Genomic DNA, 57671 nt, shown 5'->3' on the forward strand with positions numbered 1-57671 from the left:
ATAAAACAGCAAGATGTTTCACATCAGAAATATCGATTTTTTGCCCGACAGGCACAGCTTCGATGGTTTTTTGAAACAAAGTCTCTAAATCTTTATTGAATCGAATGAATAATGCACCATCAGTCTTTAACAAATCTTGAGGATTTTGACCAGTTGAAGCTAATTGATTCGCCACAATGCTCCAAAAACGTTCAAAGTCGCTGAGTTTTTGCTCAGGAGTAAGGTCGACTCCCTTTTTAGGTTCAAAAATATCATCATTTGCTGACCAGGCACCCGATGCTTTCAATTTATCCTCAATGATCTTAGCAAACGCTTTGAGATCCTCTAAATTTTGACCTTCTGACGTTTCTCTAACACGAGCAACGATGTCTGCGGGGCTATTACTTATGGAACTTATCGCCATACTTTATTCCTTAATTAAATCATCATGCCACGCATCATAGCTGGCCTACGTTTTTTACTGCCTTTTTCTGCCAAACTTGGATTTTCGGCCACTGCAGCCCGCCGTTGACGGTGTACTTCATGCATTAACTCTTTTTCTGCTTGTTGGGTCAACGCTGGCATCATCGCACTGTTATCAAAAATAGTACTGGCTGCGAGACGGCTCACTCCCATTCCCGCAAGCATTTCACTCACTAATTCAGTTCTTTGTCCGGCATTTTCTATCGCTTTATCAGCCTCTGCGATAGTGGCCAATAATCTTGCCTGTTCAGGATCTGACATTGTGTTCTCCATAATAAAATGTGATCTTGTTTAAGGTTGTAACTCAGAGGCGTAAAATTATCATTAAATCGTTTATTGGTGCTTTCTATCTACTCTGATCCGCTCTTTTACAGGACAACTCAATGAATATTCCTTAAATTCGCAAGTAATAACGAATATTGTCCGCTTTCTATATTGAATTCAGCGCCTGTGTGTTCATAATAACGAGCTAACCTCTTATTACTTAGACGGCTCCCTCGATAAACATCCACCTTTCCCTCAAGGCGGTATTCTTTGCCTAAGACTTGAATTGCAGCCTCGGCTAATATGTACAGGGGTTTAAAGGGGCTGCTAAGACCCAATTTAGCCTGTTGACGGCTGAATTTAACAATCAATATTCGCTTAAGGTCGGGTTCAACACGATACACTAATGATGCATTATCTAGTGTTATCATCATGCCTAACTCGATCTCAGTATTTTGCCAATAACAGGATTGCACACTGTAACCCTGCCTAATAAAATATCGATTTAAATTATCCTCACTCACATTCCTACCCTGCCCAGTGGCTGAATATTAATTTGTTGCGTCAGCTCCTGAAACGACAACACAGGTAAATCATAGTAATCGGCTTCAATGAGTTTACGAACATAACGGCGTATATCCATCGATACCACCATCACGGGTTTATTATTCATCTGGCTAAGTTCACCAACAGTTTGTTTAACTTGTGAAAGAAATTCCTGAGTAACTGAAGGGTCTAGAGCTAAGTAACTGCCAGCAGATGTTTGACGCACACCATTACGAATCGTCTCTTCTAATTGTTGTTCTAATAAATAAGCAGGGAGCACATTTTGTCCATTAGAATACTTATAACAGATATAACGCTTTAAGCTGGTCCGAATATATTCGGTAAGTTGAACAACATCTTTCTCTTTTTGCCCCCACTCAACCATAGCCTCAAGGATGGTACGCAGGTTTCTTATGGAGATATCTTCAGACACTAAACGTTGCATGATCTCGGTCATTTTCTGCAATGGCACCATGCGTTGAGCTTCTTTAACCAACTCCCCATAACTTGCATCCATCTCTTCAAGTAAATAACGTGTCTCTTGAATTCCAACAAAATCTTCAGCGTACTCTTTGAGCACATGAGAAAGATGATAAGTTAAAATTCTGTCAGCTGTAAGAAAACCTATCCGAGATTTATCTAATGTTTCTCTTTTGCTATCACTCACCCAGATAGTGTCGATATTTGGCAAGAAGTTTTCACCTCTGTCATAGCTAATGTTCAACAATTCAATTTGCTCACTGCCCTCAGTGACTAATAATTTCTCTTTCATAATTCGCCCTCTTGCCACAGGAACTTCTTGCAAGTGGATCACATATTGCTGATTATCCAAACTGGCATTAAAACGTAAATGAATACCCGGAAAAGGAACACCTAAATCCAAATACAATGCGCGTCGAACTCGGACTAACTCATCATTAAAAGAGATGGCCTCTAAGTGTGACTGCAAGCTAGCATCAATATCGATCATTAAAGGAACCGTTAAAGCAAACTCTTCTTTACTGCCTAATTTATTACCATTGTTTTGTATTGAACTATTTTTAGGTTTGGCTGCAGGCGCTCCAGCACCATTGGCTAAGAAAGATGGCAGATCATCATTCTTGCTCATTATCAACTTTTTAGCATTGAAGCTTATTAAGACACCTCCCCCCCCAACCACCAAGGCCAAAATGAGAAAAGTGCCCGTAGGAAAACCTGGAATAAAGGCAAATAAAATTAACAAGGCTCCGCCAATCATTAAAGCCCTAGGTTGAGCAGTCACTTGATCGCCAATCTCAGAGCCCATATCCGATGCATTTTCGTTGTTATCAACTCGCGTAACAATCATACCCGCCGTGATGGCAATCAGTAGCGCAGGGATTTGAGAAACTAATCCATCACCAATCGTTAGTACTGAAAAAAGTTGCAGCGCATCAGCTGCTGACATCCCTTTTTGTGTCACACCGATGGTCACACCACCCAATATATTAACAAATATAATCACCAAACCCGCAATGGCATCACCTTTGACGAACTTCATCGCGCCGTCCATCGAACCATACATCTGGCTTTCTTTTTCAATCACTGAACGGCGCTCTCTCGCTTCATGCACATCAATCACACCCGCACGCATATCACCATCAATACTCATTTGCTTACCCGGCATAGCATCCAGAGAAAAACGCGCACTGACCTCAGCAACACGTTCTGACCCCTTCGTTATCACTAGAAATTGCACTATGGTGATAATTAAAAAGATAACCAAACCAACAATAAGATTCCCCCCAACAACAAAGTTACCAAAGGTATAAACTATCTGCCCCGCATCCGCTTGCAACAAAATAAGTCGAGTTGTAGTGATTGATAATGAGAGTCTGAAAATAGTCGTAATGAGCAGTACAACAGGAAATGCAGAAAATTCAAGAGGAGACTTGATATAAATGGCTAACATCATTAACACAACGGCAATCGTGATATTAATACCAATTAATACATCCACCAAGGCCGTAGGAAGAGGCAAGATCATCATAAAAATGACCCCGAGCAATAACACCGCAAGCATAATATCTTTGCGCTGACTGACTAGATTTAATACATTGATTAATTTATTCATGAAGGCTACCGCTTAACTTTTGAGATTGACTTGTTTCATACATATCGATATACAAGTCATAGGCTTTTCTCGCTTCATCTCCCTTATTTAATCGCCAATAAGCACGACTTAAACAAAGCAATAATGCGGTTTTATCATTGCCTCTACTTTCAACAAGTAGGGTTTGACACCATTGAACTGATGACTCATATTCCTCAGCCTCAAGACATGCAAGTGCTAAAGTACGTTGAGCGGCTTTACACTCTGGTGCACACAACACAATGGCTTTAAGTAACACCACAGCTTTTTTCGGGTGTTTATATTGCATCTGTAAGCAAGCATGTAAATGTAATAATTCAATTTCACTTTGATTCAGCATCTTATCTTTACACTTTCAATAATAAATGAGACGCAAGAGTAAGATAATCTTGATCTATTTTCGTTTGCTTCATCGAAGTAGCGGCATCATGTAAATCCGCAGATTCAAGCTGACAAGCTAATCGTGCTAGTTTTTCAGCGGTATCTGTAAATACGGCTTGGTATTGTTTTGGCCTAAGTAAACTCATATCACTCACCTTAGGCTGAAGCAAAGATTTGAGCGTATGCTCCCCAGGTGAAAGTTCATACAATTTATCAAGGTGAGATGGGATGGCCTCACCATTTGGCGGTAACGAAAAGCGTGTTGGGAACGGGTGTTCTAACTCATCACTGGCATAAAAGCTAAGGTGCTCTATGCCGATATTTGCAGCTGTCACTTTACTCATGTTGCTTCTATCTCATCATGTAACCGACTCAACAAACCAAACGCCTGTTCTATCATTGGTAAAGTCACATCGCTAAATGGAATGCTCGCCGACAACACTAACGATTCTTGACCTAGCAGCCCACTCCTAATTAAAAAAGGCCAACCTTGCCCAATATGTGATAATCGTAATGCTTTGATATAACTAGCAGATCGCCGATGCCATTCCACGTCTCGCGTCAAAAACAAAACTAGCTGATCTTGTACGACTTCAATATTTAACACGCCTCTTTGTTCAAACGAAAGTTGAACAATAGCCGTAGCTGAAAAGTCAGATTCTACCCCCGCTATATGACAGAACTCATCAACAGCACTTTTAATCCAATCCATCAAGCATATCCTCTTCCTCTTCAATAGCACGATCTTGGGCATGTTGAGACGCATTAATCATATTTTGCCGCTGCTCTTCATCCGCAAATATTTCCGGAGGTATTAAACGTATCAGTTTTTTCACTTCACGAAAAAATGCAATCTTCTGTTCAATATCAACTACATTAGCTTTATCAGCTAGCCCCCAAATCTGATCAGCACCCACCCAACGTAGTTCCACTAATTGAATTAAATCCAACAAGAAGTCGGTTGTTTTATAAGCCATAAAGAGATTACCTACGCTATTATTGGAATCTTAACCCTATCAAACAAGGTCACAACTTGTTCGTGCATTCCGTTGATAATTCTTAATTTATTCATATCCCCCATAAGTTGTTGCAACTTGCTTGACTCAATAGACGATCCTTGAACTTGTAAATCAGCACTTAATCCCTTAAGTAAAAAACTAATGGCATTGGGCATATTTTTTGTACCAAAACGTGTGAATATATCATTGAATGCATCCGCTAAACCGTGGTAATCAAGCACTGCATCTCGATAGAAATTTCGTAGGCCTTGAATATCACCAATGTCTTTGTTTGAACTAAATTCAACGGCAGTTTCATATATAATCAAACCTGCCCTAACTTCAGCTCCTTGTTTTTCCGCCATCTGGGTCAAACTGGCGTCAATTAATCTCAGTAACGCCTCAGCTTCAGGTTTACCCGTTAATTGCTTTTTTGCCTCACTAAGAGCAACAAATTGATCACTGACATCGGCAGAATAGCTGTTAAGATAGGTAAGAAATTGTTGAGAAACACTGATATTCTGTTTAGTCAAATGACTAATAAAATCATTTAGCTTTTGTTGTTTTTCAAGCTCTGGAACTTTTTTCAGATACTCTTCAACTAACGCCTGTATTTCTGAAACAGCACCATTGACATCTTGAACTTTACGCTTGCTGATATTTAACCCTTCGGTCTCAGAGGCTTTAAACGTCAGTTCTTCAGCCGCATCAAGTAAAGCCTTCGCATCTGGCTGCAATTTAACAACATCACCACGATAGTTGCCGTTAATGACACTTTTTTCAGCTAGATTTGTTACCGCAGTTTGAGCGAATAAACTTCTCGCATTAACAACCGACTGCGGGCCGATATTATTGTCAGCCATAAGTGAGAATTCATAGAGTTATAGATGTTATCAGTGTAAGAAATGTCACTAAAAAACGATGCCAAAATCCGTCGTTTTTTTTTAGCTGCCTGACTTCTTATCACTATTTCCCGTAAAAATTAACCTACTGCAACAACCATACGAGAGTGACATTGGTTCGCGAATAATCATCCGTTTTAATAACAGCATTCTTCAGCTCTTTCACCAAGATCCTATTTAGACGTTTTTCTACAAACTTACTACCCAAATTTGATATATGTTTTTGGCGCGTCTGCCTATTATCACCTCATATGAATACCGACACTACTTCAGTAAAAGTTGATCTGAATTATATCCCTGACACCATTATGCAGGCCACGACTAGAGGCCGGCTAATTCAGATCCGCGGCAGAGTCACCCAAGTAACAGGCACCATCATTAAAGCTGTGGTGCCAGGTGTTAGAGTGGGCGAACTTTGTGAGCTAAAAAACCCTGACCATTCTCTCTCTTTACTTGCTGAAGTCGTTGGTTTTCAACAGCATCACGCCCTCTTGACTCCTTTAGGTGAAATGCAAGGCATTTCATCTAATACCGAGGTAAGTCCAACAGGAAAGACACACCAGGTACCAGTAGGTGAGCATCTACTAGGGCAAGTCCTTGATGGACTCGGCCGGCCTCTCTCGGGTAATCCACTCCAAGAATCAACGCAATTTTACCCAGTATATCAAGAAGCTCCACCGCCGATGAGTCGTAAAATAATCACCAAACCTATATCACTTGGGATAAGAGCAATAGATGGGTTATTAACCTGCGGCGAAGGACAACGATTGGGCATTTTTGCCGGAGCAGGCGGTGGTAAAAGCACATTGCTCGCTAAAATTATACGCTCTGCCGATGTTGATATCATTGTACTGGCATTAATCGGTGAGCGTGGTCGAGAAGTGAGAGAGTTTATCGAATCAGATCTTGGTGAAGAAGGGCTTAAACGTTCCGTCATCGTAGTGGCGACATCAGACCGTCCTGCTATGGAACGTGTAAAAGCCGCTTTTGTCGCCACATCAATTGCTGAATATTTCCGCGATCAAGGTAAAAGAGTCTTATTACTCATGGACTCAGTAACGCGCTTTGCCAGAGCCCAGCGCGAAATAGGCCTCGCATCTGGTGAGCCACCGACTAGGAGGGGCTATCCACCTTCTGTTTTCGCTGAGTTGCCAAAATTAATGGAACGTTCTGGCCAATCAGATAAAGGCTCTATTACGGCGTTATATACCGTACTGGTTGAAGGCGACGACATGACCGAACCTATTGCCGATGAGACACGATCCATTTTAGATGGTCATATTATACTCTCTCGCAAGTTGGCTGCTGCGAATCACTACCCTGCAATCGATATACTTCGTTCAGCAAGCAGAGTGATGAACAACATCGTTGAAAGTCAACAGAAGCTATCTGCCGGTACCTTGAGAGAGCTCATGGCTAAATATGAAGAAGTGGAGCTACTGCTTAAAATTGGAGAATATCAAGTAGGCTCAGATAAATTAGCCGATAAAGCGATTGCACAACAAGATGCTATTAATGCATTTCTTCGCCAAAGAACTGAGGAGCAAAGCACTCTTACAGATACCATCGAACAAATGGTTCAGTTGGCCACATAATGATCACGCAAATCTTACAAATAAAACAGCTTAAAGCCGAACGTGCCGAATACGCACTGCAGAAGCAGCAACACACTCTCACACAGGCTAACGCCCGTGTGAATCAAGCATGCCAAGCAGTCATAGATTACAAAAATTGGCGGCAAACAGAAGAACATCAACTTTTTGCTCAAGCCAAAGAGTCTTGCTTAAAACTAAAAGAACTCGATGAGTTACAACAGCATATTGCAATTTTACACGACAAAGAAGCACAACTGAAATTAGAATTAGCCGAAATAGAGCTTAATAGAGATCATCAACAAACAATATTAAAGCAATGCCAAAAAGACGTATTACTTGCCAATAAAGCCGTAGAAAAAATTCATATATTAAAACAGCAAGATGACATCGAACAACGATACCAAGCTCAACATCAAGAAGAAATTGAACAAGAAGATCGACTCACTATGTCTACAGGAGAATGCCCTTGTTAACCCCAAAAGAGCCCTTGAAGACTGAAAATCAGCACACAATTAATACGATTAGAGACATAAATGTGGCCAAAAAGAGTTCCATACATCGTTTTGAACACGCTATGAATACACCATTAAATAAAGCCAATATTAAAAAATCTGGTCAAAATGAACATATTTCACTACCAGAAACAGACAATCAAGATATTCACACGCAAAAAGAAGACACAAGCCATACTGCAGGAAGTATCATTTTGGCAAATATTCACACTCGCGATCTCATCAACACACAAGGACGCACTTTTGTCAGTCAATTAGTGGGGCGCATCCAAAATTCAGCGAACGTGTTAGCAGAACGCATACAGAATACAGCCCACCAGCTAGCAAAAAATGTACACTCTTTTGCCCCTAACCTGGTTAGTCATAACAAAATTCAATTGGTATTAGCTCAAGGTAAACTTAAAGGAACTGAGAGCACTATCACACTGCAAAATAATCAGCCGATAGCCACCTTGGCTCACAGCGGTCAACATACTGCACAGCTAAAAAAAATGCATCCTGAATTATTCGAAAAATTACCAAGAAGCCTCAAAACGACACCCAGCAATACAACTCATGCTCAAGCTAACAAGCCAGCTCTAAGTCACTTGATGGACACTGGGGATAAACCAGCGGAGCTTATCGTTAACAATAAACGATACAATAATATAGCCCAAGAAAATACTCATACACCAAATCAAGCTATAAATCAGCTCAGTAATACACCCGGTAATATTATTTTGACAAATATCAAAACAAATGAGCCCATCAACACACAGCTGCACAACCTAGTCAGCCAGTTGGTCGAGCGTGTACAAATTGTAGTCCCCAATCTTGCAAATCAAAACAGCGTCCAATTGGTATTAGATCAAGGTAAACTTAAAGGGACTGAGATCACTATCACACTGCAAAATAATCAGCTACTAGTCACCTTGGCTCACAGCGGTCAACATACTGAACTACTACAAAAAATGCATCCTGAATTACTCGAAAGATTACAAAGGATAAACACAGATCAACAAGTACGTATCGTGACAATGAGCCATGAACAACACAATCAGCATTCAGGTCGAGAACAAGGACATCAGCAAGAGTCCAACCAAAAATCTCGTATCCTTGATTATTGGTTAGAGGAACAAGAGAATGCTTAGCCTACCATTCCCGAAAATAGACAGCCAAACTGTCGCTCTCAATAATCTACTCCGCAGTCGAGCACAAAGTTTTCATATTGACGACCAACTATCACTGGCTGCAGAACTTGGAAAACGCCCTAGTATTAAAGGCTATGAACTTGAGTGTATTATCGGGTCGAAAAACGTTATCTTGTTAATTCAAGCAGAGCAAACCCAAGGATATCTTAATACATTACTCCAAGGCACTCCGTTTAATCTCTTACCTGAATTACTACAGTTAGAATTTATAGCAGCAGCGATAGCCCCTTATCAAACATTGTTAGCTGATACCTTCGGACAGCAAGCAGTCATCGCTTCAATAAGAACCATAGAAATAGCCGCCAGCGATGTCATGTCTGGATGCATTAACATTATAAATCAACAAATCGGTATCACATGTTGGATTAAAAATGATCCTAAATTCATTTTTGCGGCACTCCCTCCAGCACCGTCAACGATTGGCAATCATATTCCATTGCTATATTCATTGGCAATTGGCTATACCAGCTTAAGCTTAGATGAAACAAAATCACTGCAACCTGGTGATATCATATTCTTTGATATCAACCATTTAACTGACAGTCGTGCCGTTTTAATTATCGAAAACAAACCCATTTGGCATTGTAGCTTAATTGATAATCAAATCACCATCACAGCAGCAGAAATAGAGAACCCTATGCCTTCAGATAATACAGATATTCAATCCCTCCCCATTAATATTTCATTTGAAATTGGTGAGCAGACAGTCACAGTAGCGGAATTAAGTCAGTTACAAGAACAATTTGTTTTCGAACTATCAGGTCCGCTCGACCAACCCGTAAAACTAAAGGCAAATGGCAAAGTATTAGCCACAGGTGAACTCGTCAAGATTAATGAGCATCTGGGTGTCAGGGTTATCAATTTAATGAATAAAGAAATTAGCTAGTTATGTTTGAATTACCCGATACATTTAACCTCATTATCACGTTAGCTTTAATGGCTTTAGTCCCCTTTATTGCTGTGATGGCGACTTCATTTATAAAAATAGCGGTTGTCTTCTCGCTATTACGAAATGCATTAGGCGTACAACAAATCCCACCGAATATGGCAATGTACGGTTTTGCCATCATTTTGTCTATTTACATCATGGCCCCCGTGGGCTTTGAGACTTTCGATTACATCAAAGAGCACAAAGTCAGCATTGAAAATACTGATAGTTTGCAAAACTTTGCCGATGAAGGACTTAACCCTTATCGACATTTTTTGCAAAAACACATACGTGAAACTGAGCAAGATTTCTTTGTTGATACAACCAAAACGCTATGGCCTAAAAAATACTCAGACAGACTAGAACCAGACAGTTTATTTATTTTATTGCCTGCCTTCACCGTCAGCGAGCTAACTCGAGCCTTCGAGATCGGTTTCTTAATATACCTTCCTTTTATTGCTATCGATTTGATCATATCTAATATTTTGCTAGCAATGGGGATGATGATGGTTTCACCCATGACGATTTCTCTGCCTTTCAAGTTACTTTTATTTGTATTGCTAAATGGCTGGACTCAACTCACACATGGCTTAGTCATGAGTTATAGCTAGGAGCTAAAATGGAAGTTGCAGAAGTGATTCACTTTACCTCTCAGACATTAATACTTGTAATGATGCTGTCTATGCCACCAATATTAGCGGCTGCAATCGTTGGCACCTTAGTCTCGCTACTTCAAGCATTAACACAAATTCAGGAACAGACTTTAGGCTTTGTTGCTAAATTAATCGCTGTGATTATATCCCTGTTTGTCACCGCTTCTTGGCTAGGTTCGGAACTCTATAGCTTTACAGAAATTATCTTCAATAAAATACCTTTGATACCATGACAACAGAAGAATTACAGCATTTTTTTCTTGTCTATAGCATGACATTACCCCGACTATTTGGCTGTTTTATTATGCTCCCTATTTTAAGTAAACAGATGTTAGGGAGTAACTTGCTGCGTAATGGCATTATTTGTTCAATGGCACTCTTTCTTTACCCTGTAATCGCCACTCAAGCACAACCAGTAAGTATTGATGGTATAACGCTAGTGATGGTACTCGCCAAAGAGATTTTACTGGGATTATTAATCAGTTTCGTGGTTGCTATCCCTTTTTGGGCCATTGAAGCAACAGGATTCTTTATCGACAACCAGCGTGGGGCGACTCTTGCTAGCTCTTTCAACCCAGCATTGGGACAGCAATCCACTCCCACTGGTATATTGTTAACTCAAACGTTAATTACGCTTTTCTTTGTTAGCGGTAGTTTTCTGGCTTTTTTTGCAGCCATTTTCGACAGTTATAAACATTGGCCTGTCATGACTTTCTTTCCTGAAATCACTGAGCAATGGGTCGACTTTTTTTATGGCCAATTTGAACAAATGCTGAAACTATGCGTACTCATGGCGGCTCCAATTATCATTTCAATGTTTCTGGCCGAATTCGGCCTCGCCTTAATCAGTCGATTCGCGCCCCAACTTAACGTTTTCTCGCTGTCTATGCCGATTAAAAGTGGGATTTCTAGTTTTTTACTGATCTTTTACTTGCTGACCTTAATGGAATTTTTTAGTGATAAGTTAGTGCAACTGTCATTATTTCCAGAGCAATTAATCCTCATCATTGGAGGTGGTCAGTGAGTGGGGAAAAAACAGAACAACCCACCGCCAAAAAGATACGCGAGGCAAGGCAAAAGGGACAAGTAGCTAAAAGCAAAGAAATTGTATCAACTGCGATTATTTTAATTTTATTCGCCTTTTTACTCAGTATGAGTGATTATTATTTAGAGCACATGGGCAACATCATAATGTTACCTGCAGTTTATGGATATCAATCATTCGATAATGCATTAGCTGATATCACTGACGCCTTAATCACTGAAATTCTCTATATGGTGATCCCTATTGCACTATTGAGCGCTTGCGTAGCCATAGTGACTCACTTGACTCAATTTGGTCTGTTATTTAGTGCAGAACCCATCAAACCCGAATTTAAAAAAATTAATCCAGTAGAGGGTACAAAGCGCATATTTTCAATGAAAAGCATGATTGAATTTTTAAAATCAATTGTAAAAGTCGCATTATTATCATTGCTAATCTGGGTAGTGATAGAAGGGAATATTCAAGATATTTTACGTATGCCAATTTGTGGTTTAGCTTGCATCCCTTTAATATTAGGTACATTACTCAAGCAATTGATGTTAACAGCAGGTGTCGGGTTTATTATTATTTCCATTGGCGACTATGCCTTTGAACGGTATCAACATACCAAGCAACTAAAAATGAGTAAAGATGAAGTAAAACGCGAATATAAAGAAATGGAAGGCAGCCCAGAAATAAAAAGTCGCCGTCGGCAGCTTCATCAAGAAATGCAAACATCAAATAGCAGAGATAATGTAAAACGCTCCAGTGTGCTAGTTACCAACCCAACCCATATTGCCATTGGTATCTATTACAACAAAGGGGAAACTCCCTTACCTGTACTAACCCTTAAAGAAAAAGGTGATCAAGCCTTACAACTTATTGAATATGCAAAAGAGCTCGGCATACCTGTTATTCAAAAAGTGCCTCTGGCACGAGCACTTTATGCTGATGGCAATGTCGACCAATACATCCCATCTGAATTAATTCAACCTGTTGCTGAAGTTTTAAGGTGGTTACAAACTTTAGAGCATGAGCAATAATGATGACCTTAAGATTTAATCCAACCACAAGCTAACCATTGGTAAGTAAACTTTCATACACCTAACAAAATAACAGAAATAGCGTTTTCAAACACAAAAATGTAGGTGCGACACCTAGCTCACAAAAGGGCCTTCTCAAGAAGGCCTGCGTTTTTTTAATGACAGTAAAAAGCAACTCACCTCATTCAGACCCGGAAGTGTTTTGGATCAAAGTTAGAGATCACTGTATTTAAAGCCATTTTATGCACACTTTCTATTGCTACATCAATAACCTGACTTAAACTATCTAATTGCTGATAGGCATTATTTGAATCGCATTGCATTAATTTTTGTCGGCTCCAAACAACGGCATTGTTCGAGTGTTCATCAAACCCTACCACAGGTTTACATACCAGCTGACTAAACATATTAAGCTTAAGAAGTGCTGTTAAATTAAAATTATCAAGTAAACCTATATCGCTAAACATCAATAACTGACCTTGCGGATATTCGGTAATATGAACAACCTGCTCCCCAACTTGTAAACTAATCACTTTTTCTATCGATGGGGGAGTTAAAGATAAATCATTATAAAGAGATACGATAACTTGCTTATATTGTTCATTCATGATGAAAGTTTATTACCTAAAAAAAGAACACAGTAGACCTTATCTTAATCCCTACGACTATCATTATTCGTCCGTTTTTTGTTGTTTGCTTACATAAAGCAAACAAATATAAATAATTTATTACAAAAGTAAAAATAAACGACACATGCTGACATTTTCTATTTTTAGTTCCACTTACAATATACATAGCTTCAACGCATTCATACCTCTATTAGGAATTATCAGCAGTGGAACAATTATCAGCAGTAAACCCTGTTATATTAACAAGCTATAAAAAACTAGAAGAGATTCCAGCAGCAACAGCTGCTGGCAATCTAAACGGCAAGAGTGTCAGCTCTGTCCCAGTCGATGCCAATGCAACCAGACTCACAACACACGATGAAACTCAGCAAAAAGAAACACTTAAAGACAAATTACTTGCTGGTTTCACCACTATAGGTAATAAATTTGAAAATTGGTTTAATAACCTATTTTCAAGTTCAAATTCAGATAATAGCGGAAAGCCTCAAAGCGTCACTCCTCAAGCAGCATTATCGGCAGAACAACTTATGGGTAAAATGGCACTTGAACTGATTGCTGAAAAGGGGTTTTCTAAACTCAACATATTGGAGAACCTCTCAGCCGCAGAGTTAAAGGACAAGCACAATGAACTTGCCTCTGGTAATGGGGCACTAAGATCCACAGCCACCGACCTCAGATGTATTCAACAATTCGGTTCGGACGACGATAAAGCTGCAGTGAGTGAAATACTCAAAAAAAATGTTGCAGGTATTCCTTTCCAGCAATGGGCTACAACCGGCTCGACAGCCAGCACCTTTGTGGAAAAAACGTCAGCAGAAGATTTACAAAGCGCAGCTGAAGCACTCAATGAAATAGCCAAATCAATCGCCGAATTAGCTGAAGATTTTCGCAACTACCTCAATCCAAATGTTGATAGTGCAGCGCTAGGCCCTCAAACTGAAATCACTACGCAATACCTAAATGCCAGCCAAAGCGTGGCCAATAGATATGAGAAAGATCATGATTTGGGAGTTGGAGGCGGGCGTTCAGCGCAAGATTCTGGCCGCAGTAGTGCCCTAGATGCGATAAGCCTTTTGTCAATGAGTGTTGCGCCCAGTAAACAAGTGCACATTAGTAGTGATACCATTAACAACCTACAGGATGCCATTTCCTCTGATAATATTAATTTTTACCAAATAAAAGATAACGCGGTAAGCTTCGGTGATCTTCAGCTCCTCAGAGAATTAGCATTATCAACCAACCCTCAAAACAATGAACTCAATGGCGCAGGCAACCTAGGAGCAAGCATCAACGAACTTTCAAGTACGCGTCCTAACATAAGTAACATTCTAACCAGCGTTCGAACCTTCATCGAAGAGTCTAACCAGGCTTGGGCGACGCACAACGTCGGCAAACCAGAACAACTCATGGATGCTGTCGCCCGATCGGCATTTAATCAAGGTTTAATAACAACACAATTAGATCTAATGCCAAATAGTTATCTACAGCAGGCATACGAGCAACTAGATGGTGCATTTGGTGACAGAATACGAGGCGTAATTGATGTTGCCGTCGAAAAAGTCACCTTCAACGTAGAGGACCCAGTGATGATTTCGACAGCAGTCAAATACAGTACTGTTATTGAAGGTATGATCGATTGTTTAAATTTAAAACTTAACCCCGGTGTAGATAAACCAATCCCACCATCAAGTTATATCTCAAATACATCACAGCTAACACCATTGGAAAAAGCCGCTTTATCAAGAGTTGGGATAACTAAACAGATACTCGAAGAATAAATTCACATAAAAATAGCACGATTAAATACTTGCATCGAACTTAAACTCATCTGTTAAGTTCGATGCCTGATTCAATAACTGATTCAACACCCTCGAATCGGGGTAAATAAAAGCGCTAGCTCGGGTCTCTCAAACTTCTAACATCTAATCCCGTTGGCCCTTGAAATACCCTAAGTCCGAACTCTGGTAAAATAGCAAAGATATGATCAAAAATATCGCTCTGTATACCTTCGTAAAAACTCCAGCGAATATCAGTTGTAAAGACATATAACTCAATAGGTACGCCTTCCGCCGTTGGATCTAACTGACGTACCAGCAACGTCATGTCGTTATGGATTAAAGGGTGTTGTTTCACGTACTCTAATAAATAGGCTCTAAAAGTCCCTATATTTGTTAAATTACGACTATTCACTAGCATATCAGCATCGTTCACATTACCATTAAAGCCTGATATTTCATCTTTTTTAGTCGCAAAATACTCTTTAAGATAGTTAATTTTGCTTAAACGAATGAGCTCATCTTCTGCAAGAAAATGTATGCTATGAATATCAATAGCAACGGCACGTTTAATCCGTCTTCCTCCTGACTCAGACATACCTCGCCAGTTTTTAAACGCATCAGATACCAGCGCATAAGCAGGGATCATGGTGATAGTTTTATCCCAATTACGTACTTTAACTGTGGTGAGTGATACCTCAACAACGTCACCATTGGCACCATACTTATCCATTTGAATCCAATCGCCCATGCTCACCATACGGTTAGCCGCTAACTGAATACCTGCCACAAAACCTAAGATGGTATCTCTAAACACCAACATAACCAAACCAGTCGCAACACCTAAACCACTCAGAAAGTAAACTGGCGATTGGTTAGCCAGAACAGAAATGGAAATGATAATAGCCACGAAGAAAAGAAAGAGTTTAAATAACTGCACAAAACTCTTAATCGGCAACCGTCGACTCACCAAATTGACATCGGCAATCTCATTGGCCGCATCCAGTGAGCTATAGACTGCGCGCACGAGCATCACAACAATAGTGACATTCAACAGCCGATCAATCAGCGAGCTTATCAATTCATGCTCTTGCAATGCTAATGGAAGTAACAGATTAAGCACAAGTGCCGGCACAACATAAGAGAACTTCTCCAATACCTTATGCCGCATAAAAATGTCATCCCAATTGACCTTAGAACGATGAATGACAATATTCATCGCTTTAACAACGCCACTTCTGACAAATAAATAGGCCACCATTGCTAACACAAAACAAGCCATCACCAATATAGACGTTGAAACATCATCTGATGGTGTACTGTTTATTCCCAAATCTGATAACCACTGAGATATTCGCAATCTTAATTCTTGATCCACAATACAACTTCCTCTTACAACATTAGTATCAAAAAGATAACACAAAAAAATCAATAACATACAACAAAAACACTTTACATTCACAAGGCTTTATTTTAAAAGGAATTTAACCATTTTCAATTGACTGATGAATCGAGATTATCAACAATTTACTTTTAATACCGTTAAAAATAAGAAGATGTCGATGATGAAATACTTATTCATACTCATTGGGTTAGTGACCAGTTCACATGCCACTGCTAATCCAATCGATGCTGATACGACATTAGGTTTCAAACCTAAAACAAGTATCAGTGTAGATTATATACCCGCTGAAAATAATATGTATGGTATCACTATTGCTTCCTATCATCACGATAGAAACTACGCCAGTTGGGGTTTTTATCTCGGTTATGCTACCAGTCAAGAACAAGATCTTGATCTCATCGCGCCAGCCGAGGGCTATACCCAAGATAATATGTGGCGCTTTGGCCTTAGCTACAGCTTAAGTCAGCAATTCAGCTTCTATGGTGGGGCCGTAAGCTATACCCATGAAACAAATTTCACCACTGGAATGTCTAACAAAATGGCTGACGCTGTCCCCATCTGGGAAGAAGAGTCTAATACTGATTGGGGAGCAGAAATGGGTATTCGCTATATGATGGATATGGGACTCATGCTAGGTGCAGGCTATAATTCAGCTACAGAATCCGCTGTGTTGAGCATAGGTTATGCAATGTAATTTAATTTTCGATGAAAGTCCTTAACTTTACGTTTATGCTAGGGTCAACTTATATCATTGGGTGCAAACCTATGTACAACATACGCAAAGCCTTAGTCGTAATCACACTTGCAGTCTTGACGATTCCCGCCATGGCAGCTGAAATCACCACGATGATCTTAGACAATGGTGCAAAAGTCAGACTCAACGATGACTTCACTTGGGAGTATGTCATTTTAGAGACTAATACATTAGTTGCTCAAGCCGCTATTACCACCAGTACATCGCCCACCACCATCGCGGCAACACCAACCTTAAACGCCCATGCCATGTCGCAAGCAGCACTGCTTAAAAGTACCGCCAAAGGTGACGTAAAAGTTAGTTTTATTAACAGTCAGTGGGATGAAGATGGTCGCTTAGGCCTGAGCTTCGATCTGGTCAGTTCCAGCTCTGAGCATTATGTATTAATCGAGCTAGACATCAATCTTTTTGATGACACGGGTAAGCAATTGAAAACAGAAACCATCAAGGTTTGGAAAGCCATTTTCAGGATGCCTGATACCTATCTACGTAAAGGCCAGCAACGTGAAAGTAGAATATTTTGGATTGAAGGGATAGAGCCTACCCTATGGACTAAAAAATTGATGAGCCTAAAAATAGGAGAAATGGATTCAAGGATGTAATACCAATTGCATTAAATATATGAACAATTCAGAGATTTAAATTTCCACTGAAAGAACAATGGCTTAATGCATTTGGTATAAAATGTTAATCTCTTTTATTGAACTGCATCGCTACTCGCTTTATCTTTGCACCATTACACATCTTTGTGGGCCTGACGTTTTGACAGAGCCCACAAAGATGACTCTATATGAAATTAACAGCCAGCATCTCACAGACCCTTCTTAAATAAAGAGCACACATTATCCTTTTAAACTACTGCCAAACACCCCGTCCAGACTTGTACCCTATTATATTTTTTGCTGGGATCGCAGTAAGAAAATAGACTTCCTGACCCTTGCTCGTGATAGCAATGATACTCGCCGTAGCCAAATTTCCGGTATCCGTTATGATTTGAGCACCAAAATGACTAATGACTTCTAAAGTAGCAGGATTAGCCGTTACGATCCCAGTATTTGCATCATGAGCATACAAATTATCAAACTGGATCTTAAATATATTTCCGCTAGTGTATCCACCACACTCTTCTGTAAGATCGGTAGACACTTGAACACTTGTACGATCCTTGATCACTTTTACATATCTGGTTAAATCAAGTAATTTAGCTTTTTTACTTGTATTGACCTGCGCTTTAATTCGGTGTGCCTGGCAAGGTAAATCGACATCTGCGGTATTCGCATTGTTAAAACGATTGACTAAACTTATCGCTTGAGTCAGAGTCAGAGGCACCCAAGCTTTAAACCCACCTGCACGTACTAATTCAGCTTTAGTTCTCGTATCTCCCCTATAAAAATTGTAAGGCATAAATATTTCCTCTTAATCAAATAATTTAGAATATAGAGCGTTTCATTTTTTAAAAAATAACAATTGTATACATTTAAAATACATAAGCTCGATTGTAACTCTCGAAATATGCAACGCTAATTATTGAATTGATAATGATGTTAACTATTATCGATATTTACTTTCCGTAAATGGCCAAAAGTAGATTTAGCTTATTGAATTTAAAGTATTTTTTATTTTAAATCAATAGTGAGTTATGTAATATATCATCTGTAATTGGAGGGGAGAATTCACACAGAAATCGAGATTGAACGATGTTGATAACCTAAGCAAAAGACTATGTACCTTCAAAAAAGCAAGCCTCTTGCCAAATAGTCGGTGCACATAATGTCGTTGATTCATAATAAGCACATATTATTCGAGATGATAAGCGCGGAGCAATCTCAGCGAACAAAAGATATGCCTGTCCCAACTTTACCTCTACATAAACCCGTTAGAGACAAGGGTTAACAACCCCACTGGCTGTTCAAATACTTTTAGGTGTGTTGGTATGGAATTCATCAGGGACACATCTCTCACCAGAACATGTTAAGTCCGCCTCCTGAATAAAAGATAGGTCAGCACTATCGCTTAAAGCGAAAAGAGTCAGTTAATAAACACGTGACGAGAGGCAATAGTTAGCAGAGAAACCAAGGTAACAAATACCTTGGCTAGATGAGTACTACCTTGACTAACCGGGAACGTCCATAGATGTCCCGACTTTCATCGTATATTTTTCTGTTATCTATAAAACAGCAGACAATATAACGCTTGTAAAACTAAACGTTTATTCATTTATTGCTTGGCTAATCGGAAGAGACAAATCAGCAAAAACGCGTTGAATAGAATCAGGTTTAAGTTTATTAGCGGCAGCATAAACAGAAATAGGATAATTTCCAAAAACTTCGCTAGCACCAGAAATCAACAAAAACTCATCCTCTAACGATACCGTCAGACCCTTAATATCCGTTCTAACTGAAAGTTCATGCTCTTGAGTAAGGTTTGTGAATAAATTACCAATAAACAAACGTTCGTTAACCACTTCCCCTTGAATCGTACTCATGTGAGATAAATCTTCATTGTAACTATCAAGAAAAAACTTACTAACAGCAGGTTTCATCATTATATTATCGTCATCAACATCCACGTCAAAATAAATAGGATATGACATTGCACCATGTTCATCAATAGCATAAAAGCGATAACTAAAATCACCTTCTTTATCTATACTTCCCGAAATAATGCCTTGTTCATTTATGCTCAAACCTGCAAGTTTGTCAGTTGCGAATAACAAGTTTTCTGGTGCCCCTTCAAGGGCATAAGTCAGGGGTTCGCCATCTTTATCTTCAAAATAATCCGCTACATAAATGGGTTGGATCACCTCTCCACCCACTATAAATTGAGACATTAGGTCATTATGTGCATTTACTAAGATCATACTTGGTCGATTATTTTTACTCACTTGAGGGATGCCCTCTGCTGAGAAATCGATTGCAGGGGAAAAGTGCTCAAGGTCGTCTAACTGATCCTGTATTAACAGCATTAAGCTCTGCATAAATTTAACTTTATCTTCTATGCTAACGTCCTGTCCCGCGGTGTCCAAATCGACTAAAGACTCACCAACTGCATTTAGCACTTTATTAATCTCTTCATTGGCAGCGAGATAGTCACCAAAAACATCTTTTTCAGATATGTTTAATCCTAGCCCAGCAAGCAAGTCTATCACTGCTTGCTCCGCTTCTTGTTGAGAAACATTACCGTCAGCAGATAAACTCTCCATCACCATATTCGTCATCGGATTAACAACATCATAACCAGCAGGAGCTTTAAGAATAAAATCTTTCGTTATATCCCCCCGAGTAGCATCAATGGTTTCACCTTTCTTAGCCATTACACAAACGGGTTTTTGCTTGTGTTCATTAGCAATACTGATTTTACCTTGCTGATCCGTTTTACCTATCAATGTCTTACATTGCTCACCAACATAAACGGTGGCATTTTCCAAATAACCATCAATTGCCGTCACTTGGTAAGCACTAGGAGTTATCGCACCACTACCTGTATTTTTTTTTGTTCCACTATCATCTCCATCACTTCCACCACAACCAGTAAGAATGAGAGCAATTGAAGCCGCAAGCAAAGATATCCTTTTCATTATTATTCCCTGTATAAAATGCACTTAAAAAAGAAACACTATAACACTACTTAAGCCCAACAAAAACAAACATCAATTAAAACAAATTCCACACAACTAAAGAACAAAAAACATAAAGTGTTATCCATTATTCCTATCACTTCTCAACATGCAAATCCTGCATGTTGAGAAGATTTGGATATATTCTGAGTTCAAATTACTTACAAACTTGAAAGAACCCCCTCTGGTAGATAAGCATTAAAACTCGCAGTAAGTAACAAATCATTCGATGCTTCGATATCAGGCCCAAAGAATCTGTCCTTATCGTAATAGGCCACCACTTCGCGTAACTCAGCTTTGGCCTTGGCAATGGCTATACTTGGTTGTAGCGGCGCTCTGAAATCTAACCCCTGAGCCGACGCTAATAGTTCAATTGCCAATACGCCACGGGTATTTTCTGACATATCCCGCAAACGACGCGCAGCAAACGTGGCCATAGACACATGATCTTCTTGGTTAGCCGAGGTTGGTAGGCTATCAACCGATGCGGGATGCGCGTAAGTCTTATTTTCTGATGCCAATGCCGCCGCAGTGACTTGCGCGATCATAAAACCTGAATTCACACCGCCATTGTCAACCAAAAAAGGTGGCAGCTTAGACAAGCTAGAGTCAATTAATAGCGCAATACGCCGCTCAGCAATAGATCCTAATTCTGCAATCGCTATCGCTAAGTTGTCGGCTGCCATAGCAACGGGCTCAGCATGAAAATTACCACCTGAAATAATGTCGCCAGTATCTTGAAACACCAGTGGGTTGTCGGTCACACCGTTAGCCTCTGTGCCCAACACTTCACCTGCATGACGTATTTGAGTTAAACATGCCCCCAATACCTGTGGCTGACACCGTAATGAGTAAGGATCTTGCACTTTTTCACAATTAACATGATCTAGGCTTATTTCGGATTCATCGCCCAATAGATGACGAAAAATCGCCGCTGAGTCAATCTGGCCTTGTTGACCACGAGCAGCATGAATTCGGGCATCAAATGGACTACGACTGCCCATGGCAGCTTCGACGCTCATGGCGCCAATAACCGAACTCGCTGCAAACAGATCTTCTGCATTAAATAAGCCTTCAAGGGCAAGTGCTGTTGAAGCTTGAGTACCATTAAGCAGGGCTAATCCCTCTTTAGCCGCAAGTTCAATAGGCTTTAACCCAGCAATTTCAAGACCTTCTGCAGCCGTTAAAATCTGTCCTTTATAGCTCATTTCCCCCTCTCCCAGCAGCGGCAAGCACATGTGCGCCAACGGTGCGAGGTCGCCCGATGCTCCTACAGACCCCTTTTCTGGTACACACGGGTACACTTCAGCATTCACTAACTCGATAAGAAAGTTAATCACCTCAAGGCGTATGCCCGAAAAACCACGACTCAATGAATTAATTTTCAATACCATCATTAAGCGCACTGTCGCATCTTGCATATATTGACCAATACCTGCGGCATGTGACAGCACAATTGAACGCTGGAGCAATTGCAAATCATCGGCGGCTATTTTCGTATTCGCTAACAAACCAAAACCGGTATTAATACCATAAACAGTACGGCCTTCATCCAATACTTGCTGTACTAAACCAGCACTGACATGAATGCCTGCAATGGCATCTTCGGCCAAAGTTAACTTAACTTTTCTGCGACTAATTTGACGAATTTGAGATAAGGTTAAAGTACCTGGATGTAATATTAAATGACCCATTGTTTACTGCTCCAACATAGGTAAGTCTAAATGTTGCTCTTTAGCACACATCTTAGCGAGTTCGTATCCAGCATCGGCATGACGCATCACCCCTGTTGCAGGGTCATTCCAAAGTACTCGACCAATTCGCGCCGCCGCATCATCACTGCCATCAGCCACAATAACCACCCCTGAATGCTGACTAAAGCCTATGCCTACTCCACCACCATGATGCAGCGATACCCAAGTCGCGCCACTTGCGGTGTTAAGTAGTGCATTCATCAATGGCCAATCAGATACCGCATCAGAGCCATCTAACATGGATTCGGTTTCACGATTAGGACTAGCAACAGAGCCAGAGTCTAAGTGATCTCGGCCGATCACAATAGGCGCAGACAGTTCACCATTTTTAACCATTTCATTAAAAGCCAATGCCAAACGAGCACGGTCTTTTAAGCCAACCCAACAAATACGTGCTGGCAATCCCTGAAATGCGATACGTTCACGGGCCATATCTAGCCAGTTATGCAAATGGGGGTTATCTGGGATCAACTCTTTGACTTTAGCATCGGTTTTATAGATATCTTCTGGATCACCAGAAAGTGCCACCCAACGAAATGGGCCAATACCTTCACAAAAAAGAGGACGAACATAAGCAGGCACAAAGCCTGGAAAGTCAAAGGCATTGTCAACCCCTTCTTCGAATGCCATCTGACGGATATTGTTACCGTAGTCAGTGGTTGCAGCGCCCGCCGCTTGTAAAGCGAGCATTGCCTTAACTTGCACTGCCATCGACTGTTTAGCCGCCTTGACCACTGCTGCTTCATCGCTTTTTCGCATTGCGATGGCTTGCTCTAATGTCCAGCCTTGTGGCAAATAACCGTTTAGCGGATCATGAGCCGAAGTCTGATCAGTTACCACATCAGGAGTAATACCACGCTCGACCAGCTCAGCAAATACATCTGCAGCATTTCCAAGCAAGCCGACAGAAACAGGATCACCGCGCTCATTAGCATCATTGATCATGGCTAAGGCTTCATCAAGTGAGGTCGCTTTTTTATCAAGGTAACGGGTTCGTAGACGAAAATCGATACGGGTTTCATCGACTTCGCAGGTTAGTACAGAGTAACCCGCCATCGTCCCTGCTAACGGCTGCGCCCCGCCCATGCCGCCTAAGCCACCGGTTAAAATCCACTTACCCGCGGATGAGCCACCAAAATGTTGCTTAGCCATGGCAACAAACGTCTCATAAGTGCCTTGGACTATGCCTTGAGAGCCGATGTAAATCCACGAGCCTGCGGTCATCTGACCGTACATGGCCAAGCCTTTTTTATCTAGCTCGTTAAAGTGTTCCCAACTGGCCCAATGAGGCACTAAATTTGAATTGGCTATAATCACCCGAGGAGCATTATTGTGGGTTTTAAATACCCCCACAGGCTTACCAGATTGCACCATCAAGGTTTCATCTTCCTCAAGCCGTTGCAATACCTCAATAATTTTATCATAGCATTCCCAGTCACGAGCAGCACGACCAATACCACCATAAACAACCAGATCTTCCGGTCGCTCGGCAACATCAGGATGAAGGTTGTTCATTAACATACGCATCGGCGCTTCAGTGAACCAGCTCTTGCAACTCAGTTGTGTGCCATGCGGGGCAATGATACGGCGACTTGGATCGTGTCTTTTATCCATTTGATCTAACCTCATTTCAATTTATTTGTTGATATATCTTTGATATAGAACTCTATCGCTCTACTTATTTTTATGGTTTTTAACTTGTATATACATCTGTATTTAGGGTTAACCTTTTTTTACCCACGCCATCGATTTTAAAGCGATATTGCCATTGCTTTAAAAAGTCAGGTGGCCTCCTAAACGAAACCGACTACCTGGATGTATTAATCTTGCGAAACTCACCACCCCCTCCCGGGACCAAGTACGTCGTAGAATTTGTAAACAAGGTTCTGTAGCTTGGATATTTAAATGTTGTTGATTATGCTTATTGGCGACGACGGCTTCTAATGTATGGCGTGCTTCAGTCAACGGAGCAACATGTGATAAATACTCATGAGGGGTTAACCTAGTAAAATCTTGATCCAAATAATCAGGCACTAGCTTAGGGTTGACAAAACGCTCCTCAAGTTGCAAAGGCACACCTTCTTCGCAATGCACTAGCACTGAATAATACACTTGAGTACCGGCTTCTAACCCAAGTGCAATAGCAATAGGTGCAATGGCTTCTATTGGGGACAGTGTCAACTGCTTAACGGTATAGCCATGTCCTCTGTCTTTAATTTCATCAGCAATATTACGAATGGCCATCATGGATGACTGAGACTTTAGCTCAGCAACAAAAGTCCCTAAACCTTGAGAACGCTCAAGCACGCCACCATCCACCAGCTCAGTTAACGCACGCCTTGCTGTCATGCGGCTGCACCCAAACCGTTCAGCCAACTGATTTTCAGACGGGACACGCGTGTGTTCTTCCCATTCAGCTGACTCGATGCGAGCTAAAATGTACTGTTTGATTTCAACAAACTTTGGCGTAGCCATAAGCTTTCCTTAAATTTAACGATTACACTAAGCTTTACTGTCACTTTACTTAAGGTACTTTGATGGTAACCATTAACCCTTTTCAAATGATTAACATTACCGCTATAATCCTAACTTGTATATACAAGCAAGTACACGTTAGATCACGATTTTATTTACTATGCATGAACACCTCAAATAAGAGAGCACACTATGTCTTGGGATCAAGTATGGATTGACGTTAACATAGCCAGTATGGACCCTTCTTTATCAGTACCTTACGGCGAAATACTCAATGCTGCGATGGCGATAAAAGAGGGGAAGATAGCTTGGATCGGCCCACGGAGTGAATTGCCAGAATTTGATGTTATGTCAACACCTCTTTACAGAGGTAAAGGCGGTTGGATCACCCCAGGTTTGATTGATGCTCATACCCATTTAATTTTTGCAGGTAACCGCGCTAACGAATTTGAGCAACGCTTACAGGGCGCAAGTTACGAAGAAATAGCACGTAATGGCGGTGGCATAATTGCAACGGTTAACGCCTGCCGTGAAGCCAGTGAAGCCGAGCTTTTCGAACTCGGTCGAATCAGACTAAATGCCTTAGCTAAAGAAGGCGTCACTACAGTCGAGATTAAATCAGGCTATGGATTAGACACAGAAACAGAATTGAAAATACTCAGAGTTGCTCGCGAACTCGGTAAGCATCATCACGTCGATGTAAAAACCACCTTTTTAGGCGCTCATGCGATTCCCCCAGAGTACAAAGATAATATCGAAGCCTATGTCGATTTAGTGATTAATGAAATGTTACCCGCGGTGATCAAAGAGAACTTAGCCGATGCCGTCGATGTATTCTGTGAGAATATCGCCTTCAGTGTCGAGCAAAGCAAACAGATACTCACAGCAGCCCAAAATGCAGGACTCGATGTCAAGCTGCATGCCGAGCAGCTATCAAACTTAGGCGGCGCTGCAATGGCGGCCAAACTCGGCGCTAAGTCGGTGGATCATATTGAATACTTAGATGAAGCAGGTGTTAAAGCCCTAAGTAAAAGTAGTACTTGCGCCACCCTACTTCCTGGGGCATTTTACTTCCTTCGCGAAACTCAAATGCCGCCTATCGACCTGCTGCGCAAGCATAAAGTCCCAATGGTATTGGCCAGCGATTACAACCCAGGTTCATCTCCACTTTGCTCAAGCCTACTGATGCTCAATATGGGTTGTACCTTGTTTCGCCTAACCCCCGAGGAGGCCCTGGCAGGAATGACCCGTAATGCAGCTAAAGCGTTAGGAATTGAAGATAAAGTCGGCATGTTAGCTACCGGCATGCAGGCTGACTTTTGTTTATGGGATATCACAACTCCCGCTCAATTATCCTACTCCTATGGCGTTGGAGTATGCCTAGAGGTAGTTAAAAATGGGCAAGTAGTACATCAATAATTTTGCAGTATAAACGATGGGCTTGCCCATCGTTGTAGGCTTAATGTGACGTTATCATAACGGATTAATTGAATCCAGAATCAGATATCTTTCGTGTCTAAATTAACTTGTGGTTTCCTCGCTTTTTTAATATCGATGTATAAAGTAGCCATGATGATAACAGAGCCAATCGTGAGTTTTATTAAGTTAAACTCGCCATCCCACAGGGTAATATTGACCAAAATCCCGACAGGTATTAACAAATTATTAGCGATTGCCAATTGCGTTGTTGTGACAAGTTTCGAACCAACATTCCATAAATAATACCCTAAACCAGATGCTACTATTCCCAGATATACCAATGTGATAAGTTGTTCGTCAGTGATGATGAGATTATTAGCATCCCCCAATCCTGCGTAAGCAATAAGTGACACTAAAAATGCCCCAAAATAAAAATAGGCAAAATTATTTATCTGCTTATTTTTGATCACCACCTTGCCATACATCACCTGTCCCATAGCAAAGCATAAATTAGCACCTTGTATGAGCAAAAAACCAATAATAACATCAGATCCTATAATGGTGTCTCTGATGACATATGCGCCAACAACAGAACAGATAACCAGTATTAAATTTTTGGTTAAATTTCTTTTTTTGATTAGATTATCGATTAATATTAAGTATATAGGTGTGGTTATGTTGAAAAGCAGGATTTCATTGACGCTGATATATCTAAATGCATTAAAATAAAAACAGTACATTAACCCTAGCTGTATTGCTCCAACAAGCATCATGTTAACATTAATACTAGATATCCGCATAGGCTTGATAAAAGGAAGAAAAAACACCATTGCCAGGGCAGCTCTAATCATGATGGCAAGGTATGGATCGACACTACTTAATTGGCTTCCGATCAAGCTAAATGAAAATGACCATATTAATGTGCTTACCAATAAGTATACCAAGAAAACCACCTTATATTTCTGGCTAGCATTGCTGACATGTCTTCACTCAGCCACTAGATCACCTCAATAACAAGCAGGATAAGTCGTCGATTTGGGAAGAATAAAACAACCGCAGAATTTAAGTCATATTTAACATTGCCGCTATTATACATTTCTTGCAATAAAGGGACATAAAATATCTTTTTACTCCAATAAAAAACCACCTTACCTTTTTATTACAAAATCATAATTTTAAACCCGAAAGCACATTGAAAAGCTAAATACATCAAACCTTATTGCTTAATCACTCTGTAAAATTTATAGTAACAGCCGTTGTTTTTATAGATGAAAATCAAGATTCTATGTCCACCCAGCTATCCCCACATGTAATCTGGTGGTTAACCTTTAAGTGGTTAAAAATGATCACATAGTACATCAATAATGTAGCAGCCTAAGCAATGAAACTGATTCATCGTTTTTGCAGTTTCATTTAAGTTGGTTTTATTAGTTTTGATAATATTAACCATAGCTTCATGGTTATCTACCGCTTCCCAGCAGGGGAGCTGGTCTCTGCGGGACGGTGAATAAAATAGATACATTCGATTTCTGAGCTTATGAACACAATTCATGGACGATAAGCTGGATTTCAGATAAGAATATCCTTGTGAGCACGACATGAAAGCTCGCTGCCATGCCCACATCTGATTACCTATTTTCTTCGAGCAGGCTTATTTCGGTCAAAAAGCGCTTTATAATAAAAAGGCAAACATCATCTCAAACACCTGTAAAAAATCACCTGATTTTAGCACAAACCACTTCCGCATTGATTCCACAGTCACCACCATTGCGGTCATATTCCTTACAGGATGCATACAACTTGTTAGCCCCCTCATAGATACCATCAATTGGCATGCTGACAGCGTTACTAAACTTGCCAATCAGGCAAACCCCATGGGATGTACGATCGGAAGACTTACTTACCCACATTTTACCAAGCTTCGGCAATTTCAAGGTTTTGGCATCATTTGGAGGCCATTCTAGATTACAGTTACTACGGGCACCAACAATTTCATAACCTACAGGGCAACCAAGGTAAAAGCCACATCCAGCATTATTGCCAGTAATTCGACATTGATGTGACGATCTGGTGATTGCCGTAGATGCGGATATATTTGTGAATTTATTCACCATTAGGTTACCCCACATAGTATTTTTACCTAACGCACTCGCTCCCTCTGTCATATATCTTTCAGGATTTCTATTCAAGAATTGATTTAAAAAAATCACGTTACTTACTGCAAAATCTCGATTATTGGTTGAACTTGAGTTCGGTATCTTATATCTACCATCATCGTCACAATAACTACGATTCCCATCCCTACTTGACATTGAAATTGCTTTATTTGACCCTTTATATTTATTGTAATAAAACTTATTGTACCTAATTGTATTATGGCTTGGTGTTGTATAACGGATAGTACCTCCCTCACCGCAATTTCTATACAGGTAAATCCCACCATTATTTATCCCACTAAAGTAATTACCCTCTAGTACATTAAAATTAGAAGCATCTATTGCTACCTTTTCCCTTCCCCCGCCAGCATAGAAATAACTATTCTTAATCGTTGTTCTAGTTGTCTCTGCACCTAAATAGAGGCTCACAGAGTCCGAGTACCCCCTAAATTTGACACTGTCTACTAATGTATTACTCGCTCCCGTAGCAATATATAAATGGGTCCTTTTATCAGACGTAATTGTCGAATTAATAATTCGTGTATGGTACGGTGCAGTAGAACGCAGCCTATTCACATGTCCAGGTTTATGAGATGAAGCGTTCGTTTCCTTGCCCTCTCCATTCTTACTTATTCCCCAAACCCTCACCCCACCGACAATTTTACAGTTTTTAATGGTTACATGTTCAGGTCGGTGCCACTCACCCCTCCTTAATTGTGAACGCACCCAAACAGCATCATCATTTTGACTAAAAATACCTAGTTGTCGAGCTTTAGTCATGTCAATACGACCACCGTTACAGTCCAACGTAACATTACTAGATGCATTTCCGATAAATTGGACTCTCTGTGTAATAACATCATTTGGTGACAATGTTAAATTACAGTTAATCAATGAATCTTTATTACCGTGAGTAACTGGCGCTAATATTTCCGCCTTTTGTTCTATAGTGCAAACAGATGCCGAATAAGCATTACCAATAAATGAAAAAACACAACAAGATATAGCGACAATATTTTTTATTAACTTCATAAATATCCCTTTATTAAAATCCTAAAATATTCAAAGGCGACCAATAGTTGAGTGATATGAATTTTTATTACATTAATACTCTTACTAAGCTTTAATGATGAAGTTTAATCGCGGTTTTAATCTCTCAAACCTAACATACCAATCCCCCAGCAAATTAACACCGACAAGTTTTATTTAATCGCAACTTAATTCAATCCTGAGCGTAAAATTTAGCATGGTAAGTGACGACACCTTTAAGGATCACACTGCTGAAACTAAATGCTTGACAGTATTTAACTGGGACATCAGGTCAAACTAAATTCACTTTGGCTTTAAAGCCAATTTTTTGATAGAAATCAGGATCGCCGAGCGGCACACACCTATAGAAAATGATAATTCACTAGTAATAGTACACGTTTCAGCATAGGATTTAAGTTGTGTAAACAGGCACACTTAACAGTAACGCATTGCGGAGTAAGCAGACATCATGGGTATCAAAGCCATAGTTGTAGATACAGCAGGTACGACAACCGATCTAAGCTTTATTAGAGACACGCTTTTTCCTTATTCAGCTAAAGCCATAGCAGAATTTTTAGTAGAAAATAAGTCCAATGTTCTCATCGACAACTGCATTTGTGATGTCAAAGACATCGCCCTTGAACCAGATGCTTCTTTAGAGCGTGTAATAGACATTCTGCAACTCTGGATTACAGAAGATCGTAAAGCCACCCCCCTTAAAACACTTCAAGGCCTAATTTGGAAGCAAGGTTATGACCGTGGCGAATTTACTGGCCATATTTTTCCCGATTTCATCGCAGAGATTGAACATATAAAACAGCAAAAAATACGTATTTATAGCTTTTCATCAGGTTCTGTCGAAGCACAAAAATTACTATTCAGTCACAGTGATGGCGGCGATTTGACCCCTCACTTTGACGGTCATTTCGATACCCGTACTGGTCATAAACTGTTTAAACAGGCTTACAGTAATATCATTAACACCATCAGCTTAGCTCCTAAGCAGGTACTATTTATTTCTGATGTTGTTGAAGAGCTTAAGGCGGCTGAAGAGGCTGGTATGCGCACGCTACAGATGGTTAGAAGCCAAGATCAGCCAACTGGATCACACACACAAATTACCAGTTTTGCTGAATTAACCTTCTCATGATAACCAAACAGCTAAAACAAAATATCTAGGTACCTATTTTCTCGCTCTGCTTGTTGACGCTTAGTCATACTGTTATGCTAAGCCTCAAATTTAAACACTTGTTTGAATGTATTTTTGAGTAACGGGGCGAAAAAATGGAAAGTTTTATCAAACAACATCCTATCCATACTGAAATAACCGTTGCTTGGGGTGAAATGGACGCACTGCAACATGTTAATAATGTTATCTACTTTAAATACTTCGAATCAGCACGTATCGATTTTTTTACTCAGATAGGTCTTTTCAACGAATTACAGATAACCAATATCGGTCCTGTATTAGCCGATAACAATGCACGCTACAAACGTCCGATAACTTATCCTGACACCTTACTCGTCGGCGTGACTATCAGCGATGTGCAAACAGATCGCTTTATGATGAACTATACGGTATTTAGCCAAACGCAACAGGCTGTCACCACATTAGGTCGCTCATTAGTGGTGATGTTTGATTTTAACACGGGTAAAAAATCTAACTTAAGCGACAAAGTGCTAAACGCACTAAAAAATTATGAGCAACAAGCCTAAGAATATAAAATAGGGTAATGATGACCGATACTCCAGTATTACATCAGCACACTTCACATCAATTTATAATTAATATTAACCAAAAACAGGCAATATTAGTCTATGAAATTGATGATGACCAAATCAATTTTACCCGTACTTTCGTTCCTGATGAACTTAGGGGCCGTGGACTCGCAGAAAAGCTAGTCCACCATGGCCTTCATTGGGCTAAAGAGCAGGATTACAAAATTGAAGCCAGCTGTTGGTATGTGAAGAAGTTTTTATCACTACTTTAAGCTCTCACTCTCCAGTAAACCGAATAAGCTGTTGCTTTATTACATCGGTGATCGCTTGGCTCTTATCAAGAGCATAGTCATAGTAAACTAATGTGGTCTTGGCTTCTGCAGTTTGCTTGCCTTCTTGCCAGCTTTGCTGCGCAACTTCAAAACTCGCATTACCAACACGACTAATCCAAGTTTTCACCAATACAGGCATGCCATAATTCGTCGGTAAGGTATAGGCGATAGTGAAACCTGCAACGATCAAATTCCACTGACTCAAATCTAAACTCGGATTGAAAATTTCAAATATTGGCTCACGAGCCGCCTCAAACCAAACGGGTAGCACAGTGTTATTAATGTGCCCTAGCCCATCTGTCTCATTGAATCTAGGTTGGATCTCTACACTAAAGAAAGTCTCTGGCACGGCTAATATCCTTATGTTCTTGTGAATCAAGTAAATGGATGCACGCTATTATTTTACATACATCTTGTTTATTTCACAGGCATACTTGTTGTAAATAACTTTACGCCTTAACTTCATGGTTGGGGTGATAAGCCCCGCTTCCATCGAGAACGCTTCAGGCAACAGGGTAAATCGCTTAATTCTCTCGAAATGAGCAAGCTCACTCTGTAGTATCTTAAGTCTTTGTTCAAAATGCTCAATAACATGATGATGGCGCAGCAGCTCAATGGGAGAGTCATAATAAACCCCTTTCTCTTTGGCCCAGCACTCCAATGTTTCAAAGGCGGGTACAATTAATGCGGTCACATAGTTTTTAGCATCAGCAATAATCGCGACTTGCTCAATAAACGGACAACACCCAACTTTGCCTTCGACGCGTTGTGGCGCGATATATTTACCATTAGAGGTTTTCATCAACTCCTTGATGCGATCGGTAATAAATAAATTACCCTGCTCATCGATACGACCCGCATCACCTGTTTTCAACCAGCCATCTTCAAACGTTGCAGCCGTTTCTTCTGGACGATTGTAATACCCTCGCATAACTGTATCGCCACGCACCAAAACTTCATTATCTTTACCTAGCTTAATTTCAACCTCAGGCAAGACTTGGCCATTAGAACCCGGTACGCGATTGGCTAAGGTATTACAGGTCGCAGTAGCGGTTGTCTCTGTCATTCCATAGCCACAAAGTACAGGAACATCAATACTTTGAAAGAACGTTCCCACATTAGGGTCTAATGCTGCACCACCAACAGGCATAAATTTAAGGCGACCGCCTAAGACCTGTTTCAACTTACTAAAAACCAGTTTATCGGCAAGTTTCCACTGTAAACCTAAACCCATTGATGACTGGCGCCGTCTCTGCCCAACTTCAGACTGTTTATAACCCACTGACATAGCCCAAGCAAACATCTTCTGTCTTAGTTTTGGCGCCTTAATCACTTTATCCTGCACCGCACTGTACACTTTCTCCAGAAATCTTGGCACGACACATAATGTGTGTGGCCTAACTTGCAAAATGGCTTCTTTTACGGCCATCGGATTTGGCAAATAAACGTTGCGGCCACCACGGCAAAGTACATAAAAGCTCCAACCTCGCTCAAATACATGACTTAAAGGCAAAAACGCTAGCGACACATCACCTGGAGTAAAAGGTAATAATTGATCATGCTGGCGCACCATAGAAGCGATGTTGCGGTGATCTAACATCACCCCTTTTGGCTCACCTGTCGTACCAGAGGTATAAATTAACGTCAATAAATCATCGAGGTTCGCATCATCCAAACGCTGATTTAACGCTAGTAATACCTCTGATGGATAGCTTTTATCAATGAGATCATCGAAATAATAATGATTTAGGCTGTCTCGGAGCTCAATACTTTTATCAAACACCACGATATGAGTGAGACTTTTGCAACTATCAGCCAATTCACACGCCATCTGATAATGACTAGCATCACCGACAAAAATCAACTGAGCATTGGCATCATCTACAATATATTGCGCTTGTTCTAAGGTACTGGTCGGGTAAATAGGGACCACTATCACGCGCGCCTTGAGACTCGCAACATCTGCACAGCTCCATTGAGGACTGTTATGCGATAAAATCACTGCGCGGCCTTGTATTTGCAATCCGAAATGGATCATGGCCTGAGCAATTTTAGTGCTAATATGATCAAAATCGTACCAGCTCACTTTATGCCATGGTGCCACCATGTCAAAACCTTCAAGTGCGATAGCATCACCCATTTTAATGCTTTGCTGTTTAATTAAACGTGTTAACTGGTATTGCTCGAGCGACATAAATTTACAAACCTTTTAAGCGTACATATGTACCTCTTTTTTATCATTTTACTTTAGTACGCAGCAAAAAATAAGAGTATTTACTCAAATGATATTAAATCATCCAAAAATCGCTATTTACCAATAGATTAACACTGCTGGATTCAGGTTAATTTGTGCTAATATTAGCCTTTTTATACAAGATTAACATGCTGATACAATGATAGTTTAGTAAAACTCAAATAGGATTCAACATAGGATATCGACATGATGTATCACGGACAGCAAACAAGAGACAGCTCTCTGCTCTTTCGTATTAAAAACAAACACATTTCGATTTCAACACTCATCGGGACATGGGTGATTAGCGGATTAATGATCAGTCTTGCAACTTTTGCAGATGACACCACTTTACGCTCACTAAAACAAAGCGAGCAAAAACACTGCTACCTAGAAGGACTCTCAGAACAACTCACTTGTGGCTTCATCACCGTACCTGAGAATGCTAATCGACCACAGGCTAAACAGATACAAATTCATTATGCAGTGCTACCCTCCATTAAAAACAGCAATCATGATGACGCTTTCTTAGCCATTGCTGGTGGGCCGGGTCAATCAGCAATAGATAACGCCGCCTTCTTTAATAGTACCTTCAGTAAAATCAGACAAAATAGAGATATTTTACTTATTGATCAACGTGGTACAGGACGTTCAAATGCACTCAATTGTGAAGTGGATAATACAGAAAGCACCTTAGCAGCCAATGAAGCGGATTTCGATATCACCAAAGAAACCCAAACTTGCTTAGATAATTTAGCCGATAGCGATGTGACCCAATACGGTAGCTTAAATGCCCTGCAAGATTTTGAAGCTGTTAGGCAACATCTTGGCTATCAAAAACTGCACGTTTACGGAATCTCCTATGGCACACGCATGGCTCAGCTTTATATGCGTCACTATCCCAAAGTGCTCTCTACCGTCACTTTAGACGGGGTCGTTCCAATGAAACGAAGTGTGCTCGACATTGATAACGCCATTAGTAGAGCAATCAAGCTACTCATTGAAGATTGTACTAATAACAATTTATGCAACGCTCGCTACGCCAATATCGAAGCCGAACTGCACGCCATCGATGACATCCTGGCACTCGCACCTGTGATCAAACAAATCAGTGATCCCCTAACAAGTGAGGCTACACAATTAACCATGACGCGAGCTAAATTTACAGGGGCTATACGCATGGCACTGTATGTGCCTAATATCAGGGCATTGATCCCTCACGCCATTCATCAAGCTGCAAACGGTAATTACCTCCCTATTTTAGGATTACAAGCACTTAACCTTGATAGTACAGGTATTGCCATGGGGATGAACACCTCAGTGGTGTGCGGCGAAGATTGGCAACCGCTAACTCCTAGCCAGCGTGACGAAGCTAACAAAACGTATTTCGGCCAAGAAATGATAGCAAGCTTCGAGCAATCCTGCAGCGTATGGAATATGCCTGCAGTAGATGAACGCTTCTCAGCGCCCGTTAGCAGTCATATTCCCACTTTACTGCTATCAGGCCGCCTAGATCCGGCAACCCCCCCTAGCTGGGGCGAAATTGTCATGGAAAAGCTCACCAATGCTAAACATTTTATCGCTCCTTATGCCACCCATGGTGTTGCAGGTCAATCATGTGGTAACGATATTATCGCTCAACTTGTCGACACTGGTAGTGTTAGTGAGCTCGATAGTAAATGCTTACATAAAGATGTCAGCCGTAACTTCTACCTCAACGCTAGCACCGTAGAAACCATACCCGAAAAAGCATCAAAGCCCGTCATTATGCAAGGAGATAGCCATGATTAAGGTCTGTAATTTGTCGAAGAAAATTGACGATGTTCAAGCACTCAATGACTTAAGCTTTGAAGCCAAAGATGGCCAGATAACAGGGCTGCTCGGCCCCAATGGTGCAGGCAAGACAACCTGCCTACGTACTCTATTTGGTTTACTGCAGGCTGACGAGGGCCATACAGAAATAGATGGTATCGATGTTGCTAAGTCTCCAATCCAAGCTAAACAACAACTCGGCCTCTTCCCCGATCCATTTGGTCTCTATGAACGACTCACACCAAGGGAATACATCAGCTACTTTGCCGAATTAAATGGTTTATCCCGTAAAGCAGCCAAAATAGCCACACAGAAAGTGTTAACCCAGCTACATATGAAGGATATCGCCGATCGTCGCTGCAAAGGGTTTTCTCAAGGTCAAAGAATGAAAACAGCACTGGCACAGGCAATAGTCCACCAGCCCACTAATATCATTCTCGACGAGCCAACCCGAGGACTGGATGTGATGAGCACCCGTGTACTCAGAGAGCTATTGAAAAATCTAAAGACTCAGGGACATTGTGTGCTTTTTTCAAGCCACGTAATGCAAGAAGTGGCCGCTTTGTGCGATCACGTTATCGTTATGGCTGAAGGTAAAGTCGTTGCCGTTGGCAGCCCTGATGAACTTTGCAAGCAAGCAGGAAAAGACTCCTTAGAAGATGCTTTCATTCAACTTATAGGCACCGATGAAGGAATAGCAGCATGACCAGCAGTATGGTGACAATGATAAGAAAAGAGCTTATCGATGCAGCAAGAGACAAACGCTCTGTCATGGCTGGCCTTTATTACGCTATTGGTACCCCATTATTAATGTGCGGCATGTTTATGTTGTTAATCGGACAAATGACTAGCCCAGAAGATCTCAATATCACCATTGAAAATGGTGATAATGGGCCTGATCTAGTTAAGTACCTTTCCAGCAAAGGGATCACCCATGGTAATAGCCAAGATACAAGCCTTGATATTAAAGATATTCGGCTAGTATTTAGCGATGACTATGCCCTAAATATGTCAAAAGGTATGAGTGCTGAAATCACCCTAATCGCTGATAACTCCAATGAAAAACTGCAAAACTCCATCCGCCGTCTCCAAAAAAACTTGCAGATATATAGCGCCGAGATGGGCAGTCTACGCTTAATCGCCCGCGGAATTAATCCAAGTGTTGTACAAGCCGTTAAACTTAACATTGAAGATCTGGCCACGCCTGACTCCAAAGGTGGGGTGATATTAGGTGTCGCCACGATGACCATGATCTATGCCGTGTTTATCTCAGGAATGAACTTGGCCATAGACACCAGTGCAGGTGAACGTGAACGCAATTCATTAGCCTTACTCTTGAGCCATCCCGTTTCAACCCGCAATATTGTATTTGCTAAAGTTATCGCCGTAACCGTGTTTGCCATGTTAGGGCTCTTGTTGACCTTAATTATTTCTAAAATATCTTACACCTTCGTTCCTTGGCAGCAACTTGGATTTACTGTGTCTATCAGTACCGAGTTTATCCTCCTAATGTTATTGGTCGCTCTACCCATTGCGATAATGGCTGCCAGCTTGCAACTGTTTGTTTCATTTATGGCAAAAAGCTTTAAAGAGGCCCAATCCTATCTCACCCTAGTGTTGATAATCCCGATGATGTTATCCATGGCTGCGAGTTATAATATCGCCCCTGACACCTTGCAGTGGCTCCCTGTCTCTGGGCAACAGCAAGCACTCATTGCTTTTATCAAAGGAAGAGAGGTCCCTATGCTGCAGCTGCTGTTATCATCAATCAGCACCTTAATGATTGCCATCAGCTTAATAGTGGCAATGGAAAAGTCACTTAAGAGCGAGAAGATAATATTCGGCTTGTAGCTTCTTGTTTATAATAAGTATTCCTCTTCAATTCTGAAGGGGAATACTGAAACTCACTCTCTGCTCCATTTGAGATAAATAGCCATAGTGGTGTTCACCACAATATGGCTAAATCGAATGTTAACCAATGAGACAAACTTAGCCTATTTAGCTTTGGGTCTAAATGGCTTAATCACCGACTCATCGCATTCAAGAAAAGGGCCTTCCATGAGATCAAGGCAATAGGGAATAGCCGGGAAAACAGCGTCCAAACACTCACGGATAGACTTTGGCTTACCCGGTAAGTTTACAATCAGCGAACCACCACGCAAGCCTGCGGTTTGACGCGAAAGAATAGCAGTAGGAACGAACGTCAAAGATTCTGCTCGCATCAGCTCACCAAAACCAGGCATCATTCTGTCGCACACGGCTTCAGTCGCTTCAGGTGTGACATCACGTTTAGCAGGTCCAGTACCACCAGTGGTAACAATAAGACTGCAATGTTGCTCATCAGCCATTTGTATCAAGGTTGCCTCGATAACAACTTGCTCATCTGGAATCACTTTATACACAGGTTCCCACTCAGAAATGAGGTATTCGTTGAGCACATCGATAATCGCTTTCCCAGAAAGATCTTCATACACACCCGCACTGGCTCTATCACTCACTGTCACGATACCGATTTTAGCTTTAGTCATCTTATGTCCTACTCATTATGTGATTTATTACACCTTAAAAATATATACCCAAACGACCTCAAGATGCAGGATTCAGCATGTCGAGAAGTGACAGAGTTCAAGGGCGTTAATTGCTCCTGCATTAACGACATTCCCACCATCCATGGCGGTCTTCATGAAATTGACGGACTAGTTATTCTAATTCAATATTTCATAACGAAGAAATAGGTTGCTTCTCGCCATGCCCTCTGGGAGTTCCCATAGAATACCTGCACTGTGTTAGTGTTATCAACAAGGGAACAACCATTCTTTCAATCACTGCCTTATTCAGCCATCCTATGGAGGCTCTGAAACGAGCACCTTGAAGTGGCTTGGGTATATATCTCGTTAGGATCTACAAAATCAGCCCCTGTTCGAGGTTTTCTATCGCTTTAAAACTGGCAAATTGGAAATTACAAATGTCTCGATTGCCAATATTTTTGCTGCCAGTAACTATTGTCCAACAGTGAGATCATCACACCTTGACTAGTAGAAGCATGTAAAAATCGATTATTACTCAAATAAATGCCTACATGTCGCGTCGACCATCCAGTCTTAAAAAACACAAGATCACCTGTTTTTAATTGAGACTTTATAATCGACTGACCCAGATACACTTGTTTTGCGGTCGTTCTTGGTAGCTTTTTCCCCAAAATCTGCTGATAAGCGAGAGACACAAAACCTGAGCAGTCAACGCCCCGCTTGCTCATACCGCCGTAACGGTAAGGGATCCCTCGCCATTCTCGATGAAAAGCCATTAACTTTTGCTCTAAGACCTGTTGTTTATTGCCGTGCTCTTGTGTATTTGCAAGAGTCGTTTTATCCGTGGCAGAATCGTGATTTGCTTGCTCAGGTAATTGGCTCGAACACCCAACGACGACAAGCAAGATAAAAGAACAAACAATGAATCTAAACAAGAGTGGCCTCGAGAGCTTGAATGTGAACTTAAGATAACAGTAAGGGATTAGGTTATCGTTTAGGCTCTGCCAAAACTGAACTCCCTGACAATTCGGTAAGAAAGTGGTTCCATATTTGGTATGTTCTATCTTTTGTTAAGTCTTGCTTGCAAGATAGGCTCATTCCCCCTCGTATTGTTCCCCCAATATATCTCGTATAAACAGCTGAACACTGAGATTTTCTGTAGAGCTCCCAATCGGACTGAGATTTTTTTATTTCTGAAATCAGATCTTTATCTTCACCTGTTGCAGATGCATGTTCAATCGCCTTATCTAAATATCGCTGCATTTCCATTTCTAAATCATCTAACACGACCTGCGCACAGGCGTTAATTTCTATTGTGCTAACCGCTTTGGTGCAGTCTAAATCTTGTTCACTAGACATAGCACTTAGGGGCAGCAAACATCCCATTAGAAGTAATAACTTTTTCAACTTAAACCGCATTATTATATCACTCAGGTATTTCATTTTTGTGTTGTATAGATCTAACAAGGCGGCACACTGGGCCGCCCTGATTTATTCAATTAAACCGTTACATTGAGATCCCGTTTAGGCCTCAGATTTAGCCGCTGGCTTACGCTTCTGATGCACTAAAATAAGTGCAATCAAGGAGACAATGCCTACGGCAATGCCTGTCGGTTGACTAAAGGACTGAGGCAAGCCCAACCCGATACCAGCAGTCATAATATAGGACACGGTGACACTGGTTCCACCAATTGCAGGCAAACTGACAATCCAATGGAAAGTACCTCGATCAAATAGATACTTAGTCGCCAGCCACAGCACACTGGTCGACAGTAACATGTTTGAGAAGGCAAAATATCGCCAAATAAGCGTAAAATCGACCTTAGTCATAAAATAGGCAATAACCAGAATCGGCACGGAAATCAACAGACGATTGCGCACGTTCTGAGGAATATTAAAGGCATCGATTATGGTCAATCGTAAGGCTCTAAATGCCGTATCTCCTGAAGTGATCGGAAAAACAGCAACAGCAATAATTGCCATAATGCCACCCACAACACCCAGGTAGCTAGTCGCAACTTGGTTAACCACCATTCCCGGACCACCGAGATCCAATATCGATTTAAGTTCGATATAACCACCGGGAAAGGCGGCAATCCCCGCCAACGCCCATACACAAGCTACGATGCCTTCACACATCATGGCACCATAGTAGACTGGACGAACATATTTTTCATTAGTCAAACAGCGAGCCATGATCGGCGCCTGAGTCGAGTGAAAGCCACTGATGGCACCACAAGTAATGGTCACAAACAGTAGAGGCCAAACGGGTAAACCATCAGGATTAGGTTCCAACAGCTCATTGTTATAATGACTATGATCGAAGTAGGCAAAAATATTCCCCATCTCAGGTAACTGAGGCGCACTCATTAATAAAGCTCCGGCAATCGATACCGTCATGACAATCATCAACAGACCAAATATTGGGTAGAGCTTAGTAATGATTTTATCAATAGGCAGCATGGTCGCTAATAAGTAATAAGCTAAAATCACCAATACCCAGAGGGTATTATTCGCGAAGATGGTCCCTTCTAAATAATCTAAGTGACTCAATAAGCCCGCTGGACTCATGATAAACACCACACCAACAAAAAACAGCAGCATAGCGGTAAAAATGAGCATCACGCCTTTAGCGTAGACATTAAAATAGTGGCCGGCTATTTCTGGTAGGCTCTTACCGTCCTCTTTAATACTCAGCACACCTGAGAAGTAATCGTGAACTGCGCCGCCAATGATATTACCTAAAACAATCCATACCAAGGCGATAGGACCATAAAGCGCCCCCAAGATGGGGCCAAAAATAGGGCCAACACCAGCAATATTAAGAAACTGAATTAGAAAGGCTTTCACCGGGTGAACTTCGACATAATCGACGCCGTCGGCAAAGCGAGTTTGAGGCGTCTTGGCATTATTGTCGATCCCCGCTTGACGTTCTACAAATGGACTGTAGAACTTATAAGCGAGTAGCAACAAGGCGATGCAGATAATGAATATAAGCATTTTATTATCATCCATTCTTTTAGGGGGTATACCCAAACGACCTCAAGATGCGGGATTCAGCATCTTGAGGTCGTTTGGGCATATGTTCGACTACGAGTATCTACCAGTTAACACATCAGATCAAGTGACCGTCTTAGTCTAATACAGATGTAAGTCGATCTCAGTTTAGCGATACTTACATGCTCCGTAAGCGGTCCATTCTTTCATAAAAACAATTGGCTCCGCCCAAACAATGTTGACGATATAATCCCAGTTATCGTCATCTGAGTTATTTTGAGTCCAATAATCTCTGTGTGTCGGCCAACCTACTATCCCGTCTTGAGCAAATTGAATAAGCTCTTCTGAGCTGGGCAGCAGCATCCCTCTGCTTTCACACATAGATTTGGCTTGGCTATAGGTGAACGTAGCCCATTTAGGGCCAAAATCCACTTCTGCTTTATATCCAGTAAAGGCAACACCCGATTCTTCGGCTTCTTCTTTGGTCAATGGAAGCGTGAATTGTGCCGATGCTTGGGGCGGTGGGCTAACGGGCTCATTCAGTGTTTCTCCTGAGGTACAAACAACATATTGATGACCATGTGGATATCTCGTTGTACCACCGCCATCTATCCCCACTGTGTAATAGCGTCCTTGAGGGTCAATGGTTGCAGACCAATAGTCAATTGCGACAGGCCACACATGTTCATCTAAGTCTTCGTATTGGTTAAACCATGTTTGCAATTCTACTAATTCGAATTTGGTGGGAAGTCGCATCCCCTGGCTGTGGCACAGAGTGGTAGCTTGTTGATAATCATAAGTAGGCCAAGAGAGTCCGGTAGCATATTCATGCACTTGCGTGGAATAACTGACCCCAAACTCATCGGCTAGCTCTGATGTAATCGGGACACTAAATTGCGCAGAAGAAACACCTGTCACATCTGAATTTGCTAACCAAGTTTGCCCTGCCGTTAACACGTTTAGCCACCCCTGCTGCACAATATTGACATTCACTTGAGTTAAGGCTGCTGCCACCACGTTATTCGGGTTATTAATCACTTCTTCACTGTCAATATGACGGACTCCCTCAACAACTGTTTCAAGTTGACTAACAATGATAGCCCAACCTCCTCGGAGCTTTTGTTGTGACATCAGCGCAGATTGTCCATTGTCTAATATCTTCTCGATACTATCAGTTGCAATACTCCATGAGAGATAAACCGCTTGATCTTGAGCCATTTCTTGACGCAAGCGAGTCACATCCTCACGAATAGACTTAATTTGGTTCTTAAGCGCTAAGACCTGTGCAGTACCTGCAGCAGCGGTACTGACAGCAGCAATGGTACCAAAGGGGAAAATCCATGCATATGTTGGAGTGGTGGCAGAAACCTTCACCCACTTTCTATACTCACGATTGAGGTCATCAATTTGCGCTTTCAACTCGTCAATTTGATTACTGGCAGCAGAGCCATCATTTTCTAAAATATTTGAATTAATAGACTGTAGCTGACTTAACTCTACCAGCTGAATTTCAAGATTATTAATGAAAATAGTCAATCCATCACCTAAATTGTCAGCATCCATATAGTATTGATTAGCGTCCTCTAACATCGCCTCCAAAGTGGCAAGCAATAAAACTTTTACTTGATAAAAATGCTCGCTATTCCCTGTTTGTGCTGCCGCAAGCAACTGATTTGCTTGAGACACAATATCACTAGAAGTGTCGGTTACCCCTTGAGCATAATCAACCAAACTACCTACCAGAGCGACCATACGGTCGCGATAGCCTAGCTCACCTAGCCAAGTATCAGAGATCTGGTGGATATCTTGATAGCGTTGAAGCAATTCTTGATACATACCGTCAAATACGACCTTATCTCCCATCATGAAACGCTTGCGCATGTTATCTTCGGATATTGGCAGTGTGCTCGCTGTACGCGCTAACATATTGAGTTGGATCCATTCTTCTTTACTAAGAATAGAGTCGCTATTTTGAATATCAAAGGCTTCTGCATTGCCCAGAACATGACTTTGCTCCGCGAATGCAATACCTTGCAAGACAAATGTACAGATCGCCGCTAATATTATTTTTTGCCACATAATACAGACCTCTTAAATATGCTCATTAAATTAATGTGTTCCCCACATAATCTAGGCGCTTTCTTTCCTGACATGACTGGTTGTTAAGCAGTGGCAGCTGATAGTGTTTCACTTGATCAGCTGCCCATTTTTACGTTAACTTTTTAAAAAGGTGGCGTCACCCAGTCACCTTCAAAGATCAGCTCAATGCTCTGCACTTTCGTTAAATCAAATTTTTCATGTTCAAAAAGCTTGACTGTCCAGGTGCTAAACGGTGTTGGTTTAAAATAGAAGGCACCAAAGTCTTCAGCAACCTCACCAGAAGTGATCTCTGTATACTCTTGACCTTCTTTTTCATAGGAATAGGTTCGATCGGACTCTTTAGTATTAAAAAGATACGCTTGGTCTTGATAGAAATCTCTGAATTCTCCAGTGTGCGTCAGTTGAAATTCATACCGCCCACCTTCCAATTCCTCACCGAGTAGCCTCACACCAATACGCTCTAAGCGCACCCGCTCTTTATTGTTAAATATCCCTGCACCAAAACTGTTATGGTTTTGCTCATCAATAATAAAAGTAAACTCTCCGGTTTCCTTTAATCGATTCAGCATGGTCTCGTCAGTGAGTTCAGTACTCGTCCAGAAAGTCTGCGGTGGATTGCCGTAAAAGGTTTCAACCACTTGGGTTAATTGCTCATTCATTGAAACCAAATTCTGATTATATTCCAGATAACTGGCATTAGCGCTTGGCACAACGGTACTGTCGTGAAAGGTATGGTACTTATATGCAGCATTATAATTCAATTGAGCACTGTAAAGTGGTCGCTTGAAAAAGTTATAAGCACGATATAGGTAGCGCTCGACTTTTTCCAAAGCCTGCTCATCACTGCCTAACTCCTCAATATATTGACTAACTTGCATATAATCATCTTCAATAGCTTGTTTGGCTAGCTGAAGTTCGGCCAGTCGATAGGTTTCAAGTATGATAGTAAGCTGAGTACTTGATGCACTTGAACCCGTTGTTATTAGTTTACTGAGTTCATTTTTGTACTCTCGGGTACCAAGGATTTCTAGCTTTTCAGCAGCACCCAGAGTTGTATCAATGTCTATTTTAGCCAAGTCCCACTCAAGAGTTGCACTTTCTATGCTGGGAATAGAAAGATCCGAGTCTTGTAATATTTGGTTTAACTCTGCAGTTATTTTATTGGTTTTAATCAGCTCTAAAAGACGTGTAATATTTCCCATTAGCTTGTTAATTTTAGTAATATTGTCTCCTATATTCGTCAGCTTTTTAGCGATATTCACGCCTTGCTGAGCACTATCAGCGGCTTCACCGATAGCCTCTGCCGCGCCCGCCAATGCCGCTGGACCAATGGTAAAAGCTGATATTACAGAGGTTGCCAATTCACTTAACGCCGAAAAAACATCAAGCACCAAAGAAAAACCAAATCGAGTTTGGTAGCTGATTATGCCTGCTCTAAACTTGTCTCTAGCCGCTATAATAGCCACTTCTTGCAGTTCGAAAGCGTTCAACTTTCTTGTAAGAGAAGCTTGTATACGTTCTATTTTTGAGATTTGAGTATTAACAATACCCTCTTGCGCATTCAATGCGTTATCTAGCTTCTCCAACATAAGCGCTGCACTCGCTTGCCTAGCCTCAATATCAATCTGATGATTTTCAAATTGATCATATTCACTTTGATAGGCTTCCATCGCATCGAGGATTTGCCCATAATTGTTGGAGTAGACATCAAGATTCAACACTGGCACATAATTTTGCGCCTTTTGGGAGGAGCTATAAAACAAATTCAAACTTTTTAACGCACGGAAAATATCACCAAAGTTTTCTTCGTTTTCTTCATTTATCAAAGTAGAAGAATGACCTAGCAAAGTAGCATACCAATCTAACATTTCTAGGGTGAGCACAGACTGACTGTCAAAAATAGATGCACTTAAATCATATGCATTATTAAATATATAGTCTTTATTATTACCTAATAGTGCAATGATGCCCGCAATAGTGCTTTCATCATAGGTCACTCTTTCATTACCCAATATATTCATATATTTAAATTGATAGCCAGATGATCTATCTTCAACCCACGTACTATGACCACTTGGTGATGTGATCAATATTTTTGCTGGTTCAATTTCATCCGCAACCACTGTCACTGTAGTGATAGGATGGCTATCTCTTTGTATGAACGCTAAGCTACTTGTACCTGTGATCACACGCGCCAAAACAAAAATATTTTTTCCTGCTATGTTTTCAATGACAGATTCATCGATAACAAGGGTATCTGCAATAAATACATATGTCTTTGCGCTAGGATATTGGCTGAACGTCTCTTTTAGATCACTTGCATTAAGCAGCATGTCTTGTTTAACAACTTGCCCTGCAACAGTTGAATCTGTAACACCTTGATAATGGCTAGGAAGGTATTGTGGCTCCGCAACTTGATAATGGTCGGTCCAGGGGCTAGCTAGCGTGCCTTGATGCACCAGTAACATTCCGATAAAAATAGCGTTTTTTTTAAATGACATAATCACATCTCCTAATAAATTGATATGGGGCAAGCCAAGGGCTTGCCCCAATCAAACTATTCGCTACCTGAAGTTACATAAGCGTTTCTCACCCATCCTTCTGAGCTCTCCTTCACACCGTCCCACTCCTCTTCTAACGTATCTAATTGTGCAAGTGTGAGAGCTGTTGCTACTTCGACGACAGGATTATCAATGACACCTTCACTTTGAGCCGTTTCAAGTGTTGCTAAGATGGCATCAAGCTTACCCACCATGACGCTCCAGCCGCCTTTGAGTTTTTCTAATGATGTAAGCGCATTGGATATTTGCTGACGAGTATTATCAATGCTGCTATTGGCGACTATCCAAGATGCATAAGTCAGTTCCTCTGTATCCAAAGTATCTGCCAACGCTTTCAAATCATCTTTAAGAAAATTAATTTCTGTTCTTAACGCTATCGCCTTTGCCGTTCCTGCAGCGGCGGCGGAAATGGAAGCAATGGCCCCAAAAGGAAAAGCGACGGTGACATAGGTCGGTGATGTGGATGCCACTGTGACCCATTTACTCCATTCTTGTTGTTTCTCTTCAATTGAATCTTGCAGCTGATCAATTTTTATTTTTGTTGCTGAACCATCATTTTCTAATATTTCTGCATTGCTCTGCTGTACTAGAGACAACTCTTGCTTCTCTTCGTCCAACGTATTAATAAATGAAGTAAGACCATCACCTAGCTCATCAGCTTCGCTATAGTACCCTTCAGCTTGAGTCTGCATTAGCTCTAAGAATGATTTAAGAGTGACTAAACTTGATAGGGCTAATTCTTGATCCCCGGATATAAGCGCATCCAAGAGTTGTTGAGACCAATGTGGGATGCCATATGCCGGATTCGTATAAGACATGGTCGAGGTAGCGTATGCGCTAATGCTATTCGCAAGATCAACCATTTGGTCGCGATAGCCATTAGGGTCTAGCCATTGACCTGCAATGTCATGAACACTTTCATAACTGCCAAGCAGCTCTTGATAGTTGTAGCCAAACTCAAGTGAGTCAGACATCTTAAAACGATTACGCATTGCCTCTTCGGTAATAGGCAATGTCCTTGCCGTAATAGCAAATACCTGAATGACAGCCCATTCATCACTGTCTAGTACGAAGTTTTCTGTTTCTTCTCCTGTATCCGATTCAACTGTTTCAGTAAATTCATCCGCAGGTAGAAGCACATTATCGCGTTCTTGAGCATGCAGGTTAGTGCTAAACATCGTGACTAGAAAAATAGCGAGTACATTTTTTTTAAATTCCATGCTTATCCCCTTAACATAATAGTCAATTAATTAGTTTACAAAAAAAACAATATAAGTAGCATTCTCCCTCATAGGCATGACCCTAGATAAATGACTGGGTTAATTAAATTTTAAATAGAAATAAAATTATTTTAAAAACAACATTAAATCTAAAAAACAATGTTTAAATTTATTTATATAGCGCAAAGAAAAACCCAACAGGGTAATTAAAATCAACTAACGTTAAAGTGAAATTTAATTGACTCGACACCTACAAATAAACAATTCATCAAGAAAAGTTTAAAAAATGTAACCAGTGCGATGTGATGTATAAAAATATGACATATTGAGTTCCATTATTATAGTTGTAAGCTCATTTTGTAGCCATTACAGTAACACCAAAGTATTACTTGTCAATACCTTTTGATCACTTTTAGAGCAATTATGTTTTTTATGTAATTCAACGGTATGACTTAACACCTAGATGTAGCGCTATAATCTCAATAAAAATAAAATGACAATACCGCCAATGAAATAGAATTAACTCACTCATTTACTATTAGAATTACCAAGCACTAAAAACAACTAAGATAATAAATCACATCAACCCAGTTATTAATAAGTAACCACCTTGTTAATTATTAATATGGTAACAGGTTGACAAAATCAAATAACGAATTTAAATATCAAGATGTTTAGCATAATAATAATGTGCTTTCTGAAACGTTGGCGGTATCAAACAATCAAAATTAAACCATAGAGATAACCACTGAAAAATCTACTTTTTACATTTAAACTCATCCAACAAGCATTATTTTTTCTTATTTAAAAACCAAAAGGCTAAAGTGAACCAAACTCAAGAATACCAACAATTAAACAACAAACAAATCTGAACCAATAGAGAAAGTGGCATTTTTGTTTCAATAATGTACAGTGCACGCTGTTTAACGTCAGTTGTTATGATAAGTGCTTGCTAGATCTCAGCGACTTACTAACACCGTAAGTAAACACTAAAAAATAATAAATAATAAATAATAAATAATAAATAAAGGAAAATATGATGTTAGTTAAATTAGCTTACAGCCTCTGGTTAAACACTTATGTAATCAAAACTATTTTAGTTAGTTGTAGCATATTATGCTCAATGGCTTTAGCAGCAAATCCTCACTTAACAGCGAGTAAAAAGGGCAAAATGACTCCTGCGGCAAGTGTGATAACGCTCAATAATATGATGTTTCCTCTCTATCAAACCGCGTTAACTTCATTTAAGACAGAGCTAATGGATCAACACCCAGTCATATTGGGCTTATTCTCGGGAGCGGGTGGACGTTTTATGTTATATCGGCCGGGAATGGCACCGCTAGAAGCGCCTGCGGCCCCAGAAGCATATCAGTTTGCCAAATCCATTGGTCACGCAAGTATGGCTATTTATCAAATAGTCAGTGCCATAGACCCTTCAACTGACAATTCATGGAAGCAGCCTATGCTAGTCTATTTAAAAGCGAATCAAGCAGCCTTAAAAAACCTTAAGTTAATTAAAGCTACCACAAAAGATCGGCACATTTTTCAAGCTGTCCTTGTTCGTAATATTAATGTGATGAGTCGCTGGCTTGAAAATGGCACTTTTAATAAGGATGAAATTAAACGCTTTGCTAGAGATTCAAAACCTTTTATTACAGAATTAATTGATATTGCTGTTATTTATCAGGTAAATCATTGGGTTGAGGTACTTAGTCAGTGGAAAAAAATGCTCGGTAACGACTGGGATAATACCTACGCCATGACTAACACCTTGTACGTCGCACGTCAGAACAATATTCTTTTTCTGATTTTAGCCCAATTTATGGGAATGGAAGCCATTAATAGACGTCTGATAATGATTGAGACCACCGAATTTACCATTGAGCCTGACAAGATGCTTAACCTACTGGCTCGGATCCTTTCCGATCGAGTGCTAGGAGAGGTGTTTTTTAATGACAATATGCTGATGGATACCGAACTTTTAAGTTCTGGCGTCAGAGACGCATTAACTCAGGCAATGTCACTGGCGGGTAAAAAAGCAATTTTTCCAAGTCCAGTGCCCTTCAATAGTAACCAATGGCCTTGGCGAACCGATCCAAACATGGGAAGCGGCGCCAGAACGATGCAAGAGACCGATAGCAAATAGTATTGGTTATTTTTGATGACCGAACCATGTATTGTGTACTTTATCTAATCGACTATTTATTTTAATCTATTTATAATGGCGCAATGTTCCCTTATGTTTGAGTAACTGATGAATTTAGATGAGATAATAACTTGCTTTAGTAATGAGTTAACAGAACTACCTGTTGAGGCGTTATTGAGTGCAAGAGAGTTGTGGCCCGAACTTCTACCCATTATTGACGAATTAATGCAGCGGTTTATTGTCGAGGAACACTTAGATTATTCAGAACTTAACTTACTCTTTTTCAGTATTACCATGATCATCGATCGTAAGCAGTTTGATCGCTTTGATTCTTTAATTAACTTAACCAATAGAGGTGATTGGCCGTTAAGAGACCTTTTTGGGGATTTTATTAGCATGGGCCTACCCACGGCATACTACATTTTGGCTCAGGGTAAGCCTGATAAACTGTGTGGTATTGTTCATTCCCATGAGGCCGGGGATTTTATTAAAATGGCCGCAATAGGAACCTTATTTGCTCAGTTAGATACAGAACAAATAACTCACGAGACATTGAATGGTTTTTTCCCCGAGTTCATTAAAAATTTAGTTAATAATCATCAATCAAGCGCTTTACTTTACTTAGCTAATGAACTTATCTCTTATCAATTTGATCAATATCGACCTCAGTTTACAGATTTAATCAATCAAGGTGTTATGGACAATGGCCCCATTGAAAACCAGCCAATTCTTGATTGGGATAATGGCTGTATTGGGGATTCTGACTGGGAAAAGGGTTTTGTCAGTGGCGACTTTGATGTCATTGATTTTTACGCTCAATGGTCGGATTTTTCGCCCGAAGATAATATCAGCGATGAGGATATAGCAGATGAAGAGCTTGAGAATATCCTAAAGAATATGATGTACTCAAATAATGAGCTTGGTGGCATGGATATCGACAGTTATGCTTTACAACAACCCTATGTTGCTGAAATCAAAGTGGGCCGTAATGATCCTTGTCCCTGTGATAGTGGTAAGAAATTCAAGAAGTGTTGTCTTGTGTAAACAAAGTTAAAATTGGACACAGTAGCGATGAACAGGTTACATCGCAATCTCTTTTTTCATACACCAGAAACGGCTATCGCTCTTTTAAATTTCGGCAATTAACTTGGAGGTTTTTTTAGACTCTAAAGAAATTGCCGATTTAAAATAGAAAACTTCTACCAAGTTTTCTTGTGCATATCTTTTTTCACATAAACCATTTGAATAACAACCACCTAGATAAGCAGAAGCTTCTTTTAGGCCCATTGAGCTATTAAGTGCTAAGTCAGCTGCCGTAACTAGCCCATCATGTGAAGTAGCAATTTTTAACACTAGGTTTTCAATTTTATTATTTTTTAATTTTGATTTGTGTCGCTTTATGGATAACGAAATTAACCCAAAAACGAGTGTGAGTATGCCAAAAGCTATTGTGACTGAAATATAATTCTCTTTAGTACTAAAGAAAGTAAAAGTCATTACCAAAATACAGCATACAGTCGTAGCAAGTGACGTTAAATAAATAAGAGTCAAAAAAATAAATTTTAACTTTTCCATGTTTGAATACTTCTCCAATGTTTCATAAAATATGAAACCCTGTTAATGGGCAAAATGCTAGACCTAAAGCACAGGTGTTTATGGGTGCCAAAAATCATTCACTAGAACCAGTTTACCACAGTAGCAGTAGCAGTAAATGTATAGCGAGGGCAAACCTGAAGATGAGGCGTAGCTGGTAAAGTTCACCTCCCATAAACACGTGACCAGAATTAGTTGACCATTACACATCCACACCTTGGTCTTTACAAGCAGTGTGCTGCTTCGATTGCTTCTTTTTGTTGAAAAATTTACTGTTTTTTGAGGCGACTACCAAGTTTCATCAAGTTCAGCGTAGAGCTGGTATGAGCCTGTTATATCATCCCAATTGTTAATATCATGAAGGTATTCAGCTTTAGTTAGCTTAAATTTGAAATGTTCTTCATAGGGCGTTTCTAGCTTGCTTTTAAGAGGAGTAGGCTCACCAGCAAATTCAAATAACCAATATAGATGTTCATCACGGCTGGCTTTACCTGTTAAGTTATCATCTATGCTATGTCTTGGTAACAGCTTTACATTAGCAACACGATAAAGGTATTGACCATACTGCTTTTCACCCGTTATATCCTCTCGCACTGTTACGATGAAGTAGTGCACTTCACGGATAATATTTCGATGTACATTCTGGCGGTTGGTCGCTAATAGTTGAGTATGGTAGCCCTTTAACGCGCCTGTCCTAGCCTGTTGTATATAAGTATTATCACGGTTGATCTCATTAAGAGGCGCTACCATAGTTAACCCGCTATGACGGATAGCATTTTGACCATAAGGGGGTATACGTACAGCATCCTCCACAAAATAATAATCATGGCTTCGCTTTCGGTAATCTGACGTTGTTCCACCCAATTTCTGTTTAAGGTAGTTTTGCAACCACAAACGGTGACTTGATGAGTCGAGATCACTGGGTAACAAGGCAAAAGCACCTATACCTATTTGATCTATCGCCTCTTGATAGGGATTTTCATCTTCTGCTTGATCACAAAAACCTGGGTATAAAGCGAATGCCCCCATTACTGGCCGACTCTTTATCGGTTTTTCATTATCTGTCTGTTGCTGATGAATGATGGCATCTCGGTAGCGATGCATCTGATTTATTGCACCTTCTGGTACTGCATCTTTACCACTAATCTGATAATCATCAATTCGATATTTAGCATCGAATAAAATAAAGAATGATTCATTATTTGTCAGGATCACTTGCAGTACTATATCAGGGCGCTGATTCGCTAGCCAAGTACGGTTTTCAACGCCTTTAGGTGAAAACGATGGCTCATGGGCAAGCTTAATCGCCATACCATCGCGGTCACGTTTATACTCGAATGCGGCAGCCATACCATTTTTACTAAACTGCTTTTCAAACTGAACCTGCTTTAACTTAGACAGTTCTCGCTTTTGCTCTTTAAAACCAAGACTTTTAATGACTTCCATCACCTCAACAAAGCACCAAATCTCATAGAGATCGGCTATCGATTTCACTGAAATATCACCATGGCTATCGGTTTTATTTAAGTAATGCTTTAATTGTTGCCATAGTTTGTAGACCTTGGCATAGCCGGTCCCTTGTTGCAGTACCTTGGACTCACTATTGAGTCCATTAAAATTGCCCACTTCACGCCAAAGTTGCTGCTTGCTCACTTTATTAAAGCTTTTTTGCCACGCTTGCAGCTGCTCAAAAAAGGAGTTGGACATTTTTGTCCCTTTTTCCGATGCTATAGCAGTTATCAGTGTTCTTAAATTATTTGAAATCGTGTTGATAACCATTTTTATGAAACGATTTTCGGGCGTATCAACAGCTAACTTTTTATAACCAATATTGATGCGCGGATTGGTTATGCCTGCATTCATCAGCTGTTGAGCTTTTTCAAGTTGCTTTGGTTTTAATCGTTTACTGACTCGATCTAATGCTTGCTGTTTAGTAAACGATTGCAATCTGTTATGGGGAGAATTGATGATCTGTTTTACACCAAGTTGTAACTCCTCTACTAGGCGTTCAAATTGTGCTAACCAAAACAGTTCAAATTTATCTAGATTTCGACTTGATTTACTCACTTGTTGAGTCGTCTTACTGCTTAAGCTATAGCGCCATAGAGGGTAGATATTATCAATGGCTTGGTTTATTAACCTGAGATCTTGCTCAACCACCATTTTAGTAGCAAATATATTAAACCTAATGCTTATAGAGCATGGCTTATCATTTATTTGATAATCTAACCTAAAACGACAGCGGCCAACATCATTGCCAAAATTAAGCGTAGCCTGAAGTGTATTGCCTTTTCGGTTTAAGTAAAAAGCTTCTTCTATTAAGCGGTGTTTGTGGTTAACCGCAGCAGAATGTGCAGTCACGTGGCGTTTAAACTCAACTTCAAACCGATATTGTCTATTCTCAAAAAAGAAGGGGGACTCTAAAGCTAACCCATCATCAAATGTGGCTTTATATTTACCCTTTAAATCATCAGCTAAAACGACAACATCATTTTCAGCAGGTTTGGCTAGGTTACGCTGTGAATAGGTATGGGACAGTTTTTTTAACGGGCTCACGATATCATCACAACTCACGTAGACAGTGAAGTCGTGATGCTCAAGCTTGATGGTAGCGCGTTTACTTGTTGTCATTGTTATCGAGTATTCCTACAACGCCATTATGGCCAGAATGAAGTAAAACCAGACGCTAACTGAGCTGTCATCGCTTCAATCTTTTTATATGAGCGGCAGTCTGTCTCAACCACTTTTTCATTGGTATGGTCATTATATGCTCGTAATAGATCAGGGCGCTGACGTTGCCAAATATCCTTAAGTTCGCTCTCTAATACAGGTACAAGTTGCTCAAGTAGGTTACTTTCACTATTAGTTGCCAGCTTATCTTCATCTCCCTCAATGCGTGGCAACACCTTACACATTAAAAAGTCATCAAATACAGCCTGTAACTCTTGTTCAGTCTTTGGTGCAAAACTAATCACTGCTAAACACAGCTCGTTAAAAGCCCGAAATGCCAGCTCAAATGCAGTTCCTTTCAACACGTCATTTATCGCTTTAAAGAATGCTGTGGTTTTTTGCGCATTATTATCCGCTTGCACATTCTCAAATTGCTCCAATGTAGCTTGGCTATAAATAGGGTAACTTAATGACTTGGCAACCTTGGTGGATTCAAAAAAATCATCAATATCATTTGGGAAAAACTCGCCAAAATCAAAACTCAGTGCCCGGTCAATCACTTTACGGGAAAATCCATGGGTCGTTTCATCCATATTCACCGTACCAGCCACAATTAAGTTAAAGGGAATACTGATACCATGCTGACTAAACAGCTGCCAAATGTTGTCGTATTTTACATCCTCAAACCCAAGCTGCTTACGCAATTGGACAGAATAGTCACAATGATTGATAGTCGATGCACTTAACAGTGCATCACTGCCATAGGTAAAATCATCACCAGTCCATTGCCATCTTCGGGTTTCTATAACTGAAAGGTAATCGGCAAAATATTGCTCAACAGGCGCTAGGTTCATTTCATCTAAACAGAGCCAATAAGGGTTAATATTATGTAAAGTATCAATATCACCACTCACCACTAATCTAGTGTGATCTTGTTCGTCTAGTTCCTCTTCCACAGTTAACTCACTGTCAATAATGGCACGCCATGCGCTAGCGATAAACTCCACGACATCTGTGCTAACATATTCAGTGCTATCTTTTAGGCGAGAGACATAGCCCAATAAATCACTTGGATCATGCCAATCTGGGCGTACCGAGGTTAAGCAGTAGGTTTCACTTAATGAGCCGGAAGACCTCGCTTGTTCACGCACAAAACGCGTTTTACCTGTGCCCGAAATACCCGCGAGGAGAAGGAAGGGTTTAGACATTTGAGTGCTGTAAGATGGTTTATCTATTTGTTTTTTTAATTCTTTCGATGTTATTTTCACTTTGCTGTAAATATTTAGAATTTCTATCAAATCAATAATTAATTGTTCATCTGATGGCATTGAAGTTGAGTCGTAAAATTTTGCACCAGCCGTAGCCCATGCATAGGATTTACCAAGGTCAGTCGTAGATTTTATATCAATGACATCATTCCATTGATTTAATTCTGGAATATAATTTATAAGATTACATTTCATTATTTCTGCTTGGTTTTTAGCTTCTAATTTACCATGTTGGGATTCTAAGTCTGTTGTGCCAAAACAAAGTGATAAATATATTCCTGAGCCATCCCCTCTAAATAAATAAACAGGGTAAACACCTGATTGTGTTGATTTTGTTATTTCTGGATTCAAAAGAGATAACCAAGGGACATTTGCCCAATAACCAGAACCAGCACTCGCTTTTATAGTTAAATTTGGAAATTTAGCTGAAATTATTGATGTTATTTTTTCTTTTAAATCATTTCTTAATTTATTTGCTAAAGGGTGATTTTTAAATTTTTCATCTCTAGCTTTTGGCCAACCTTTTGCAATTTCAGTTAGTAAAGCATTGAGTGATGACATCATAGACCCTTTAATGTTTCAATATATTCACTAAAGAAAGTATTCTACACCTTTCAATTAATTGACTAAAGCTATAAGTTTTTGAAAAGTATATATCTTGTTCTGTCTTGGGTTTTGCTTTGGCTTATCTTGGGCAAATGATTTCCCACTTCTACGGGAAGATCACGGGGAAGTCCTTGTGTCTGGAAGATTGGCTTGGTTACCAATCTTATCAAAATTGGCTAAATTGTTTACTTTTGCTAAACAATAAAACAATAATCTGCTACTGTTTGCTCCTCTCAGAGAAATCCTCAACCCAACCCTCAACTCGCCTTAGTTAGTTTTAGTGCACACATGGATCATGTCTATCGCACAATAACTGGCTATTTTCATTGAAAAAAGACACTATTCTGTTCGAGCGCTATTTAAGGGATTAGTCAAGGAGCAAGGAGTTAGTAATGGAATTAATCAAGAAATTAGTCAAGAAATTAATCAAGGAAGAATGATGGCAAAATTAGGGGGAGCGAACAAATGTGGTTGCTCTGCGTGTAATCCATTTATCAAGCCTAGGCCAGCATGGGAAGAGCCGCCTAAGTTGACACAAAAAGAGCGTATTCACAGACAACGTTTAGCGCTTTATAAAGAGTCAGAGGAAACGCGAATACATGTACAGGAGAATCAGGGCCGATATGCTGCACATAGAGAAAAAATACTGGCTGAACAAAAGGTAGCAAGTCTGGTTATCCTTTCTGCTGCTATTGCCGCAGAAAGTGAAGCTGCACTTTCCGCAGCCATTGCCGCTAACAAAATAACGGCAAATGATGAAATGGAGACTCAGTGGCTTAAAGTGCCTCGTGGCCAACTAACGTTTGATGCTGAAGGAAATGATACCGATGGAAGCATGTTTTTTTCGCGTAAAGTGCATGTGCCGAATAATAAGAGTCTGGTTATCGGCAGCTCTGGTGTAACTATTGGCCGAGGCTTAGACATAGGTAGTCGCTCCGCTGCGGAAGTTGAAGCTATATTTAATCGTGTCGCTCAAGACGCTAATCCTATTTCAGCAGACCTTTTACAGTGGTTAAAATCTGGAGCGGGTAAGAAAAAACAGCATGCTTACGATCACTATCTAACACTAGACAGTCAAGTGCAGAAATCAGAACAGCAGTTAACTAGAAAACAACAACACTTTTTATTTTTAGATATTTACTCTGAATATGAAAAAACCACGAAACGTCTATTAACCAAACAAACTGTTGCTGATGAGTATGGGGTAGTTAATTATGACTCTTTAAGCCAAAAGGTTAAAGATGTGTTAGTTGATCTGACTTATAGGGGGGATAACGTTGGATTTGATGGTAAATACGGCTCAACAAGAAAGTTGATTGTCCCTGCCTTGGTTCAGGATCAAACCCAAGGGCTTTCGGGTGAACAATCTGATTTTTATCGTGTTATGCGAGGGAAGTATTGGGTTCAATCATATGGCGTTGACGATAATCGTTATTTAAAAAGATATAAGGCAATAGAATGAAATTAATTATGTTATTAGGTGCAATGTTATCAACATCAATCTATGCTGCTTCAATTGATGATTATAGGTTCTATTATTCAGATTACAGTTTAGATACCAAAAAAGAGGACACACTGGTTTATATTTTAAAAAATGATCCGTGTATCATAATTGAAAAAATAGGAAAGGGTGAGAAAACTCGCTACTGTAAATTGGGAGACGCTGGTTTTGATCTGGAGTCTGAAGCTCCGAGTGTTTACGCTACTAGATTAACCATAATCGGTGAGAGTGTAGAATTTATTGCTGCAGCTCCATGGAATGAACAGTTTTGTGAAATAGATATTTACGATAAAAAAATCACCTGCAAACCTACCGGGAAAAAATAATAATTAGATGTTAAAAAAAACCATCCTAAAACGGCATACTTATCGGATTAATTTTTTATTTTTGTATGCTATTTTATTCTCTTGCGTATCGTATGCAGAAGTAGAGGTGAAAGTTCCACCAAGCGATGAGTTAAGGACGTTAGTTAAGTCTTATGATAATCAAAATGCCATAACGGGAATCACAATTGCGTATGTTCCGATAAAAAAACCTTGTATTAATATCATTTACAAAGGTAAACACACTGAGCATTGTTTTGTTAATAAAGGCGAAGATTTATCTAACAGTGATAAAATGGGCTTTTACGTGACTTTACAAAATGCAGTAAGAGACGCTGTAACATTTTCTTATGATACTCTATGGTATTCAATGAATTGTCGGATTTTTATTGATGAAAACAAGATAAGTTGTGACAAACCATATGGGTAAATACAAGTAAAC

General features: G+C 40.3%; 53 protein-coding genes (1 of these 53 cut by a window edge). 23 read left to right on the top strand and 30 right to left on the bottom strand.

The features are described from left to right. The 9 genes from HQQ94_RS00460 to sctW form a co-directional block, all read right to left on the bottom strand. Positions 1–403, bottom strand: partial view of a virulence-associated V antigen gene (locus HQQ94_RS00460; protein WP_173292597.1) — the 5' portion only. It extends 557 nt beyond the left edge of the window; only the first 403 of its 960 coding nucleotides appear in the window; it begins with the start codon at positions 401–403; the stop codon falls past the left edge of the window. A 14-nt stretch (positions 404–417) separates the two neighbouring features. Then, positions 418–723 (bottom strand): type III secretion protein, encoded by a 306-nt coding sequence (locus HQQ94_RS00465; protein WP_173292598.1) that lies wholly within the window; start codon positions 721–723, stop codon positions 418–420. A 119-nt stretch (positions 724–842) separates the two neighbouring features. Beyond that, on the bottom strand, positions 843–1250 hold the full coding sequence (locus HQQ94_RS00470; RefSeq protein ID WP_173292599.1) for a type III secretion system regulator LcrR: 408 nt from the start codon (positions 1248–1250) through the stop codon (positions 843–845). After that, positions 1247–3364, bottom strand: coding sequence for a type III secretion system export apparatus subunit SctV (gene sctV / locus HQQ94_RS00475; RefSeq protein ID WP_173292600.1), 2118 nt, complete (start codon positions 3362–3364; stop codon positions 1247–1249). The genes HQQ94_RS00470 and sctV overlap by 4 nt, the downstream gene beginning before the upstream one ends. Then, complete coding sequence (locus HQQ94_RS00480) at positions 3357–3722, bottom strand: translocation protein Y (protein WP_173292601.1); 366 nt, start codon at positions 3720–3722, stop codon at positions 3357–3359. The genes sctV and HQQ94_RS00480 overlap by 8 nt, the downstream gene beginning before the upstream one ends. 7 nt (positions 3723–3729) lie before the next feature. Beyond that, positions 3730–4107 carry a YscX family type III secretion protein gene (locus HQQ94_RS00485; protein WP_173292602.1) on the bottom strand — a complete coding sequence of 126 codons (378 nt, stop codon included), beginning with the start codon at positions 4105–4107 and terminating at the stop codon, positions 3730–3732. Continuing rightward, positions 4104–4475 (bottom strand): type III secretion chaperone SycN, encoded by a 372-nt coding sequence (gene sycN / locus HQQ94_RS00490; protein WP_173292603.1) that lies wholly within the window; start codon positions 4473–4475, stop codon positions 4104–4106. The genes HQQ94_RS00485 and sycN overlap by 4 nt, the downstream gene beginning before the upstream one ends. Next, positions 4462–4740, bottom strand: a complete 279-nt coding sequence (locus tag HQQ94_RS00495) for a TyeA family type III secretion system gatekeeper subunit (protein WP_173292604.1) — start codon at positions 4738–4740, stop codon at positions 4462–4464. The genes sycN and HQQ94_RS00495 overlap by 14 nt, the downstream gene beginning before the upstream one ends. Positions 4741–4751: 11 nt before the next feature. After that, positions 4752–5624 (bottom strand): type III secretion system gatekeeper subunit SctW, encoded by an 873-nt coding sequence (gene sctW, locus HQQ94_RS00500; protein WP_173292605.1) that lies wholly within the window; start codon positions 5622–5624, stop codon positions 4752–4754. Between the two features lie 290 nt (positions 5625–5914). Between sctW and sctN the strand changes: the two genes are divergently transcribed. The 8 genes from sctN (at position 5915) to sctU (ending at position 12608) form a co-directional block, all read left to right on the top strand. After that, on the top strand, positions 5915–7258 hold the full coding sequence (gene sctN / locus HQQ94_RS00505) for a type III secretion system ATPase SctN (RefSeq protein ID WP_173292606.1): 1344 nt from the start codon (positions 5915–5917) through the stop codon (positions 7256–7258). After that, positions 7258–7731: a YscO family type III secretion system apparatus protein gene (locus tag HQQ94_RS00510; RefSeq protein WP_173292607.1), complete on the top strand. Its 474-nt coding sequence runs from the start codon at positions 7258–7260 to the stop codon at positions 7729–7731. The genes sctN and HQQ94_RS00510 overlap by 1 nt, the downstream gene beginning before the upstream one ends. 101 nt (positions 7732–7832) lie before the next feature. Continuing rightward, positions 7833–8900, top strand: coding sequence for a hypothetical protein (locus HQQ94_RS00515; RefSeq protein WP_173292608.1), 1068 nt, complete (start codon positions 7833–7835; stop codon positions 8898–8900). Next, complete coding sequence (gene sctQ / locus HQQ94_RS00520; protein ID WP_173292609.1) at positions 8893–9846, top strand: type III secretion system cytoplasmic ring protein SctQ; 954 nt, start codon at positions 8893–8895, stop codon at positions 9844–9846. The genes HQQ94_RS00515 and sctQ overlap by 8 nt, the downstream gene beginning before the upstream one ends. Before the next feature lie 2 nt (positions 9847–9848). Beyond that, complete coding sequence (gene sctR / locus HQQ94_RS00525; protein WP_173292610.1) at positions 9849–10499, top strand: type III secretion system export apparatus subunit SctR; 651 nt, start codon at positions 9849–9851, stop codon at positions 10497–10499. Positions 10500–10507: 8 nt separating this feature from the next. Beyond that, complete coding sequence (gene sctS / locus HQQ94_RS00530; protein WP_173292611.1) at positions 10508–10774, top strand: type III secretion system export apparatus subunit SctS; 267 nt, start codon at positions 10508–10510, stop codon at positions 10772–10774. Continuing rightward, on the top strand, positions 10771–11565 hold the full coding sequence (sctT, locus tag HQQ94_RS00535) for a type III secretion system export apparatus subunit SctT (protein ID WP_173292612.1): 795 nt from the start codon (positions 10771–10773) through the stop codon (positions 11563–11565). Before sctS ends, sctT begins: the two co-directional genes overlap by 4 nt. After that, complete coding sequence (gene sctU, locus HQQ94_RS00540) at positions 11562–12608, top strand: type III secretion system export apparatus subunit SctU (protein ID WP_173292613.1); 1047 nt, start codon at positions 11562–11564, stop codon at positions 12606–12608. The genes sctT and sctU overlap by 4 nt, the downstream gene beginning before the upstream one ends. A gap of 185 nt (positions 12609–12793) precedes the next feature. On the opposite strand, the gene HQQ94_RS00545 is transcribed toward sctU, so the two are convergent. Then, on the bottom strand, positions 12794–13216 hold the full coding sequence (locus HQQ94_RS00545; RefSeq protein ID WP_173292614.1) for a CesT family type III secretion system chaperone: 423 nt from the start codon (positions 13214–13216) through the stop codon (positions 12794–12796). Positions 13217–13443: 227 nt separating this feature from the next. Between HQQ94_RS00545 and HQQ94_RS00550 the strand changes: the two genes are divergently transcribed. After that, positions 13444–15015, top strand: coding sequence for a hypothetical protein (locus tag HQQ94_RS00550; protein WP_173292615.1), 1572 nt, complete (start codon positions 13444–13446; stop codon positions 15013–15015). A 115-nt stretch (positions 15016–15130) separates the two neighbouring features. Here HQQ94_RS00550 and HQQ94_RS00555 read toward each other — a convergent pair whose 3' ends face one another. Beyond that, positions 15131–16390, bottom strand: coding sequence for a mechanosensitive ion channel family protein (locus HQQ94_RS00555; RefSeq protein ID WP_173292616.1), 1260 nt, complete (start codon positions 16388–16390; stop codon positions 15131–15133). Between the two features lie 184 nt (positions 16391–16574). Between HQQ94_RS00555 and HQQ94_RS00560 the strand changes: the two genes are divergently transcribed. Together HQQ94_RS00560 and HQQ94_RS00565 are read left to right on the top strand one after the other, a co-directional pair. After that, on the top strand, positions 16575–17111 hold the full coding sequence (locus tag HQQ94_RS00560) for a TonB-dependent receptor (protein WP_173292617.1): 537 nt from the start codon (positions 16575–16577) through the stop codon (positions 17109–17111). 71 nt (positions 17112–17182) lie between these two features. After that, positions 17183–17773, top strand: coding sequence for a DUF3157 family protein (locus tag HQQ94_RS00565; RefSeq protein WP_173292618.1), 591 nt, complete (start codon positions 17183–17185; stop codon positions 17771–17773). 253 nt (positions 17774–18026) lie between these two features. On the opposite strand, the gene HQQ94_RS00570 is transcribed toward HQQ94_RS00565, so the two are convergent. The 5 genes from HQQ94_RS00570 to hutC all read right to left on the bottom strand — a co-directional run bounded on the left by HQQ94_RS00570 (position 18027) and on the right by hutC (position 25016). Next, on the bottom strand, positions 18027–18575 hold the full coding sequence (locus HQQ94_RS00570; protein WP_173292619.1) for a hypothetical protein: 549 nt from the start codon (positions 18573–18575) through the stop codon (positions 18027–18029). Positions 18576–19380: 805 nt separating this feature from the next. Next, a complete protein-coding gene (locus HQQ94_RS00575) occupies positions 19381–20748 on the bottom strand; it encodes a hypothetical protein (protein ID WP_173292620.1) in 1368 nt (455 codons plus the stop codon). A 200-nt stretch (positions 20749–20948) separates the two neighbouring features. Then, on the bottom strand, positions 20949–22481 hold the full coding sequence (hutH, locus tag HQQ94_RS00580) for a histidine ammonia-lyase (RefSeq protein ID WP_173292621.1): 1533 nt from the start codon (positions 22479–22481) through the stop codon (positions 20949–20951). A 3-nt stretch (positions 22482–22484) separates the two neighbouring features. Next, the gene (gene hutU / locus HQQ94_RS00585; RefSeq protein ID WP_173292622.1) at positions 22485–24155 is read right to left on the bottom strand and encodes a urocanate hydratase; all 1671 of its coding nucleotides are present in this window, start codon (positions 24153–24155) and stop codon (positions 22485–22487) included. 159 nt (positions 24156–24314) lie between these two features. Beyond that, positions 24315–25016 (bottom strand): histidine utilization repressor, encoded by a 702-nt coding sequence (gene hutC, locus HQQ94_RS00590; protein ID WP_173292623.1) that lies wholly within the window; start codon positions 25014–25016, stop codon positions 24315–24317. Between the two features lie 192 nt (positions 25017–25208). Between hutC and hutI the strand changes: the two genes are divergently transcribed. Then, on the top strand, positions 25209–26435 hold the full coding sequence (gene hutI / locus HQQ94_RS00595; protein ID WP_173292624.1) for an imidazolonepropionase: 1227 nt from the start codon (positions 25209–25211) through the stop codon (positions 26433–26435). A gap of 80 nt (positions 26436–26515) precedes the next feature. Here the strand turns inward: hutI and HQQ94_RS00600 are convergent, their stop codons facing one another. After that, positions 26516–27388 carry an EamA family transporter gene (locus HQQ94_RS00600; protein ID WP_309247223.1) on the bottom strand — a complete coding sequence of 291 codons (873 nt, stop codon included), beginning with the start codon at positions 27386–27388 and terminating at the stop codon, positions 26516–26518. A gap of 762 nt (positions 27389–28150) precedes the next feature. Beyond that, on the bottom strand, positions 28151–29623 hold the full coding sequence (locus tag HQQ94_RS00605; protein WP_173292626.1) for a right-handed parallel beta-helix repeat-containing protein: 1473 nt from the start codon (positions 29621–29623) through the stop codon (positions 28151–28153). A 466-nt stretch (positions 29624–30089) separates the two neighbouring features. Between HQQ94_RS00605 and mtnC the strand changes: the two genes are divergently transcribed. The 3 genes from mtnC (at position 30090) to HQQ94_RS00620 (ending at position 31611) form a co-directional block, all read left to right on the top strand. After that, positions 30090–30770, top strand: a complete 681-nt coding sequence (gene mtnC, locus HQQ94_RS00610) for an acireductone synthase (protein ID WP_173292627.1) — start codon at positions 30090–30092, stop codon at positions 30768–30770. Between the two features lie 134 nt (positions 30771–30904). Then, positions 30905–31336 carry a thioesterase family protein gene (locus HQQ94_RS00615; protein ID WP_173292628.1) on the top strand — a complete coding sequence of 144 codons (432 nt, stop codon included), beginning with the start codon at positions 30905–30907 and terminating at the stop codon, positions 31334–31336. 17 nt (positions 31337–31353) lie between these two features. Further along, on the top strand, positions 31354–31611 hold the full coding sequence (locus HQQ94_RS00620) for a GNAT family N-acetyltransferase (protein ID WP_375335686.1): 258 nt from the start codon (positions 31354–31356) through the stop codon (positions 31609–31611). A gap of 4 nt (positions 31612–31615) precedes the next feature. Here HQQ94_RS00620 and HQQ94_RS00625 read toward each other — a convergent pair whose 3' ends face one another. Beyond that, positions 31616–32020 carry a thioesterase family protein gene (locus tag HQQ94_RS00625; protein ID WP_173292629.1) on the bottom strand — a complete coding sequence of 135 codons (405 nt, stop codon included), beginning with the start codon at positions 32018–32020 and terminating at the stop codon, positions 31616–31618. 48 nt (positions 32021–32068) lie between these two features. Further along, on the bottom strand, positions 32069–33865 hold the full coding sequence (locus HQQ94_RS00630; protein WP_173292630.1) for a long-chain fatty acid--CoA ligase: 1797 nt from the start codon (positions 33863–33865) through the stop codon (positions 32069–32071). A 249-nt stretch (positions 33866–34114) separates the two neighbouring features. Between HQQ94_RS00630 and HQQ94_RS00635 the strand changes: the two genes are divergently transcribed. From HQQ94_RS00635 to HQQ94_RS00645, 3 genes are read left to right on the top strand one after another with little or no spacing between them, the layout of a single operon-like run. Beyond that, positions 34115–35695 (top strand): alpha/beta hydrolase, encoded by a 1581-nt coding sequence (locus HQQ94_RS00635; RefSeq protein WP_375335709.1) that lies wholly within the window; start codon positions 34115–34117, stop codon positions 35693–35695. Beyond that, a complete protein-coding gene (locus tag HQQ94_RS00640) occupies positions 35688–36422 on the top strand; it encodes an ATP-binding cassette domain-containing protein (RefSeq protein WP_173292632.1) in 735 nt (244 codons plus the stop codon). The genes HQQ94_RS00635 and HQQ94_RS00640 overlap by 8 nt, the downstream gene beginning before the upstream one ends. Further along, positions 36419–37567, top strand: coding sequence for an ABC transporter permease (locus HQQ94_RS00645; RefSeq protein WP_173292633.1), 1149 nt, complete (start codon positions 36419–36421; stop codon positions 37565–37567). Before HQQ94_RS00640 ends, HQQ94_RS00645 begins: the two co-directional genes overlap by 4 nt. Positions 37568–37710: 143 nt before the next feature. Here HQQ94_RS00645 and mog read toward each other — a convergent pair whose 3' ends face one another. The 7 genes from mog to HQQ94_RS00680 all read right to left on the bottom strand — a co-directional run bounded on the left by mog (position 37711) and on the right by HQQ94_RS00680 (position 47122). Beyond that, positions 37711–38244: a molybdopterin adenylyltransferase gene (gene mog, locus HQQ94_RS00650; RefSeq protein WP_173292634.1), complete on the bottom strand. Its 534-nt coding sequence runs from the start codon at positions 38242–38244 to the stop codon at positions 37711–37713. A gap of 431 nt (positions 38245–38675) precedes the next feature. Further along, on the bottom strand, positions 38676–39179 hold the full coding sequence (locus HQQ94_RS00655; protein WP_254303967.1) for a C40 family peptidase: 504 nt from the start codon (positions 39177–39179) through the stop codon (positions 38676–38678). A gap of 52 nt (positions 39180–39231) precedes the next feature. Continuing rightward, positions 39232–39663, bottom strand: coding sequence for a lysozyme inhibitor LprI family protein (locus HQQ94_RS00660; RefSeq protein WP_173292635.1), 432 nt, complete (start codon positions 39661–39663; stop codon positions 39232–39234). A 105-nt stretch (positions 39664–39768) separates the two neighbouring features. Next, entirely contained in the window at positions 39769–41244 is a 1476-nt protein-coding gene (locus HQQ94_RS00665; RefSeq protein WP_173292636.1) for a carbon starvation protein A, read from the bottom strand. A 165-nt stretch (positions 41245–41409) separates the two neighbouring features. Continuing rightward, positions 41410–43320 carry an alpha-xenorhabdolysin family binary toxin subunit A gene (locus HQQ94_RS00670; RefSeq protein ID WP_173292637.1) on the bottom strand — a complete coding sequence of 637 codons (1911 nt, stop codon included), beginning with the start codon at positions 43318–43320 and terminating at the stop codon, positions 41410–41412. A gap of 143 nt (positions 43321–43463) precedes the next feature. Beyond that, entirely contained in the window at positions 43464–45842 is a 2379-nt protein-coding gene (locus tag HQQ94_RS00675) for a hypothetical protein (RefSeq protein ID WP_173292638.1), read from the bottom strand. 56 nt (positions 45843–45898) lie between these two features. Then, the gene (locus HQQ94_RS00680) at positions 45899–47122 is read right to left on the bottom strand and encodes an alpha-xenorhabdolysin family binary toxin subunit A (RefSeq protein WP_173292639.1); all 1224 of its coding nucleotides are present in this window, start codon (positions 47120–47122) and stop codon (positions 45899–45901) included. A gap of 1123 nt (positions 47123–48245) precedes the next feature. Between HQQ94_RS00680 and HQQ94_RS00685 the strand changes: the two genes are divergently transcribed. Then, the gene (locus HQQ94_RS00685) at positions 48246–49268 is read left to right on the top strand and encodes a hypothetical protein (protein ID WP_173292640.1); all 1023 of its coding nucleotides are present in this window, start codon (positions 48246–48248) and stop codon (positions 49266–49268) included. A gap of 108 nt (positions 49269–49376) precedes the next feature. After that, positions 49377–50312 carry a DUF1186 domain-containing protein gene (locus HQQ94_RS00690; RefSeq protein WP_173292641.1) on the top strand — a complete coding sequence of 312 codons (936 nt, stop codon included), beginning with the start codon at positions 49377–49379 and terminating at the stop codon, positions 50310–50312. An 84-nt stretch (positions 50313–50396) separates the two neighbouring features. Here the strand turns inward: HQQ94_RS00690 and HQQ94_RS00695 are convergent, their stop codons facing one another. The 3 genes from HQQ94_RS00695 to HQQ94_RS00705 all read right to left on the bottom strand — a co-directional run bounded on the left by HQQ94_RS00695 (position 50397) and on the right by HQQ94_RS00705 (position 55363). Further along, a complete protein-coding gene (locus HQQ94_RS00695) occupies positions 50397–50843 on the bottom strand; it encodes a hypothetical protein (RefSeq protein ID WP_173292642.1) in 447 nt (148 codons plus the stop codon). Positions 50844–51149: 306 nt separating this feature from the next. After that, a complete protein-coding gene (locus HQQ94_RS00700) occupies positions 51150–53492 on the bottom strand; it encodes a DUF2357 domain-containing protein (RefSeq protein WP_173292643.1) in 2343 nt (780 codons plus the stop codon). Between the two features lie 26 nt (positions 53493–53518). Beyond that, positions 53519–55363 (bottom strand): MrcB family domain-containing protein, encoded by a 1845-nt coding sequence (locus HQQ94_RS00705; protein ID WP_254303968.1) that lies wholly within the window; start codon positions 55361–55363, stop codon positions 53519–53521. Positions 55364–55844: 481 nt separating this feature from the next. Between HQQ94_RS00705 and HQQ94_RS00710 the strand changes: the two genes are divergently transcribed. The 3 genes from HQQ94_RS00710 (at position 55845) to HQQ94_RS00720 (ending at position 57659) form a co-directional block, all read left to right on the top strand. Beyond that, positions 55845–56867 (top strand): pesticin C-terminus-like muramidase, encoded by a 1023-nt coding sequence (locus HQQ94_RS00710; protein ID WP_217273966.1) that lies wholly within the window; start codon positions 55845–55847, stop codon positions 56865–56867. Beyond that, the gene (locus tag HQQ94_RS00715; RefSeq protein ID WP_173292644.1) at positions 56864–57232 is read left to right on the top strand and encodes a hypothetical protein; all 369 of its coding nucleotides are present in this window, start codon (positions 56864–56866) and stop codon (positions 57230–57232) included. The genes HQQ94_RS00710 and HQQ94_RS00715 overlap by 4 nt, the downstream gene beginning before the upstream one ends. Before the next feature lie 106 nt (positions 57233–57338). Beyond that, positions 57339–57659, top strand: a complete 321-nt coding sequence (locus HQQ94_RS00720; protein ID WP_173292645.1) for a hypothetical protein — start codon at positions 57339–57341, stop codon at positions 57657–57659. Positions 57660–57671 lie beyond the last annotated feature (12 nt).

It is taken from the genome of Shewanella sp. VB17 (genome assembly GCF_013248905.1).
Taxonomy (GTDB): Bacteria; Pseudomonadota; Gammaproteobacteria; order Enterobacterales; family Shewanellaceae; genus Shewanella.

Coding starts and splice junctions, on each gene's coding strand:
- HQQ94_RS00465 (WP_173292598.1), bottom strand. CDS start 723: ATGTCAGATCCTGAACAGGCAAGATTATTGGCCACTATCGCAGAGGCT.
- sctV (WP_173292600.1), bottom strand. CDS start 3,364: ATGAATAAATTAATCAATGTATTAAATCTAGTCAGTCAGCGCAAAGAT.
- HQQ94_RS00480 (WP_173292601.1), bottom strand. CDS start 3,722: ATGCTGAATCAAAGTGAAATTGAATTATTACATTTACATGCTTGCTTA.
- HQQ94_RS00485 (WP_173292602.1), bottom strand. CDS start 4,107: ATGAGTAAAGTGACAGCTGCAAATATCGGCATAGAGCACCTTAGCTTT.
- sycN (WP_173292603.1), bottom strand. CDS start 4,475: ATGGATTGGATTAAAAGTGCTGTTGATGAGTTCTGTCATATAGCGGGG.
- HQQ94_RS00495 (WP_173292604.1), bottom strand. CDS start 4,740: ATGGCTTATAAAACAACCGACTTCTTGTTGGATTTAATTCAATTAGTG.
- sctW (WP_173292605.1), bottom strand. CDS start 5,624: ATGGCTGACAATAATATCGGCCCGCAGTCGGTTGTTAATGCGAGAAGT.
- sctN (WP_173292606.1), top strand. CDS start 5,915: ATGAATACCGACACTACTTCAGTAAAAGTTGATCTGAATTATATCCCT.
- HQQ94_RS00510 (WP_173292607.1), top strand. CDS start 7,258: ATGATCACGCAAATCTTACAAATAAAACAGCTTAAAGCCGAACGTGCC.
- HQQ94_RS00515 (WP_173292608.1), top strand. CDS start 7,833: ATGAATACACCATTAAATAAAGCCAATATTAAAAAATCTGGTCAAAAT.
- sctQ (WP_173292609.1), top strand. CDS start 8,893: ATGCTTAGCCTACCATTCCCGAAAATAGACAGCCAAACTGTCGCTCTC.
- sctR (WP_173292610.1), top strand. CDS start 9,849: ATGTTTGAATTACCCGATACATTTAACCTCATTATCACGTTAGCTTTA.
- sctS (WP_173292611.1), top strand. CDS start 10,508: ATGGAAGTTGCAGAAGTGATTCACTTTACCTCTCAGACATTAATACTT.
- sctT (WP_173292612.1), top strand. CDS start 10,771: ATGACAACAGAAGAATTACAGCATTTTTTTCTTGTCTATAGCATGACA.
- HQQ94_RS00545 (WP_173292614.1), bottom strand. CDS start 13,216: ATGAATGAACAATATAAGCAAGTTATCGTATCTCTTTATAATGATTTA.
- HQQ94_RS00560 (WP_173292617.1), top strand. CDS start 16,575: ATGATGAAATACTTATTCATACTCATTGGGTTAGTGACCAGTTCACAT.
- HQQ94_RS00565 (WP_173292618.1), top strand. CDS start 17,183: ATGTACAACATACGCAAAGCCTTAGTCGTAATCACACTTGCAGTCTTG.
- HQQ94_RS00570 (WP_173292619.1), bottom strand. CDS start 18,575: ATGCCTTACAATTTTTATAGGGGAGATACGAGAACTAAAGCTGAATTA.
- HQQ94_RS00575 (WP_173292620.1), bottom strand. CDS start 20,748: ATGAAAAGGATATCTTTGCTTGCGGCTTCAATTGCTCTCATTCTTACT.
- hutH (WP_173292621.1), bottom strand. CDS start 22,481: ATGGGTCATTTAATATTACATCCAGGTACTTTAACCTTATCTCAAATT.
- hutU (WP_173292622.1), bottom strand. CDS start 24,155: ATGGATAAAAGACACGATCCAAGTCGCCGTATCATTGCCCCGCATGGC.
- hutC (WP_173292623.1), bottom strand. CDS start 25,016: ATGGCTACGCCAAAGTTTGTTGAAATCAAACAGTACATTTTAGCTCGC.
- hutI (WP_173292624.1), top strand. CDS start 25,209: ATGTCTTGGGATCAAGTATGGATTGACGTTAACATAGCCAGTATGGAC.
- HQQ94_RS00605 (WP_173292626.1), bottom strand. CDS start 29,623: ATGAAGTTAATAAAAAATATTGTCGCTATATCTTGTTGTGTTTTTTCA.
- mtnC (WP_173292627.1), top strand. CDS start 30,090: ATGGGTATCAAAGCCATAGTTGTAGATACAGCAGGTACGACAACCGAT.
- HQQ94_RS00615 (WP_173292628.1), top strand. CDS start 30,905: ATGGAAAGTTTTATCAAACAACATCCTATCCATACTGAAATAACCGTT.
- HQQ94_RS00620 (WP_375335686.1), top strand. CDS start 31,354: ATGATGACCGATACTCCAGTATTACATCAGCACACTTCACATCAATTT.
- HQQ94_RS00630 (WP_173292630.1), bottom strand. CDS start 33,865: ATGTCGCTCGAGCAATACCAGTTAACACGTTTAATTAAACAGCAAAGC.
- HQQ94_RS00635 (WP_375335709.1), top strand. CDS start 34,115: ATGTATCACGGACAGCAAACAAGAGACAGCTCTCTGCTCTTTCGTATT.
- HQQ94_RS00640 (WP_173292632.1), top strand. CDS start 35,688: ATGATTAAGGTCTGTAATTTGTCGAAGAAAATTGACGATGTTCAAGCA.
- HQQ94_RS00645 (WP_173292633.1), top strand. CDS start 36,419: ATGACCAGCAGTATGGTGACAATGATAAGAAAAGAGCTTATCGATGCA.
- mog (WP_173292634.1), bottom strand. CDS start 38,244: ATGACTAAAGCTAAAATCGGTATCGTGACAGTGAGTGATAGAGCCAGT.
- HQQ94_RS00660 (WP_173292635.1), bottom strand. CDS start 39,663: ATGCGGTTTAAGTTGAAAAAGTTATTACTTCTAATGGGATGTTTGCTG.
- HQQ94_RS00665 (WP_173292636.1), bottom strand. CDS start 41,244: ATGCTTATATTCATTATCTGCATCGCCTTGTTGCTACTCGCTTATAAG.
- HQQ94_RS00670 (WP_173292637.1), bottom strand. CDS start 43,320: ATGTGGCAAAAAATAATATTAGCGGCGATCTGTACATTTGTCTTGCAA.
- HQQ94_RS00675 (WP_173292638.1), bottom strand. CDS start 45,842: ATGTCATTTAAAAAAAACGCTATTTTTATCGGAATGTTACTGGTGCAT.
- HQQ94_RS00680 (WP_173292639.1), bottom strand. CDS start 47,122: ATGGAATTTAAAAAAAATGTACTCGCTATTTTTCTAGTCACGATGTTT.
- HQQ94_RS00685 (WP_173292640.1), top strand. CDS start 48,246: ATGGCTTTAGCAGCAAATCCTCACTTAACAGCGAGTAAAAAGGGCAAA.
- HQQ94_RS00690 (WP_173292641.1), top strand. CDS start 49,377: ATGAATTTAGATGAGATAATAACTTGCTTTAGTAATGAGTTAACAGAA.
- HQQ94_RS00695 (WP_173292642.1), bottom strand. CDS start 50,843: ATGGAAAAGTTAAAATTTATTTTTTTGACTCTTATTTATTTAACGTCA.
- HQQ94_RS00700 (WP_173292643.1), bottom strand. CDS start 53,492: ATGACAACAAGTAAACGCGCTACCATCAAGCTTGAGCATCACGACTTC.
- HQQ94_RS00705 (WP_254303968.1), bottom strand. CDS start 55,363: ATGATGTCATCACTCAATGCTTTACTAACTGAAATTGCAAAAGGTTGG.
- HQQ94_RS00710 (WP_217273966.1), top strand. CDS start 55,845: ATGGCAAAATTAGGGGGAGCGAACAAATGTGGTTGCTCTGCGTGTAAT.
- HQQ94_RS00715 (WP_173292644.1), top strand. CDS start 56,864: ATGAAATTAATTATGTTATTAGGTGCAATGTTATCAACATCAATCTAT.